Annotated in this window: 58 protein-coding genes and 3 pseudogenes (1 of these 61 running past the window's edge); 11 read left to right on the top strand and 50 right to left on the bottom strand. The window is 36.8% G+C overall.

Features of this window, described 5'->3' with window-relative positions; genetic code table 11:
• A partial coding sequence (locus ABE34_RS20625; RefSeq protein ID WP_206700838.1) for a non-ribosomal peptide synthetase occupies nt 1–3620 on the bottom strand: 3620 nt, incomplete at its 3' end.
• Between the two features lie 214 nt (nt 3621–3834).
• On the opposite strand from ABE34_RS20625, the pseudogene ABE34_RS25275 reads away from it, so the two are divergent.
• Nucleotides 3835–4708 (top strand): annotated as a pseudogene (locus tag ABE34_RS25275) (transposase); the annotation flags it as partial.
• 319 nt (nt 4709–5027) lie between these two features.
• On the opposite strand, the gene ABE34_RS25555 reads toward ABE34_RS25275, so the two are convergent.
• From ABE34_RS25555 to ABE34_RS20675, 10 genes are all read right to left on the bottom strand, one after another.
• The gene (locus tag ABE34_RS25555) at nt 5028–5159 is read right to left on the bottom strand and encodes a hypothetical protein (protein ID WP_276569523.1); all 132 of its coding nucleotides are present in this window, start codon (nt 5157–5159) and stop codon (nt 5028–5030) included.
• 276 nt (nt 5160–5435) lie between these two features.
• Entirely contained in the window at nt 5436–6026 is a 591-nt protein-coding gene (leuD, locus tag ABE34_RS20635) for a 3-isopropylmalate dehydratase small subunit (RefSeq protein ID WP_197144327.1), read from the bottom strand.
• 30 nt (nt 6027–6056) lie between these two features.
• Nucleotides 6057–7466, bottom strand: coding sequence for a 3-isopropylmalate dehydratase large subunit (gene leuC / locus ABE34_RS20640; RefSeq protein ID WP_197144328.1), 1410 nt, complete (start codon nt 7464–7466; stop codon nt 6057–6059).
• 16 nt (nt 7467–7482) lie between these two features.
• Complete coding sequence (gene leuB / locus ABE34_RS20645; RefSeq protein ID WP_197144329.1) at nt 7483–8583, bottom strand: 3-isopropylmalate dehydrogenase; 1101 nt, start codon at nt 8581–8583, stop codon at nt 7483–7485.
• A 447-nt stretch (nt 8584–9030) separates the two neighbouring features.
• Nucleotides 9031–10065 carry a ketol-acid reductoisomerase gene (gene ilvC / locus ABE34_RS20650; protein ID WP_197144330.1) on the bottom strand — a complete coding sequence of 345 codons (1035 nt, stop codon included), beginning with the start codon at nt 10063–10065 and terminating at the stop codon, nt 9031–9033.
• A 98-nt stretch (nt 10066–10163) separates the two neighbouring features.
• On the bottom strand, nt 10164–10679 hold the full coding sequence (gene ilvN / locus ABE34_RS20655) for an acetolactate synthase small subunit (RefSeq protein WP_079562071.1): 516 nt from the start codon (nt 10677–10679) through the stop codon (nt 10164–10166).
• Nucleotides 10676–12442: a biosynthetic-type acetolactate synthase large subunit gene (gene ilvB / locus ABE34_RS20660; RefSeq protein ID WP_197144331.1), complete on the bottom strand. Its 1767-nt coding sequence runs from the start codon at nt 12440–12442 to the stop codon at nt 10676–10678. Before ilvB ends, ilvN begins: the two co-directional genes overlap by 4 nt.
• A 577-nt stretch (nt 12443–13019) precedes the next feature.
• A complete protein-coding gene (gene ilvD, locus ABE34_RS20665) occupies nt 13020–14690 on the bottom strand; it encodes a dihydroxy-acid dehydratase (protein ID WP_197144332.1) in 1671 nt (556 codons plus the stop codon).
• Between the two features lie 352 nt (nt 14691–15042).
• A complete protein-coding gene (locus ABE34_RS20670; protein WP_197144333.1) occupies nt 15043–16365 on the bottom strand; it encodes a D-arabinono-1,4-lactone oxidase in 1323 nt (440 codons plus the stop codon).
• Nucleotides 16353–17528, bottom strand: coding sequence for an amino acid deaminase/aldolase (locus ABE34_RS20675; protein ID WP_197144334.1), 1176 nt, complete (start codon nt 17526–17528; stop codon nt 16353–16355). Before ABE34_RS20675 ends, ABE34_RS20670 begins: the two co-directional genes overlap by 13 nt.
• A 422-nt stretch (nt 17529–17950) precedes the next feature.
• Between ABE34_RS20675 and ABE34_RS20680 the strand changes: the two genes are divergently transcribed.
• A complete protein-coding gene (locus ABE34_RS20680; protein WP_197144335.1) occupies nt 17951–18496 on the top strand; it encodes a cysteine hydrolase family protein in 546 nt (181 codons plus the stop codon).
• 216 nt (nt 18497–18712) lie between these two features.
• Nucleotides 18713–18970 carry a GlsB/YeaQ/YmgE family stress response membrane protein gene (locus tag ABE34_RS20685; protein WP_079562065.1) on the top strand — a complete coding sequence of 86 codons (258 nt, stop codon included), beginning with the start codon at nt 18713–18715 and terminating at the stop codon, nt 18968–18970.
• 331 nt (nt 18971–19301) lie between these two features.
• Here ABE34_RS20685 and ABE34_RS20690 read toward each other — a convergent pair whose 3' ends face one another.
• Both ABE34_RS20690 and ABE34_RS20695 read right to left on the bottom strand, forming a co-directional pair.
• Nucleotides 19302–19535 (bottom strand): hypothetical protein, encoded by a 234-nt coding sequence (locus tag ABE34_RS20690; protein ID WP_197144336.1) that lies wholly within the window; start codon nt 19533–19535, stop codon nt 19302–19304.
• Nucleotides 19536–19580: 45 nt separating this feature from the next.
• Nucleotides 19581–20279, bottom strand: coding sequence for a lytic transglycosylase domain-containing protein (locus ABE34_RS20695; RefSeq protein ID WP_197144337.1), 699 nt, complete (start codon nt 20277–20279; stop codon nt 19581–19583).
• Nucleotides 20280–20450: 171 nt separating this feature from the next.
• Between ABE34_RS20695 and mscL the strand changes: the two genes are divergently transcribed.
• Entirely contained in the window at nt 20451–20840 is a 390-nt protein-coding gene (gene mscL, locus ABE34_RS20700) for a large conductance mechanosensitive channel protein MscL (RefSeq protein WP_197144338.1), read from the top strand.
• A gap of 69 nt (nt 20841–20909) precedes the next feature.
• On the opposite strand, the gene ABE34_RS20705 is transcribed toward mscL, so the two are convergent.
• Nucleotides 20910–21416, bottom strand: a complete 507-nt coding sequence (locus ABE34_RS20705; RefSeq protein WP_197144339.1) for a short-chain dehydrogenase — start codon at nt 21414–21416, stop codon at nt 20910–20912.
• A 233-nt stretch (nt 21417–21649) separates the two neighbouring features.
• Between ABE34_RS20705 and ABE34_RS20710 the strand changes: the two genes are divergently transcribed.
• Nucleotides 21650–22765 carry a methionine biosynthesis PLP-dependent protein gene (locus ABE34_RS20710; RefSeq protein WP_197144340.1) on the top strand — a complete coding sequence of 372 codons (1116 nt, stop codon included), beginning with the start codon at nt 21650–21652 and terminating at the stop codon, nt 22763–22765.
• 2 nt (nt 22766–22767) lie between these two features.
• Entirely contained in the window at nt 22768–23931 is a 1164-nt protein-coding gene (locus tag ABE34_RS20715) for an aminotransferase class I/II-fold pyridoxal phosphate-dependent enzyme (RefSeq protein ID WP_197144341.1), read from the top strand.
• Between the two features lie 59 nt (nt 23932–23990).
• On the opposite strand, the gene ABE34_RS20720 is transcribed toward ABE34_RS20715, so the two are convergent.
• Nucleotides 23991–24419 (bottom strand): NUDIX hydrolase, encoded by a 429-nt coding sequence (locus tag ABE34_RS20720; protein ID WP_197144342.1) that lies wholly within the window; start codon nt 24417–24419, stop codon nt 23991–23993.
• A gap of 68 nt (nt 24420–24487) precedes the next feature.
• Between ABE34_RS20720 and ABE34_RS20725 the strand changes: the two genes are divergently transcribed.
• Nucleotides 24488–24976, top strand: a complete 489-nt coding sequence (locus ABE34_RS20725; protein WP_197144343.1) for a GNAT family N-acetyltransferase — start codon at nt 24488–24490, stop codon at nt 24974–24976.
• A 45-nt stretch (nt 24977–25021) separates the two neighbouring features.
• On the opposite strand, the gene ABE34_RS20730 is transcribed toward ABE34_RS20725, so the two are convergent.
• From ABE34_RS20730 to ABE34_RS20780, 11 genes and pseudogenes are all read right to left on the bottom strand, one after another.
• Nucleotides 25022–25360: a cupin domain-containing protein gene (locus tag ABE34_RS20730; RefSeq protein ID WP_197144344.1), complete on the bottom strand. Its 339-nt coding sequence runs from the start codon at nt 25358–25360 to the stop codon at nt 25022–25024.
• Nucleotides 25361–25499: 139 nt separating this feature from the next.
• Complete coding sequence (locus tag ABE34_RS20735) at nt 25500–25973, bottom strand: hypothetical protein (RefSeq protein ID WP_197144345.1); 474 nt, start codon at nt 25971–25973, stop codon at nt 25500–25502.
• Nucleotides 25974–25986: 13 nt separating this feature from the next.
• Nucleotides 25987–26769 carry a YwqG family protein gene (locus tag ABE34_RS20740; protein ID WP_197144346.1) on the bottom strand — a complete coding sequence of 261 codons (783 nt, stop codon included), beginning with the start codon at nt 26767–26769 and terminating at the stop codon, nt 25987–25989.
• A 228-nt stretch (nt 26770–26997) separates the two neighbouring features.
• Nucleotides 26998–27183, bottom strand: coding sequence for a YpzG family protein (locus tag ABE34_RS20745; protein ID WP_430982176.1), 186 nt, complete (start codon nt 27181–27183; stop codon nt 26998–27000).
• A 38-nt stretch (nt 27184–27221) separates the two neighbouring features.
• Nucleotides 27222–28019, bottom strand: a complete 798-nt coding sequence (locus ABE34_RS20750; RefSeq protein ID WP_197144347.1) for a nucleotidyltransferase domain-containing protein — start codon at nt 28017–28019, stop codon at nt 27222–27224.
• A 28-nt stretch (nt 28020–28047) separates the two neighbouring features.
• Nucleotides 28048–29703, bottom strand: coding sequence for a sensor domain-containing diguanylate cyclase (locus ABE34_RS20755; RefSeq protein WP_197144348.1), 1656 nt, complete (start codon nt 29701–29703; stop codon nt 28048–28050).
• A gap of 216 nt (nt 29704–29919) precedes the next feature.
• Complete coding sequence (locus tag ABE34_RS20760) at nt 29920–30168, bottom strand: hypothetical protein (RefSeq protein ID WP_197144349.1); 249 nt, start codon at nt 30166–30168, stop codon at nt 29920–29922.
• Nucleotides 30161–30663: pseudogene (locus ABE34_RS20765) on the bottom strand (RNA polymerase sigma factor). Before ABE34_RS20765 ends, ABE34_RS20760 begins: the two are co-directional and overlap by 8 nt.
• Before the next feature lie 7 nt (nt 30664–30670).
• Nucleotides 30671–30958 carry a group-specific protein gene (locus ABE34_RS20770; protein WP_241747027.1) on the bottom strand — a complete coding sequence of 96 codons (288 nt, stop codon included), beginning with the start codon at nt 30956–30958 and terminating at the stop codon, nt 30671–30673.
• Between the two features lie 100 nt (nt 30959–31058).
• Nucleotides 31059–31808, bottom strand: coding sequence for an ABC transporter permease (locus ABE34_RS20775; RefSeq protein ID WP_197144350.1), 750 nt, complete (start codon nt 31806–31808; stop codon nt 31059–31061).
• A complete protein-coding gene (locus ABE34_RS20780) occupies nt 31805–32527 on the bottom strand; it encodes an ATP-binding cassette domain-containing protein (protein ID WP_197144351.1) in 723 nt (240 codons plus the stop codon). Before ABE34_RS20780 ends, ABE34_RS20775 begins: the two co-directional genes overlap by 4 nt.
• Before the next feature lie 271 nt (nt 32528–32798).
• Here ABE34_RS20780 and ABE34_RS20785 point away from each other — a divergent pair, with 271 nt between their 5' ends.
• On the top strand, nt 32799–33386 hold the full coding sequence (locus tag ABE34_RS20785; protein WP_197144352.1) for a hypothetical protein: 588 nt from the start codon (nt 32799–32801) through the stop codon (nt 33384–33386).
• A 307-nt stretch (nt 33387–33693) separates the two neighbouring features.
• On the opposite strand, the pseudogene ABE34_RS20790 reads toward ABE34_RS20785, so the two are convergent.
• A pseudogene (locus tag ABE34_RS20790) lies at nt 33694–34175 on the bottom strand (bclA protein); the annotation flags it as partial.
• Nucleotides 34176–34730: 555 nt separating this feature from the next.
• Here ABE34_RS20790 and ABE34_RS20795 point away from each other — a divergent pair.
• Nucleotides 34731–35120: a hypothetical protein gene (locus ABE34_RS20795; protein WP_197144353.1), complete on the top strand. Its 390-nt coding sequence runs from the start codon at nt 34731–34733 to the stop codon at nt 35118–35120.
• 311 nt (nt 35121–35431) lie between these two features.
• Here the strand turns inward: ABE34_RS20795 and ABE34_RS20800 are convergent, their stop codons facing one another.
• The 13 genes from ABE34_RS20800 to ABE34_RS20860 all read right to left on the bottom strand — a co-directional run bounded on the left by ABE34_RS20800 (nt 35432) and on the right by ABE34_RS20860 (nt 48921).
• On the bottom strand, nt 35432–36388 hold the full coding sequence (locus ABE34_RS20800; protein WP_197144354.1) for a C45 family autoproteolytic acyltransferase/hydolase: 957 nt from the start codon (nt 36386–36388) through the stop codon (nt 35432–35434).
• A complete protein-coding gene (locus tag ABE34_RS20805) occupies nt 36348–36533 on the bottom strand; it encodes a hypothetical protein (protein ID WP_197144355.1) in 186 nt (61 codons plus the stop codon). The genes ABE34_RS20800 and ABE34_RS20805 overlap by 41 nt, the downstream gene beginning before the upstream one ends.
• A gap of 86 nt (nt 36534–36619) precedes the next feature.
• Complete coding sequence (locus tag ABE34_RS20810) at nt 36620–37468, bottom strand: MerR family transcriptional regulator (protein WP_197144356.1); 849 nt, start codon at nt 37466–37468, stop codon at nt 36620–36622.
• A 434-nt stretch (nt 37469–37902) separates the two neighbouring features.
• On the bottom strand, nt 37903–39204 hold the full coding sequence (locus ABE34_RS20815) for an alpha/beta hydrolase (RefSeq protein WP_197144357.1): 1302 nt from the start codon (nt 39202–39204) through the stop codon (nt 37903–37905).
• Nucleotides 39205–39216: 12 nt separating this feature from the next.
• The gene (locus ABE34_RS20820; RefSeq protein WP_197144358.1) at nt 39217–40293 is read right to left on the bottom strand and encodes a DUF1648 domain-containing protein; all 1077 of its coding nucleotides are present in this window, start codon (nt 40291–40293) and stop codon (nt 39217–39219) included.
• Nucleotides 40294–40300: 7 nt separating this feature from the next.
• Nucleotides 40301–40678, bottom strand: a complete 378-nt coding sequence (locus ABE34_RS20825; RefSeq protein ID WP_197144359.1) for a GntR family transcriptional regulator — start codon at nt 40676–40678, stop codon at nt 40301–40303.
• A gap of 756 nt (nt 40679–41434) precedes the next feature.
• Complete coding sequence (locus ABE34_RS20830; protein WP_197144360.1) at nt 41435–41809, bottom strand: carboxymuconolactone decarboxylase family protein; 375 nt, start codon at nt 41807–41809, stop codon at nt 41435–41437.
• A gap of 211 nt (nt 41810–42020) precedes the next feature.
• Nucleotides 42021–43394 (bottom strand): argininosuccinate lyase, encoded by a 1374-nt coding sequence (gene argH, locus ABE34_RS20835; RefSeq protein ID WP_197144361.1) that lies wholly within the window; start codon nt 43392–43394, stop codon nt 42021–42023.
• 86 nt (nt 43395–43480) lie between these two features.
• Nucleotides 43481–44671, bottom strand: a complete 1191-nt coding sequence (locus tag ABE34_RS20840; protein ID WP_197144362.1) for an argininosuccinate synthase — start codon at nt 44669–44671, stop codon at nt 43481–43483.
• A 626-nt stretch (nt 44672–45297) separates the two neighbouring features.
• Nucleotides 45298–46641 carry a serine hydrolase domain-containing protein gene (locus tag ABE34_RS20845; protein WP_197144363.1) on the bottom strand — a complete coding sequence of 448 codons (1344 nt, stop codon included), beginning with the start codon at nt 46639–46641 and terminating at the stop codon, nt 45298–45300.
• Complete coding sequence (locus ABE34_RS20850; RefSeq protein ID WP_197144364.1) at nt 46628–47080, bottom strand: MarR family winged helix-turn-helix transcriptional regulator; 453 nt, start codon at nt 47078–47080, stop codon at nt 46628–46630. The genes ABE34_RS20845 and ABE34_RS20850 overlap by 14 nt, the downstream gene beginning before the upstream one ends.
• A gap of 129 nt (nt 47081–47209) precedes the next feature.
• Entirely contained in the window at nt 47210–47965 is a 756-nt protein-coding gene (locus ABE34_RS20855) for an SDR family NAD(P)-dependent oxidoreductase (protein ID WP_197144365.1), read from the bottom strand.
• Between the two features lie 8 nt (nt 47966–47973).
• A complete protein-coding gene (locus tag ABE34_RS20860) occupies nt 47974–48921 on the bottom strand; it encodes an MBL fold metallo-hydrolase (protein WP_197144366.1) in 948 nt (315 codons plus the stop codon).
• Nucleotides 48922–49448: 527 nt separating this feature from the next.
• On the opposite strand from ABE34_RS20860, the gene proC reads away from it, so the two are divergent.
• Nucleotides 49449–50255 (top strand): pyrroline-5-carboxylate reductase, encoded by an 807-nt coding sequence (proC, locus tag ABE34_RS20865; RefSeq protein ID WP_197144367.1) that lies wholly within the window; start codon nt 49449–49451, stop codon nt 50253–50255.
• 46 nt (nt 50256–50301) lie between these two features.
• The gene (namA, locus tag ABE34_RS20870; RefSeq protein WP_197144406.1) at nt 50302–51312 is read left to right on the top strand and encodes an NADPH dehydrogenase NamA; all 1011 of its coding nucleotides are present in this window, start codon (nt 50302–50304) and stop codon (nt 51310–51312) included.
• Between the two features lie 73 nt (nt 51313–51385).
• Here the strand turns inward: namA and ABE34_RS20875 are convergent, their stop codons facing one another.
• The 10 genes from ABE34_RS20875 to ABE34_RS20920 all read right to left on the bottom strand — a co-directional run.
• Nucleotides 51386–51664, bottom strand: a complete 279-nt coding sequence (locus tag ABE34_RS20875; protein ID WP_197144368.1) for a DUF1450 domain-containing protein — start codon at nt 51662–51664, stop codon at nt 51386–51388.
• Between the two features lie 67 nt (nt 51665–51731).
• Nucleotides 51732–52346 (bottom strand): Imm43 family immunity protein, encoded by a 615-nt coding sequence (locus ABE34_RS20880; RefSeq protein ID WP_197144369.1) that lies wholly within the window; start codon nt 52344–52346, stop codon nt 51732–51734.
• Between the two features lie 216 nt (nt 52347–52562).
• Complete coding sequence (locus ABE34_RS20885) at nt 52563–52817, bottom strand: DUF7660 family protein (protein ID WP_197144370.1); 255 nt, start codon at nt 52815–52817, stop codon at nt 52563–52565.
• A 109-nt stretch (nt 52818–52926) separates the two neighbouring features.
• Nucleotides 52927–53298, bottom strand: a complete 372-nt coding sequence (locus ABE34_RS20890; RefSeq protein WP_197144407.1) for an SMI1/KNR4 family protein — start codon at nt 53296–53298, stop codon at nt 52927–52929.
• A 22-nt stretch (nt 53299–53320) separates the two neighbouring features.
• Complete coding sequence (locus tag ABE34_RS20895; RefSeq protein ID WP_197144371.1) at nt 53321–54208, bottom strand: hypothetical protein; 888 nt, start codon at nt 54206–54208, stop codon at nt 53321–53323.
• A gap of 107 nt (nt 54209–54315) precedes the next feature.
• Nucleotides 54316–54669 carry an immunity 51 family protein gene (locus tag ABE34_RS20900; RefSeq protein WP_197144372.1) on the bottom strand — a complete coding sequence of 118 codons (354 nt, stop codon included), beginning with the start codon at nt 54667–54669 and terminating at the stop codon, nt 54316–54318.
• A gap of 37 nt (nt 54670–54706) precedes the next feature.
• Nucleotides 54707–55240, bottom strand: coding sequence for an SMI1/KNR4 family protein (locus ABE34_RS20905; RefSeq protein WP_197144373.1), 534 nt, complete (start codon nt 55238–55240; stop codon nt 54707–54709).
• 22 nt (nt 55241–55262) lie between these two features.
• On the bottom strand, nt 55263–55907 hold the full coding sequence (locus ABE34_RS20910) for a DUF1963 domain-containing protein (RefSeq protein ID WP_197144374.1): 645 nt from the start codon (nt 55905–55907) through the stop codon (nt 55263–55265).
• A 246-nt stretch (nt 55908–56153) separates the two neighbouring features.
• Complete coding sequence (locus ABE34_RS20915; RefSeq protein WP_197144375.1) at nt 56154–56801, bottom strand: SMI1/KNR4 family protein; 648 nt, start codon at nt 56799–56801, stop codon at nt 56154–56156.
• Nucleotides 56802–57286: 485 nt separating this feature from the next.
• Nucleotides 57287–57671 carry the 3' portion of a hypothetical protein gene (locus ABE34_RS20920; RefSeq protein ID WP_206700598.1) on the bottom strand. It continues 242 nt past the right edge of the window, so 385 of the gene's 627 nt are visible here — the last part of the coding sequence; the start codon falls outside the window, past its right edge; the stop codon is at nt 57287–57289.

A 57671-nucleotide genomic window follows, 5' to 3' on the forward strand; every position in this document is an offset into this window, starting at 1 on the left:
GATAGTTGTTCGCCGTATTCTTCCAGCTTCTTGCTCCATTCCATAAATGAGGCCGTCTTCTCTGGTAATCTTATCTCTTCATTCTTCTGAATCTGATCTACTACTGTTTCAAAATCCTCTGCAAGAATTCGCCAAGATACACCGTCGATTGCTAGATGGTGTACACAGAACATCATTACTTTATCTTGGTCTGTTTCAAATACGGCAATTTTTACTAACGGACCAGTCTCCAGATTGATGCTCGCCTGTATTTTACTACAGCGCTCTTGAATGGCCTGCTTGACGTCATCTTTTCCTCGGTAATCAAACTCATAAAAATCACACAATTTACTTTCACTGATTGGAAGGATTTCGAGTTGTTGATTTCTGTATACTGCCCTTAACATGTCATGATGTTTCACAAGTTCTTCGATTGTTTGCTTTATTTGTGTATTATCAATCCCGTCTACTGGGAACATCATTGCTTGGTTAAAGTGTTCTGGCTTTTCTAAGTTCCAAGAATCAAACAATTTTATAATAGGAGTCTTAGTGACGGATCCACTTATTTCTCCCTGCTCATATTTACGTTCATTTTCCATTTCTTTCATTACCAATGCAATTCTTTCAGCCGTCTTTCCATTCATGATGTCTTTGACTGTTAAATGATATCCGACATTTCTAAGGTTCGATATGATTCTTATTGCCTTAATAGAGTCTCCGCCAAGTTCAAAGAAGTTTTCTTTTACGCCAACTTCTTTTACATTCAACATCGTGCTGAATGCTTCGCATACCATACTCTCCTTCTTATTTCTTGGTGCTACATACTCTCTGGTTGCTTTTACTTCGATTTCTGGTAATGCACTCTTATCCAATTTACCATTTCGAGTCACAGGAATACTGTCGATTTCCATCATATAGGATGGAATCATGTACTCCGGCAACACACCCGCAAGATGTTCTCTTATCTCCGATACACTGACGCTTTCTCCTGTATAGTATGTATAGAGCGCTTGATCACCGTTTTGATCCACTTTCGCGATTACTGCACTGTCATGAATACCTTTGATTTCACGAATTCGGCTCTCAATTTCTCCTAGTTCGATTCTAAATCCTCGAATCTTCACCTGTTCATCGATGCGGCCTAAGTATTCAATGTTTCCATCTGGCAGCCATCTTGCAAGGTCTCCAGAACGGTACAACCTTCCTTCGCCAAATGGATTCTTCACGAACTTCTCTTCTGTCAGTTCGGGACGATTTAGATAGCCTCTGGCTAATCCGTCACCTGCGATACATAATTCTCCTGGCACACCGATGCCACAGAGGTTATCTCCATTCAGAATATATATTTGAGTATTACTGATTGGCTTTCCGATTGGGATAATCGTTGTATCCCAGTTTTCTTCTTTTTCCCAATAGCTAGCACATACTGTTGTCTCGGTTGGACCATAGGCGTTTATATATGAACTATCTCCAACTTTTTTTATCAATGCCATGCTGGACTCAGAACCAGCTGTTATCAATTTTCTAAACTCTACATCTACTTCTTTTTGCAGGTAGTAGTTTGGAGGTAATGTTGCCACTGTTACCCTATTATTTTTACAATATTCACTAAATTCCTTCGGGTTTTGTCCAACTATTGCTGGCATGCATACTAGCGTTGCTCCATTTAGCAATGCCATTGTCATTTCCCATACGGAAGCATCAAATATAAAATTTGCAAACTGTATAATATTATCTGCTGGCGTAATTTCTAAGTTACGTTCAAACATATATTTTAAACTTACAACCCCACGGTGCTCCAAAAGGGTTCCCTTTGGTGTCCCTGTCGTTCCGGATGTGTAGATACAGTAGATCAAGTCTTCCGCCTTGTTGACCTTCTCTGGATTCTGGATATTTCCTTCCCAGATTCCTACTTCTTTTAAGTCGATCTTTGATAGGTTAGTTTCATACTCTGCCTGGTAAAGTAACATTGCCTTTGGCTGACAGTCTTCCAACATAAACGCGATTCTTTCTTCTGGATACGTTGGATCAATTGGTACATAAGCGGCACCGGCCTTGATGATTCCGTAAATTCCGGCGATCATCTCGATACTTCTTTCTGCCATGATCGCTACAAAGTCATCTGGTTTTACTCCCAACTCTCTTAACTTATGAGCTAACACATTGGCTCTTTCATTCAGCACTCGGTAGCTTACTTCTTCTCCTTCGAAGACTAAAGCGATCTGATCTGGTGTCTTAGCTACCTGTTCTTCGAACAGTTCGACTACCGTCTTCTCTTTTGGATAATCTGTTTTGGCTGCAATGAAATCAAAAAGAACCTTTTGGTAATCCTCCGCAACAATAAGCGGGATACTCTCCAATTTATTGTTAAAATTATCTACCATATTATCAATAACAAGAGTGAGATATTTCAAAAAAATCAGAACTGTATCCTTCTCATAGATTCCATTAGAATAACTTATTAAAACATCATATCGTTCACTACATCTATTCACCATGATTTGAAAATCAAATATATTATCAATTGGTAAAATTTCTTCAGTCATACAACTGATTTTTTCCAACTCCAGCACATTTTCGAATGAATCTTGAAATCTTAATGCCACCTGAAAAGGAGGTTTATCATTACTTGCATTTGCAATTTCACAAATTTCGTTATATTGAACATCAGAATTTTTTAATGATTGTCTTACGTTTTGATGAACCTTAGAAAGATATTCTGTAATCGTATCGTTTTCCTCAATGAGGTTTCTCACAGGAAATGTATTTACAAACATTCCAATCATATCTTTTGTATAATTCTGTATCCTACCAGATGCTACTGTTCCAATTGTAACATCCTTTTGGGATGTCAATCTTCCAAACGCTAAACTTATTGCTGAGACAAAGAAAGAATACTCTGTAATTCCACGTTCTTTACATAACTCTGCAATGTTCTTTCTTGACAATACAATCTTCTCTTCAGAAGAATGACTATCCACCTTAAGATTTACTCCATTATTACTCCACCAAAAATCACTGATTTGTGCTGGTTCAGAAAACATCTCTTTCCAATAATCTTTTTTCTCATAATACTCATCACTTTTAACATTCTTCCACTGCCACTCGGAAAAAGTCTCATACGCTTCCTTTTTTTCAATAAACTTATTTTCATAATAGCATTGCAGATCTTTAGCAAAAACTGAAACACTATTACCATCAAAAATACTATGATGACAATCTAGAAGAGTAATAGCAATTTGATTATTTAGAAATACAACACGTACCCTACATAAAGTATCACCAACCATATTGAACGGTCTTACAAATCCATCTAATGCTTTTTTCTTACATTCATCCAGATTTAAATCTGAATCAAATCGAATTAATTCGATATTAATCTTTTTATCGGTAATATGATATTCCAGTTTTCCCGCTTCATATCTAAATTCTGCTCTTAATAATTCATTAATGTTAATTGTCTGATTTAAGGAATCCAACAATTTCTCTTCATCAATATTTCCCTGAAGTGTAAACATAGTAGTAACATTATTACTCGTCTTACCCGGTTCAAGTATATCCGATATATATATTCTTTCTTGAACTGGAGATGCTAAAATCCAACGTTCACTTTTTTTCTCTTGTTCATTTTCAATACTCATATATACACCTGTATGATTATCGATGTGCAATATATCATACTATTCCTTTCTTTATATTTTTTAATTATAAATTCCCTAATTATTACTTTTTTATTATATCATTACATTTTTAATTTATCATTACATTTTTATTATATCATTACATTTTTAATATAACATAATACATTTATAATTTTCTAACAATTTTAGACAAGATTTTGTAATATTCTGCACTGTCTATCAAATTGATTATTCTACGAAAGATAAATTTCCCGTGAAAAACAACTCGGATGATGTTGAAATGAAGTGGAAGACTGTAAAGAGGTTATTTCTACCGTAGAAAAGTCACCAAATATCTTACGCAGAGCATCTTAATTATTCAACAGACACGGATGCACGTGTTGGTCATAAAACGGCTGACTCTTTGTTTTTTGGTTATAAAATGCATATGGCGATAAATGATGAGCGATTGATTACGGCTGCGGTTGTGACGACGGGAGAAAAAAATGATGGGAAATATCTACAAGAATTGATTGTGAAAAGCCAATGGATTGGGATGGAAATTGATACGATAATTGGAGATACAGCGTATTCAGGAAAAGAAAATATTCAATATGCATAGGAAAACAACCTTCAATTAGTCGTGAAATCAAATCCTAAAATTACCCAACGTAGACATTCGAAGGAAGACACGTTTGAATTTAATAAAGATGCTGAGATGTACGTTTGTAAGGCTGGTCATATGGCGATAAGAAAAGCGCGTCAAGGTAAAAATCAGTGAGATACTTATTATTTCGATGTAGAAAAAATGCAAGATTCGCCTGCTTCGATATGGTTGTTACAAGGAAGGTGCAAAAAGCAAAACTTATTCCGTGACAATTAAATCGACGGAATATCAAGATCACGAAGTGTTTCAAAACAGTGATGAATTTAAAGAAATTGCCAAATCACGCTATAAAATTGAGGAGAAAAATAGTGAAATAAAACATAGACACGGATATAAAAAAGCCAATTCCGAGGTTTATTTGGTATGCAGATACAAGGGGCGACCGCGATATTTTGCGGTAAACCTTAAAAGAATTATAATTTTACTAAATGAAGTAGAGTAGAAATATCATCGAAAAAGGGAACATTCGAACACTCCAAAGATTTACTTGAACCCGCACATTTTCATTCAAATCAATTCTATCGAGCACTTGGAGTACTTGCTGAACAATCAGATTATGTTGAGGATTTGGTTTATTATAATAGTCTAAATGGAACGAAACACCCAGATACCAATTCTTCCACTACAAATTTCACTTTATCCATCTGTTGTTCCATTACCCGGTAATCCGCCAGTAACACCTGCAGGTCTATTATTGAACCATTCCTCCATGCTTTACAACACTGTTGCACGCGACTTCTACAAGGGGATTTGCCCTACGCTTACGCCTTTGCCATGTACTTTTGCTTTGGGCTGTCTCCGTACCCCCACAATGCTGGCGAAATCAAATTTACTTCTCTTCCAAATACTAACGGGATTAGTACTGGTAATATAGATGATGATTGGATATCCATCTCATTCTCTCCCTTCAACTTAAAATCTTGATTTTTTGATTTTAAAAACACAACTAATACCATAATTAATGTGAATTATCAAGACAATTATAGAAAAAAATATCGAAGGCTAACAAATTATAAATAACAATGTATAATATAATGCCATTTAACTGCCAAAGAGCTTTTTTCAATACTTATGCTTTTCTCACTCCTACCCGAACAATCCCTTCTTTAAGCAAAAAAAAACTGAAGACAACAAGTCTGTCTTCAGTCAAAAGGAAATCCCGTCAACTATTAAAATGCAATACGATTTGCTTCATAAGCATCGATTTGTTCTTCGTATTTAAAGGTAAGAGCAATTTCATCCCAACCATTTAGCAATGTTTCTTTATAGTAAGGATCGATGTTAAATTTATAAACGCCACCATCTTCACCCGTTACTGTCTGTGCTTCCAGATTGACTTCCATCGTGTACGGTTTTTCTAAGCCTTTTGCTAAAATTTCATCACATTCTGCTTCCGTTAGTTTGATTGGTAATATCCCATTTTTAAAGCAGTTATTATGGAAAATATCTGCGAATGATGGTGCAATCACTACATTGAAGCCGTAATCTAAGATAGCCCACGGTGCATGTTCACGAGAAGAACCACAGCCGAAGTTATCTTGTGCTACTAAAATCTTAGAGTCTTTGAATTCAGGTTTGTTTAACACAAAGTCTTTTATTTCATTACCATCTGCGTCGAAGCGCCAATGGTAAAATAAATACTGCCCAAACCCTGTACGCTCAATACGCTTTAAAAACTCTTTCGAAATAATTTGGTCTGTATCGACATTTTTACGATCAAGTGGTGTTATCACACTTTTTACGATATTAATTGGTTCCATTTGAAATCATCCCTTCCGTGTAAATGGAATTTACACAGTTTCCTTTACGAATTCACGAACATCCACAAAATGACCAGCAATTGCTGCCGCTGCTGCCATAGGCGGTGAAACTAAGTGTGTACGAGAACCCGCTCCCTGGCGTCCTTCAAAGTTGCGGTTTGATGTTGATGCACATCGTTCACCAGCTGGTACTACATCATCATTCATCGCCAGACACATTGAGCAACCTGTCTCACGCCATTCAAAGCCAGCATCTGTAAAGACTTTATCTAACCCTTCTGCTTCTGCTTGTTGTTTCGTCGAATAGGAGCCAGGTACAACAATCGCTGTTACATTTTCATGCACTTTACGCCCTTTGATGACATCTGCTGCTGCACGTAAATCACTAATGCGTGAATTTGTGCAGGAACCGATAAATACGTGTTGAATATCGATTGAAGTTAATGGTTGACCTTCCTCTAAGCCCATATAAGAAAGTGCTTTTCGAAGAGCAGCTCTATCTGATTCATCCTCATAATCCGCTTGTGTTGGAACATGACTTGACACACCTGAACCCATTGACGGATTCGTTCCCCAAGTGATGATTGGCTCTATATCTTCTGCTTGAATGATTCGAACTGTATCATAAGTCGCATCTTCATCTGATGCTAAGCTTAACCAATAATTTGCCGCTTCCTCAAACTTTTCTCCTTGAGGTGCATGTTTACGTCCACGGATATAATCAACAGTCGTTTCGTCAGGAGAAATTAACCCTGCCTTTGCACCCGCCTCAATCGACATGTTACAAATTGTCATCCGTTCTTCCATAGAAAGTTTGTGGATAGCCTCTCCTGTGAATTCCACAATATGTCCTGTGCCGACACCGATACCGAACTTAGAAATAATCGCTAGAATAATATCTTTTGCAGCTACACCTACAGGAAGCTCACCTTCTACACGAATTTCCATTGTTTTTGGCTTGTTTTGCCATAGGGTTTGTGTTGACAATACATGCTCTACCTCAGATGTACCAATACCGAAGGCAATCGCTCCGAACGCACCATGTGTAGACGTATGAGAGTCCCCACAAACAATCGTTTTACCAGGCTGAGTTAAACCTAGCTCTGGTCCAATTACGTGAACAATACCTTGGTCAGGGTGCCCCATTCCTGCAAGCTCGACGCCAAATTCTTCAGCGTTTTTAGCTAACGTCTCAATTTGATTACGTGCAATTGGATCATGAATCGTCGGTAGATTTTTGGTAGGCACGTTATGATCCATTGTCGCAAAGCTTAAATCTGGACGTCGCACTTGACGTCCGTTCAAACGTAGACCTTCAAAAGCTTGCGGAGAAGTGACTTCATGAATTAAATGGAGATCAATATATAACAGGTCCGGTTTGCCCTCTTCCTGATAAACGACGTGTTTATCCCAAATCTTTTCAATTATATTTTTTCCCATTATCTTCACTCATTTCTTAAATGTATGTTATCATAATGCTTTCTGAAACAAAGCTTGTATCTATTTCGTTAATTACTTTATCTGTCCATTCATTTGTCGACATTATACGAGCGCCGTCACGTGCAAGATCTGCAGTGAAATAACCATCATCAAATACTGCACTTACAGCACGTTCAATTTCTGCCGCTTCTTCTTTTAAGCCAAATGAATATTGTAACATCATAGCAACTGAAAGAATTGTTGCTGCTGGATTAGCGACACCTTGACCTGCAATTTCTGGTGCTGAGCCATGTACTGGTTCATATAGACCAAAATTATCTCCGCGAATGGACGCAGAAGGTAGTACGCCTAAAGAGCCTGTAATAACAGATGCTTCATCACTTAAAATATCTCCAAACATATTTTCAGTAACTACCACATCATATTGACTAGGATTTGTAATTAATTTCATAGCAACTGAGTCAACTAAATTATGCTCTACATGCACATCTGGATAATCCTTTTTCTTCGCTTCTACTACTTCGCGCCATAACCGACTTGTTTCAAGTACATTTGCTTTATCAACAGAGCATAATTTGCCTTCACGTAAACGTGCTAATTCAAAGGCATTTTCAACGATACGCTCAACTTCTGCAGTTGAGTAAACTGTTGTATCAATCGCGCCATTTTCAGTACGCATACGTGGTTCCCCGAAGTATACGCCGCCTGTTAATTCACGTACAATTATTAAATCGACATTTTCAGCTACTTCACGCTTTAATGGGGAAGCATCTAGTAAGCTCGGGAACGCCTTTACTGGACGGAGATTTGCGAATAAGTCAAAATGTTTGCGAATACGTAGTAAACCTTTTTCTGGACGTAATTCAGGTGGGTTATTATCCCACTTCGGACCACCTACGGCTCCAAGTAAAACTGCGTCACTATTTTCGCACATCTCAATTGTTTCATTTGGTAGTGGATTATTGTGTTGGTCGATGGCAGCGCCTCCGATTGTTGCATAACCTAAATGGAATGTATGGTTGAATCGCTTACCAATCACCTGTAATACACGTACAGCAGAAGCAACAACCTCTGGCCCAATTCCGTCACCAGGAAGTACTGTAATTTTTTTCTCCATCGTCAAAACACCTTTCTTTGTATAGCGTTGACTACGCTATTTTAGTAAGACCCCCACCTATTTTAATAGGTGAGGTCATCAATATTACGACTACACGTTATTGCATAATTGCGTTTAGAATGCGCATTATGCTGATTCCATACACTACCATCAAAACCTGCGACATTTAGAAAGAAGCTTGAAGATCGATTAACTTACAGGCTGTGCACGAAGGTTTGCTTGTATCAAATGACGGTTAACGACATTTAAATAAGCTTTTGCCGATTGCTTCCCAAGTTGTGTCGATACTTTTTGTACACAGCAGGCTAATCCTGTTACGGTAGAGTTTTTTACTGTTCCTGATTTATCGCATCAAAGTCACCGGGTGACGAAGCAGGAAAACCTGCTTTAATACTTGTCACTCCTAGGCGCTCCAGTTACTTGGCAATTTGTGTTGTATCGAAAATATTAATTTTTCGCACTTGTAGCCACTTCTCTCACAACTTTTTCTTTACCTTCATTGATGAATGGCATCATAGCACGTAATTTAGCACCAACTTCTTCGATTTGGTGATTTGCACCAGCTTCTTTGAATTTAGTATAGTCTGGACGACCATTTTCGTTTTCTTGGATCCAGCGACGAGCGAATGTGCCATCTTGGATATCCGTTAAAACATCTTTCATACGAGCTTTTACGGAGTCGTCGATAATACGTGGTCCTGCAACATAGTCACCCCACTCAGCTGTATCTGATACTGAGTACCGCATTGTTGCCATACCACCTTCAAACATTAGGTCAACAATTAATTTTAGTTCGTGAAGAGTTTCAAAGTAAGCTAACTCTGGTTGGTAGCCTGCTTCTACTAATGTTTCAAAACCTGCTCTTACTAATTGTGTTGCGCCACCACAAAGTACTGCTTGCTCACCGAATAAATCAGTTTCAGTTTCTTCTTTGAATGATGTTTCAAGTAAACCCCCACGAGCTGCACCGATCCCTTTACCGTAAGCTAGAGCTAAATCTTTTGCTTGACCAGTTGCATCTTGATGGATTGCGAATAAGCCTGGTACACCAGCACCTTCTTGGAACTGACGACGAACTAAGTGTCCTGGACCTTTCGGTGCAACTAAGAATACGTCCACATCTGCTGGTGGTGTAATTTGACCAAAGTGAATGTTGAAGCCGTGTGCAAACATAAGTGCTTTACCTGCTTCAAGATGTGGAGCGATTTCAGCCTCATATACAGCTTTTTGACGCTCATCCGGAAGTAAAATTTGGATAACATCTGCTTCTTGCGCTGCTTCAGCAACAGTCTTTACATCTACTCCATCCGCTTTTGCTGCATCGAAAGATCCGCCTGGACGAACTCCTACTACTACATCGAATCCTGATTCTTTAAGATTTAGGGCATGTGCATGACCTTGTGAACCGTAACCGATGATTGCGATTTTTTTCCCTTTTAATACTTCCTCGTTGATGTTTTGATCATAATACATAGTAGCCATTGTTGTTTCCTCCTAATTTTTGGTTTGTTTTTTTATACTTCGGATGCCAGTAAACCACTAAGGGCTATGTATCCAAAGCTATCCATTTTATATGCAAACTATTTTAAAATAGAGAGCTGCGAATTTGAGATTTTTTGTGTTTCACGAACAGATGCAGTAGCTCCTGTACGCGTTAATTCTTTAATACCATAAGGTCGAATAAGTTCAATAAAGGCATCAATCTTATCTGGATCTCCTACAACTTGATAGGTGACAACGTTTTTCGCTGTATCGATAATTTGTGGCCGGAATGGTTCAACAATTGAATTCATTTCCAGTCGCAAATTTGGTGGTGAAATTACCTTTACAAGCGCTAACTCGCGTAGCACGATTGATTTATCTGTTATGTCATTGACCTTTAACACATCAATTTGCTTTGATAATTGCTTCACCAGCTGTTCAATTTTACGCTCATCCTCTACGTTTACAACAAAAGTCATTTTCGAAAAGTTTGGCTGTTCAGTATGACCAACTGTGATTGATTCAATATTGAATTGGCGCTTCATAAGTAAACCTGTTACACGGTTTAAAACACCGCTTTGGTTAATCACTGTTACTGTAATTACTCGTTTCAATTCTTTTTCACCCCAATCATTTCATGTAAGCCTTTGCCTGGTGCTACCATCGGGTAAACACATTGAAGTTGTTTTACACGACAATCAATTAACGCTGGCTCATCAGAAAGTAGTGCCTCGCGGAAAATACTTTCCGCTTCATCGATTGTGTTAATTCGATAGCCCTTCAAATTATATGCATCGGCTAATTTAACAAAATCTGGTTGGATCGGCATAAGCGAAGATGAATAACGCTCTTCATAAAATGTTTCTTGCCATTGGCGTACCATTCCTAAACAGCTGTTATTTAAAATCACGATTTTTACCGGTAAGTTGAATTCTTGCAGGATAGAAAGCTCTTGCGCAGTCATTTGGAATCCTGCATCACCTACAATGGAAACAACTTTTTTGTCTGGCTTCGCAAACTGGGCGCCAATTGCAGCTGGGAAGCCGAAGCCCATCGTACCAAGTCCACCAGACGTTACCCATCCATGATCATTGTTTAATCGATAATATTGTGCAGCCCACATTTGATGCTGACCAACATCTGTCGTGACAATTGCATCACCTTCAGTAATTTTATGCACAAGCTCTAATGCTTCCTGCGGTAATACTTCTTTGTCCCCCGGCTCCTTGCTGTACCATAATGGATATTCCTTTGTATGATTATTTAAGAATGTTAGCCATTCTACTGTATCCGGACAATCGAAGTCTTTTTTCAATAATGCTTTTAAAGCTTCTTTAGCATCTGCAACGATTGGAATGTCTGTTGGCACATTTTTTCCAATTTCTGCTGGATCAATATCGATGTGTACGATTGTCGCATTTGGAGCAAATGTCGCCAAATTACCAGTTAAACGATCATCAAAGCGAGCTCCGATATTCAACAATAAGTCTGACTTTGTTATAGCTGTATTCGCTGTTACAGTTCCATGCATTCCTGCCATGCCGATGAATAATTCATGCTCTCCATGGATTGAACCAAGTCCTAGTAAAGTGTTTGCTACTGGAATTTGGTATTTTTCAGCGAATGCTGTTAACTCTTCTTTGGCATCTGCGAAAAGAACACCAGCACCAGCTAAAATAACTGGTTTTTTGGCCAATGAAATCGCCTGTATAGCCTTTTGAATTTGTAAATAATTTGGTTTGTACGTTGGTTGATAACCTGGTAAATATATTTCATCAGGAGCCTGTGGTGGGGTCTCTACATCAAATAGCATTTGAGACACGTTTTTCGGAAAATCAACTACAACAGGGCCCTTTCGACCAGTACTCGCAATATGGAATGCTTCTTTAACAATACGCGGGATATCATTAACATCCTGCACCTGATAATTGTGCTTCGTAATTGGTGTCGTAATCCCCATAATATCCGCTTCTTGGAAAGCATCTGTACCAATTACAGCCGTTGATACTTGACCTGTGAAAACAACTAATGGAATAGAATCAATCATCGCATCAGCAATACCAGTTACTAAGTTCGTTGCCCCCGGTCCACTAGTTGCAATAACAACACCCGGTTTATTGGAAACACGTGCATAACCTTCCGCTGCATGAATTGCACCTTGTTCATGTCTAGTTAAAATATGACGAATCGGATTTTTATAAATGGCATCATAAATTGGTAGTACCGCTCCACCTGGGTAACCAAAAATAATTTCAACACCTTGTTCATGTAGTGCCTGCACTAATACGTCGGCACCATCTTTCGCTTGATAGGTTTGTTCAGCTTTTGCTGATGTTGCTAATTCTTCTTTTTCATTGATAGAAACATTCGTACTCATCAAATATGCCTCCTTCTTATCATTCAATTTCACATCAGTAATGCGCATCATTGAAGTGTTACTAGCTGGTTCTCTCCTTGAAAAGAGATGACAGACTCTTTCAAACGTCGTTAAAAAAAATAAAAAGCCTTTTTCTCCACACGCAAAGAACTACCTTGCGTAGGGATGAAAAAGACTTTCCATGGTACCACCCTTGTTTATAGCAAATAATTGCTACCTCGCGAATAAATGTAGTATTTATGCACCTATGCGAAATCACTCGCATCCAAAACGAACGATGTCATAAATCATTTATTCATTATTAACGAGCACTTTCGATTATGCCCGGAGCTATCTAATTGCGTACACGCGTTTAATAGCTCACTCCGAGGGGATGTCGGATCTAGTTGTATCGCCGGCTTCCAGCACGACCGGCTCTCTGGTAGATACAAGGCTCTAGAACCTTTAACCTCATCAACGTTTTATCTTTTTCAATTGTGCCTTGGCATAATTGCGTCTGGAATCGGCTTTGTGCTTGCACAAAGAACTCCTTTCCGATTCCATGACATCCGCCGGAGGCTTTAACTTCTGAAAGAAGTTAAATTTTCATAACGCCACCTGTAGAAGCGCTTGTTACTAATTTTGAATATCTTGCTAGCCAACCACGCTTAATTTTCGGTTCAAATACCGGTAAATTTGCACGGCGCTCCGCTAATACTTCATCTGAAACTTCTAAATTGATCGTACGATTTGGTAGATCAATTGTGATCACATCGCCATTCTCTACTAAAGCGATAGGACCGCCTTCTGCTGCCTCTGGTGAAATATGTCCGATTGAAATACCGCGAGATGCACCGGAGAAACGTCCATCCGTAATTAACGCAACCTTTGTACCAAGACCGCGACCTTGAATTGCAGAGGTTGGTGCTAGCATTTCAGGCATCCCAGGGCCACCTTTTGGTCCTTCATAGCGAATGACGACTACATGACCCTCTTTTACCGTTCCGTTATCAATATTTTCCTGTGCTGCATCCTGTGAATCAAAGACGATTGCTTCACCTTTGAATACTTTGATAGAAGGGTCTACAGCGCCTACTTTAATAACTGAACCGTCTGGCGCGATATTACCAAATAAAACCGATAAACCACCAACTGGACTATAAGGATTATCTTTCGTACGAATAACTTCATCATTTGTAATATGATAATCCTTTACAAGTTCGCCCATTGTCACTCCCGCAACAGTTGGTCGATCTGGGTGAATAGCACCTGGAATAGATACTAATTCATTAATAATGGCACTAACGCCACCTGCTTTATTTATATCATCCATTGAAATATCTGAAGCAGGCATAATTTTCGCTAGATACGGAACACGCTCTGCTACTTTATTAATATCTTCAATGTTATAATCGATTTCAGCTTCATTGGCGATTGCTAATGTATGGAGGACTGTATTTGTCGAACCACCCATCGCCATATCAAGTGCAAATGCATCATCAACTGCTTCTTTAGTAATAATGTCTCGAGGCTTGATGTCCTCTTTAACCATACGGACTAATTGTTTAGCTGCTTCTTTTATAAGCTTATGACGCTCATCAGAAGTAGCGACGATTGTTCCATTACCAGGTAAAGCTACTCCTAGCATTTCCATTAAGCAGTTCATAGAGTTTGCCGTAAACATTCCAGAACATGAACCACATGTTGGGCATGCATTGTTTTCAATATCTAACAGCTCTTCAGATGACATTTTGCCTGATTTAAGAGCTCCTACCCCTTCAAAAACAGAAGTTAATGAAAGTTGCTTGCCAGTAGCTGAAGTACCTGCCTCCATTGGTCCACCAGATACGAATATTGATGGTACGTTAGTACGAACTGCTGCCATTAACATCCCCGGTGTGATTTTGTCACAGTTAGGAATATAAAATACGCCATCAAACCAGTGTGCATTAATAACTGTTTCAGCAGAGTCTGCGATAATTTCACGGCTTGGTAACGAGTAACGCATACCAATATGCCCCATTGCAATACCATCATCTACACCGATTGTGTTAAATTCGAATGGAATTCCACCCGCTTCAATAATGGCCTCTTTGACAACATCAGCAAATGTACGTAAATGAACGTGACCTGGTATAATGTCGATGTAAGAATTACAAACCCCGATAAATGGCTTGCCTAAATCTTTCGCTTTTACTTTGCCTGTTGCATATAAAAGACTTCGATGTGGCGCACGATCTACGCCTACTTTAATCATGTCACTTCTCATTTTAAACGCCCCTCATTTATTGCTATGTTCGTTGCTATATACGAAATGTTCTGTCTATTTTATTTTTGCGTATATGTTAATTGTCTAAGACAACTAACTACTGTAACGAACTTTTTAAATTGTTGTTATCATAGTACGAAAAAAAGGTCTCGTCAACAGTATTTTTTGAATTGTCTAAACAATTTAAAAAATCCATAAAATTTGAAATCGTTTTCATGCTGACTAATTGTCGTTTTTATCTCGCTTCTGTGAATATTTTGACATTTCATTCAAATTTTAATTTTTTTAATAATCTTTTAACATTTTTACTTAATCTTTCAAAAGAGATGAACTGCAATTAAAGAGATAGCGCTTATAATGTAAATATTTTTCTTAAGTACCCTGTCAAAAACACATTATCAGGATCACATTGACTTCGAATGGCTAAAAATTTTTCAACATCCGGGTATAGCTCATATACATAATTAGCAGTTAAATGATTTAGTTTGCCCCAATGTGGTCGCCCCTTATATTTCTTCATCATCGTATGGACCCATTCAAAATAAGGCCCTTCCTGCATTCCTTTATACATATGAAAGGCAATAAACGCTGATTCTTGACCTTGGGTAGGACTTAAAAAACCTGCTTCACCTGCAGTTGTCCGACATTCTAACGGAAAATGCACATTAAAAATTCCACTTTTAAAAGTTGCATGGATCTCCTCCATACATGACTCAAATTGCGTTAATGGGATAGCATATTCACTTTCTTGGAACTTTACGCTGCGTGGTGATGGATAAATTTCATAGCTTATCCCCATTTTTTCCCCTTCTACAACATTTGCTGCTGCTAACTTACTAATAGCACCACTAAACGATGGCTTCCATTTACAAAGCTCTGACATAGCAAAAAAAGCACCGTTCTCTACTATTTGAAGTTTCAATGTTTCAATTCTTTTACTCCATTCACTTTGATAAACAGGCGCTACAGCGTTCATACGCTTTACTTGAATTGTTTCGCTACTAGGGAAATAAAACCACTCAACATGTCGATGCTGTCGAATATCTTCAGCAAATATCGCCAGCCCATTTGCTAAAGTATCTCTTGTGCTTACATAATGTAAACTGTAAAGAGGGATTACCTTGATTGTTACTTTAACAAGTACACCAAGCATCCCTAATGTAACATGTAAAGCTTCAGATAAATCATCCATTCCTCTCATATGTTCCCTATAAGTACCTGTACCATCTACAAAACCCCATCTTGTTACAGCTGAGGATAACGACCCAAGTGTTACGCCCGTTCCATGAGTCCCTGTTGACACTGCTCCTGCAATCGTTTGCTCTTGAATGTCTCCCATATTTATTAGAGCAAAGCCATGCTTCGCAAGTAGTGGGCCAATTTCATATAAATAAGTACCTGCCCAAAGTGTCGCTTCTTGTTTCGCTTCATTCACCGCTATAAGCCCACGCATATTATGTAAAGACAATGCTATATGCTCAGGCATCGCAACAGCGCTAAAAGAGTGAGCTGCACCTGTGACACGAATCGTTTTTCCAAATTCACGTGCATGTCCCACGATATTTGTAACCTCTTCAATAGATTGAGGTAAGTACATCTCAGATGGATAAGAGATTACATTACCTGCCCAGTTTGTCCACTTCTCACGATTTTTCCATTTATCTATAGAAAACATTGTCCATCCCCCCTATAGGTTGTATAAGCTCCTACATACTTGTCCCCTCTAACTCCATGTAGTTCTTGAAATCTTTCGCAAAGTTCTCCAGCCTTCGCATGTCGGAAATATAGCGTGTCCCCTACATGAACATTTTTATGTTTTACCTTAACGGGTGTCTGAACTTCTCCTGCGCCTTCTAGGTTAAGATATGAAAAAAAGGTTGGGTCATAGAATACCGGTAAGCGATCAGCACTAACTGCCCCTGACGCCATATAGCCTCCGCCGTGACAAACAACAATATTTTTTTCTGGCTTTCTTGTGACACTTAAAGCAAATCCAGCTGCCTTTTCCAGCTGTAAATGCGTAAATTGGTCGAATAAAGCAGGTGCATAAAATGCAGAGCCAACCGTAATTTCCGTTACCTCCTTTTGCTGTGCTGTGTATGCCATACTTCCCGAACCACCACCATTTACAAAGTGCAATTTTGGAAAATATGCTTTTATATGTGCAATGGCTAATCTACGAAACTGAGTAACTTGCTTTTTAGCTTGCAATTGCATAGCTTCAATCAATTTTCCTTTCACAGCATTAGCTGGACGATTACCAACTCCTGCAATTTGAGCCTCGTAACCCATCGCTCCAACTACCTCAATAAAAGCCTGATTTTTAATATATTCGAGGAATGGTGTTAGTGACTCAAGTGAATGGAGTGAAGAGCGTTTTGTACCAAAATAAAGCATCTTAAAATCAGTGGATACATTAATATCAATACATACTCGCACACGAACGCCTAGCTCTCGCCCTAGTTCCGCCAAAAATCGGACATGTTCCCACCTATCGACCATAAACGTGACAGTTTTTTCTGCCTTTACGAAGTGCAATAACTGACGTACAGCAGCCTCTTCCATCACCGGATATCCGAGCAGTAAATCATCCAAATCCTGTTGAAGTAAAAATATTGTTTCTGCCGCAGTAAATGTCATAAATCCCTTCACATTGGGGAGATTATTTTGTAAATAGCGTAATATCACGACAGAACGAATCGATTTCGTAGCAATACGTATATTTTTCTGTCCACAGGAGTCATGTACAGTCGCTATATTGTGATCCAATGCATCAAAGTCCAACCAAGCAAAAGGACGCTCTAGTTCATGGAACGCTCGATCAAATCTAGTGGTCATCCTACCCCTCCTTTGTTTGTATTTTGTCTTTGAAATTCCTATTGATTCTATGCAAATTCTATGAGGACAAATAAAAAACAACCGTGGACATGTAATAAAATATGCCTTCACGGTTGTTTTAATAATGGACAAGCATTTAACTCACCTTTCTATTTTTTAAGAGATTACGAGGAGAATATAAAATCCGCTGCTAAATTTAATAACACTAGCAGATGCAAGCCTGCAATAAGAAATCCTTGGCGATTTAAACGTTTCATAGCTGTCATATTCATATAGTCCACTCTCCTTTTTTCACATTATACGCTCAGAAAAATCAATTTTCAAACTATTCTTAATATTAAATTTGATTCATTTTTCTGACAAACAGGCCCAAATATGGCATGATAATAAGTGAAATTATACCTATAAGGAGTGTGAAAAGGTTGAAAAAGGCTTTATTAGTAATTGATTATACGTATGATTTTGTTGCTTCTGATGGAAAACTAACATGTGGGGAGCCCGGTCAAGCATTAGATCAAAAAATTTCTTCTTTAATTCAACAATTTATTGCCGAAAAAGAATTTGTTGTTTTTGCGAATGATTTACATGAGGAAGATGATCCATTCCACCCTGAAACCGAACTCTTTCCTCCTCATAATATTCGTGGCACTAAAGGACGCCATTTATACGGGCAAGTTGGTGAACTGTATAACCTTCACAAAGATAAAGTGATGTGGCTCGATAAAACGCGTTATAGCGCATTTGCCGGAACCAATTTATCGATTTTATTGAATGAGCGAGGGATTAAAGAAATTCATTTAGTTGGTGTTTGTACTGATATTTGTATTTTACACACTGCGGTTGATGCTTATAATTTGGGCATTTCAACGATCATTTATGCAGATGGCGTTGCAAGTTTTGATGCTGCAGGTCATGAATGGGCATTGCGTCATTTTGAGCACACATTAGGTGCAACTGTTATTAAGTAATGCATTTCGCCTTGGCGTAATTGTAGTTTCTACGCTACTTAAAAACACTTACAGATGTTTTTTGCACAAAAGTGAGGTATTAACATAAGCTAAATAGGGATACAACTTTTTACGAATTTGTAATAATTACTAAAGAAGCGAGGCGCGTTTAATATACTCCATTCAGGGCATAACTAAGCAATCGCCATTATATCTTAGTTTAAGGAGATGAAAAAAATGATTAGCTTCATTTGGTATTTAATCATCGGCGGAGTTTTAGGTTGGTTAGCTGGCGTAATTTTAGGTAAAGATGTACCTGGCGGCATAATCGGAAATATTGTTGCAGGGGTTGTCGGTTCGTGGATCGGTAGTATGGTACTTGGCAACTGGGGTTGGCGAGTTAGTAATTTTTACGTATTCCCAGCATTAATTGGTGCTGTCGTGCTGATCTTCATCGTAAGCCTTATTTTAAAAGGTATGCGTAAAGCAACCTAAATATGTAATAAAGAGCCATCATTTTGATGGCTCTTTACTTATTGTTGAAAAAAATTGTGTCCATAAAAACAAAATGGCTCTTCGGGAAAACGAGTGGTTGATTTCCGTTCCGACTGGGCGCTTTGTAGCTGCCGCTTCGCTTTCGCTATAGAAAACATTTGTTGTTGCTGACGCTTCGCTTTCGCACAGTTAAAACGTTTGCTGTCGCTACGTTAGCACTACGCTATCGCACAGAGCAAAGCTTCCTGGGGGGGTCGGGGCAACCGGTGTCTTTTGCGCGAAAGCGTGAGTGCAACGTAGCGGCAGCAGCAGGATGTTGGTCACGAAGGCGTTACGTGATGCTTTTAGCCTTCGTTCCTCCCGCTTCACTCGCGATGCTCGCTCCAGGGTCTCGGGCCAACAGATGTCTTTTGCGCAAAAGCATGAGTGCAATGTAGCGGCAGCATAGGGTTTTGGTTTTGTTTGTGCGAAAGCGCAGCGACAGGGTTTTATCTGCGCGAAAGCGAAGCGGCAGCGGCATGATGTTGGTCACGAAGACGTTATCACAGGATGTGATAATCCCCAAGGAGTCCCCAGTCTCCACTCCAAATCAACCAAATATAAAGCTGGTTTACTTTTTTTTATATAGGACTACTTCTTTTAGCTCATCATGATAATCATTATACAAATTGAAATAATGTAATACCTTATTAACATATTCATCACTGTGATTGTATGTATAGACCGCCTGCTGAATATGACCATCTGCTGCACCATTTTTCGATAAATAATTCGCGGCACTAAATATAGCGTCCTCAATATCATAAGGATCTGCTATACCATCTCCATTCGCATCTACTCCATATCCACCATATTTTTGAATGATTTCTGGATTCATTAATTCAGTCTTCGATATATCCCCTTTTCCTAACCCCGTGCAGGATGAATGTTTCCATCCAACAAATGTACAAGGCATAAATTGTAAATGTCCTTCTGCACCAACTGGTGAAACGAGCGAACTCATTGAGGAAAATCGTGTTTCAACTCGATGATGGGCGGCAAGCAGCGTCCAAGGCACATCGTATTTCTCTTCCGCTGCTACATAGATAGGAATATATTGCTCAGGAATGTTCATATCGAAATTTTGTTGTATTTCTTCTAGTTCTTTTTGCTTTGCTAATTTTTCAAATATAGTTAATGTTTGTAGCTCCTTCCATGCAAAAAAGGCGAAAACACAAACAGTTATCGCAATTGGTATTAGTAAAGCTATCATGCCTAATTGAACGGAAGGCGATAGCTTCGGTTGTTTTTTCTTCTTTTTATTCGCCATATGTCACACCTAATCTCTCTAATGCTATTTCTATTTTACCAAAATTACCGTTATTTGTAGTAGATTTTTCCGAATATAATTACCACTATTTTAGTAGTTGAAAAGATAGGGAAAAATATAGTAAAATATAATTCGATTAATTTTATGGATACTTTTAGGGAGGAATTTGTTTTGTGGAAAGACTTTAAAGAGTTTGCTATGAAAGGCAATATTGTCGATCTAGCAGTGGCAGTAGTAATCGGTGGTGCTTTCGGTAAAATTGTTACCTCCTTAGTTGAAAATATCATTATGCCATTAGTCGGTGTCTTAACTGGTGGTATTGATTTAACAAAAAGCTTTAAGTATGGTTCAGGTGAAGCGCAAATTCAGTTAGGCGTATTTTTACAGTCGATTCTTGACTTTTTAATTATCGCCTTTGCAATTTTCATGGCATTACGAATTATGACCAAGCTATCTCGTAAAAAAGAAGAGGCTGTTGTGGAAGAGCCGGCACCAGAATTAGATTCTAAAGAAGAGCTTCTAAAAGAAATTCGAGATTTATTAAAAAAAGAACAAGCTTAAACCATTTTCAAAAAGAATCTGCCCATTACCGTGGTAATGGGCAGATTCTTTTTTATTGAAGAGATTTATTTAAGGACGCAATTTCCATGGTTCAAATACGCCCGCATGTTTTTCCGGTATTTCTTGTTTTATTGCATCAATAATTCCTTTTGCAATTTCACTATTTGTTAGCCATCTTGAAGAGTTGTTCTTTTCAATGGCAAACCCAAGTTTCACTTCTCGATAAACTATATTAGAAGGTAAATAACCGTCATTTTTTATGAAAGAGCTACTCCCTTTTATATGGTATAAAATCATATTTTCTGTAGTAGGAATTGCTTCTAACAGTGACTCCCGAACTCTTTTATCAGAGCCATGAATCCAAGCAATCATACAATCAAATGTTCCATTATTTTGCTGAGGCTCTGTTAATGCCAATTTAAAGCGATTGTAATTCGTATAATCAACTAATTTAGGTGACAATTTCAAATCATTTTTAACTTCATTTATCAAATTTTGCATTTTCTTTTGTTGTCTCCCGATAACAGTTACATGATTACCTTGCTGTATAAGCCTTAAAGAAACATCCTTTAGCATTCCTGTCCCACCTATTACTATCCAATTTTTTAATTAATTTTTCTCCCTCACTTATCTCCTACTATTCCTAGATGATTAAATTTAAACAATCTCTCTAATTTTCTGAAATCACCTTGTTCTTCTTTAGTATACATGTTAAATTGGTAACTACTATTTAGAATATTGGGACAAGAAGTTCTAATCTTTTAGATATTTTGATTCCCCATTATTATGATGAAGAAAAGAGTGACGACATGACAAACAGCAGAAGTATTGAAACAAAACTTGTACAACTTGGCAATTTAAGTGATCCGTTAACAGGTGCTGTTAACCCTCCGATCCATTTATCGACAGCTTACAAGCATACAGGTATCGGTGAATCCACTGGTTTTGATTACACACGAACAAAAAATCCAACTCGTGCCCTATTAGAAGCCGGAATTGCGGATTTAGAGGGCGGAGATATGGGCTTTGCCTGTAGCTCTGGTATGGCGGCGATTCAATTAGTTTTATCATTGTTTAAACCTGGGGATGAATTAGTGGTGCCTGATGATTTATATGGTGGTACATATCGACTTTTTAATTTCTTTGAAGAAACATATAATATTAAACCTGTCTACTCAAAATTCGAATCGGTTGAACAGGTAGAAGCACTAATCACCGACAATACGCGTGCTCTATTCATTGAAACGCCGACAAATCCGCTTATGCAGGAATTTGATTTGCAAATATATGCGGAATTAGCTCACAAGCATGGGGCATGGTTAATTGTCGATAACACGTTCTATACACCTTATTTCCAACGTCCAATCGAATTAGGTGCAGACATTGTCATTCATTCAGCAACTAAATATATTGGCGGTCATAATGATGTGTTAGCTGGTTTAGTTGTCGCTAAGGGTGCTGAATTAGCAGAACGCATTGGCTTTATTCACAATGGTAGCGGTATGGTATTAGGTCCCATGGATTCCTGGTTACTTATTCGTGGATTAAAAACATTGCATCTTCGATTAAAGCAGCACGATGCAAACGCAAAAGCAATTGCTGCCTATTTAGCGGAAGAAGAGCTTGTAACAGACGTGCTCTACACAGGAAAAGGTGGTATGCTTTCATTCCGCTTGAAAAAGGCCGAGTGGATTGATCTATTCCTTCGAAACTTGAAGTTAATTACATTCGCTGAAAGTCTTGGTGGTGTTGAAAGCTTTATTACATATCCTGCTACTCAAACACATGCAGATATGCCTTACGAAGAGCGTATTGAACGTGGTGTTTGTGACCGATTACTCCGCTTCTCTATTGGCGTTGAAGAAGCTGAAGATTTAATTGAGGATTTAAAACAAGTATTCGATATCCTTAGAAAAGAGGCTTAATAATGAAGCAGCATATTGAAACAAGCTTAATTCACGCAGGTGTTCGTGACGGCTATGAAAATAAAAAAGGTGCCGTCAATGTACCTATGTATTTATCATCTACTTTCCATCAGGAGCGTATCGATGAATTCGGCGAATACGATTATGCACGTTCCGGCAACCCTACGCGGGATGCATTAGAAAACGCAGTAGCAGAGCTTGAAGGTGGGGTCAGAGCTCATGCATATTCTTCTGGAATTGCCGCAGTATCTGCAGCATTAATGCTATTATCTCAGGGTGATCATATAGTCATTACAGAGGATGTTTATGGAGGAACATACCGCTTCGTCTCAAAAGTCTTACCACGCTTCGGTATTTCTCATACTTTCGTCGATTTCACAGATTTAGCGGCGATAGAAGCTGCCATTACACCAGCTACAAAGCTACTCTATATGGAAACACCATCGAATCCAACACTTGGCATCACAGATATTCGTGGAGTAGTTGCACTTGCCAAGCAGCATAATTGCTTAACGTTTTTAGATAATACTTTTATGACACCTTTACACCAACGTCCACTCGAGCTAGGTGTCGATGTTGTTATTCATAGTGCTACAAAGTTTTTATCTGGGCATTCCGATATTATTGCAGGATTAACAGTCACTGCTGATGAAAAGATTGGTCAGGACCTTTACTTTATCCAAAATTCATTCGGCAATATATTAGGTGTACAGGACTGCTTTACTTTATTGCAAAACATGAAAACAACAGATGTGCGTTTTAGTCGATCTACTCAATCGGCACAAAAGATTGCGGAGTTTTTAGACACAAATGCTCTTGTCGAGCAAGTATACTACCCTGGGCTTGCATCACATCCTGGTTATGAGATTCATCAAAATCAGTCAACTAGTACAGGTGCAGTATTATCCTTCCGCCTCCCAAACTATGAAGCTGCAAAAGCACTTGTAGAAGCGATGAAAATTCCGGTGTTCGCTGTCTCTCTAGGTGGCGTAGAATCGATTTTATCCTACCCTGCTAAAATGAGTCATGCAGCAATGGAGCCTGAGGAACGTGCAAAACGTGGTATTACTGATGGTTTATTACGTTTCTCAGTAGGGCTTGAGCATGTTGACGATCTGATCGCGGATTTCGCTCAAGCATTAGAGGTTGCCGCAAAGACAATATAATAAAACAAACGCGTTTCCTAAATTTGGAAACGCGTTTGTTTTTTGACCTTCTAGATGATTCAATTGTTCACACGAGCTAGTACTCGATATAAATAATCTCCATGTCCATTCGCTAGCGTTACTTCTTGTTCATCTGATATCCAGTAAAATGAAAATTCTAAGTCTGCCTCGTTTACACCTGTCGGACAATGCTTCCACGAATCTCGTTTTTCATTTGCCGTTAAATGATAAAAATAACGCTTTTGTAATACCCCTGAATGATGATTAAAATAATCTTGGGCAATTAACCCCTTCACTACTAAATAGTCTAACCCCGTCTCCTCAAACATTTCCCGAGTTACTGCTTCTAGCGGTGTTTCCTCTTCCTCTACCGTGCCTTTCGGAATCTGAATCCCTGCTCCTTCTGTATTTTGCTCAAATACTAGCACTTGTAACTGACCCTCATGCTCTCTCGTAATATAGCCAAATGCTTTTTCAACAACTTGCATGAAGTCATCCCCCTTCTCGTGATTTATGTTACAATAAATAGAAAAATTGGAATTGCAGGTGAAAAGTATTGAGTTCAATTATACGATATATGCAAAAGAATGACATCATTTCTGTGCAAGAAATTGCCAAAAAAAGTTGGCACCAAACATATGAAGGAATTATCCCTCGCGAGGTTCAAGATCGTTTTTTACAAGCTGCTTATAGTAGAGACCGATTGTTAAGTCGTTTGGAAAATAGTTTATTTTTAGTTGCTATATTTGAAGAATCGATCGTAGGCTTTGCAAATTTTTCAAATGTTGTAGATGGAAAGGCAGAGCTTTTCTCAATATATTTACTTCCTGAAACTCAAGGCAAAGGCATTGGTACAGCCTTATTACAGGAAGGGATCAAAATGCTTCCAGATTTAACGTCACTTTTAGTTTGTGTAGAAAAGGAAAATACGATTGGTATGAACTTTTACGAGGCAAAGGGCTTTAAAAAAACAGAAGAATTTGACGATTTATTTGATGGCCACTTATTGAAGACAGTTAAACTTAGCTTATCACTAAATGCTTAGTGTAACGGAGTTAAAACTTACTCCGTTACACATTTTATATGTAAACTATGCAAGATGGATTTGCTCAGATTGGATAACAAGTGCTGTTAAGCCTGAATGACTCCCAGATTCATGGGCCTCTCCTGTTTGCCAAAGAACACCTTCCCCAGTCTTTAAAATTATTTTCTCTTGATCCTCACTACAAGCCCATCCTTCTCCTTGAATGACAATAAACAACTGTGGTACAGGCGCCTCGTGCATCCCAACAACACCACCAGGTTCTATATAAATGAAGCCCATATTAGCAGGCTCCACAGTCTTCATGATTTTCGTATAAAAAGCATCAATCGATTGATAATTATTAATTTTATTGGCCAATTCTTGTGTGAAATTATATTTTTCCATGTAATTTACATGCTCCTTTCTCTTAATAAAAGCCAAAATTATTATTTGCGAACCATTTTATACATTAAAACAATGTCTATATATTCATTATCATGTAGCTTATTTTCAAAGCTTTTTTTCCAACCTTATTTTAATGATGTTACAATAGCTGCTCGACATCTTCATAGGTAAGTCGGAATATTTTTGTTTCAGCAGTGATACTCATAAAATACTCTTTTACTTTTTCTAATCCGAATTGCTGTTCAAGGTTTAACCATTCATCAGGTGTTAGGAAAACAAAGCCTAATGTATCTGAGCCTATTGATTCCATCCACATGCGTATTTCATAATCAGCCTGTAAAATCTCGTTTAAGGCAATGATAGTTGGATCACAGCTATCATCCGCCCCCATCACCACAAGAGATTTTTTATCACCATAGATAATATTTAAATCAACACCTCTATCATCGTTTACAACATGCTCATACGTTAACTTCCCTGTGTTTAATAGTTTCTCGCTATATTGGACAATATCAGCATTGTCTTCACACCAGTCAATCCAAAAAACGTGTTCCGCTAATTTTTCATCATCAGGATTCGTTAAATAGTTTTGAATAAATGTAATATCTCGCATTCATCACCCTCCTTTAAAAACACTGTAATACTACCCACGCTTTATCAAATTGTTTATTTTTACAATCTTCCTCACGTATCCAGTAGTACAATCTGCCACTATCGCCCCACATAAGCCCTAGATCTTCCTCTGTATCAAATTGGAGTAATAATCGCCAATCAGTTGCGCCTGCCTCTAATTCCTTACGTAAAGGATCGTCATATCCTGTTGAGTCTCCACAATATAAACCATTTGTCACCAGTTGACATTCTAAATACATATCACCTTGAATCGCATCTGGATAACCGTCTATGCGATGAGTAGCCATAGACAAATCATCTTCCTCCATCCACTCGTATTCAAAATCTCTGTAGCTATCAGCTTCTTCTTCACTTAATATCTCTTCTAAATACATCGAGTATGGCGATTCCCAAGATGGAAGTGTCAATTCATTCTTAAATTGTAGCGTCGCACTGTCGATGTTACCATGCTCGAGTAATGATACGGGAATTTCCATTCTATTCAGGCTACTAGTATCTTGAGAGAAATAGAAAACTTTAAAGCCATCATGATCTTTCGGGTCGTACCCCCAAGGTTGCTCGACAGCATCATAGAAAAAGGAAAGCACACCATCCACAGGTAATAAGCTGTTTGTATCATATGCCTTGATTTCAGCTAGATTTAGTTGGCAAAGAAAATACAGCGGTCTATTGTCGTTTGTATGTGGCCATGAGAAATCAGATGGTACATTCGGACAGCCACCAACTTTTGAGCCGCCAATCTGTATTTTTTCTTCAGGTATTTGATTTACCATCATTCGATGGATTCTTTTGCGAGAGGTAATAATTCCTCCGTTTTATGCTCTAAGCCAAATTCCTTTAATTCCTTCTTTATTTTTTCTACGCTACTCATTTACTTTCTCCTCCTGAAATTGTCTTTATTTTACATATTTTCATTTTATCAGAACAAGAATGAAAAGCCCCGTAAACAACAAAAAAACCCAGAATATGTTCTGGGCTTGATGACACTTACTTTTCTAGCATGATTAAAACTGTCGGGCTTTTGCTTCACTTCTCAAGATACGGTTATGGAGAGTAATCTCCGTTTCACCATTTACTTGAGATTTTGAATGCTTAATCCTTGACCAGTTGCGGTGGATTTTTTGAGATTTTGGGTCTAAATGTTCGAACCTACTCATTCGCGCCATCCTCCTCATCAATATAGATTTCATAAGTGAAACCTTTTTTAGTATGACCTTGCGATTTAAAATTATTCAGTTTTCGATCCCCATACTTCTTGCAATGTACTTCTAAATAACGCATCTAATTTTTGTGTAGGATCATCGACTTTAACGTGGAGATTTTTACAGTATGCCTCAATATGCTCTATTTCTTTATCTAAATACTCATTAATACTTTCAATACGCGGCTCCATATTTAGTTCGTCACCAACCATTTTCCTCTTCAAAAGTTGCTCAATTTCGGTTTTTAAAGGACCTTCAGAAATAATTGCATTTAACAATTCCTGAAAATCAATTGGTGGAACCGTATTGTTTGTCTCTATCCATTTACATGCTAAAATTGGTCTTAGGACATAAAAATATTTTTTTATTTTCACTTCTGATCCCTGTAAATACTCTCGATAATTGGTTTTTGCCATGTTTAAATAGTGATATACACTTGAATTTGGATAAAATACTTCACTTTCCAATAATAGTACATTGTCAATAAATGAATACTGTTGGTCGTACACTATATTGCTTCGTAACCATTCTAATAGCGGTGGATTACTTTTGCGAAATAGCCTTAATGCCTTTGTTATTTCCCATCCACTAATATCCAACAAATCATTAATAGGTACTTCTATAACATCCCTCTTAGCACCAATACCTTGAGGGTCAATTGAAAGATACCACTGAGGTTGATGAATATATATGAAACGAACATCATAATCACTATCCTTGGAAGGAAATCCCCAAGCACGACTACCTGATTCTACTGCATATAAAATTTTCACTTGATACTCTTTTTCAATTTCTTTTAATTTACTTAGTATAATTTCCTTCATGTAAATACCACTTTCCAATTTTAGTCTTCTAAAGCATCCGGCTTGTATCAACTTTACCTGTATGATCACATACTCTCAGTTGGTTTCGACCGCTTTCCTTTGCAATATAAAGTGCTTGATCCGCCTTGTCAAGTAACTCATAAAATGTTGAAATGTTTTTAGAATGACCGTACCCTGCGATACCAATACTCACTGTCACATTGATCTCAACTTCATCCGCATAATAAGGATGATGTTCAACATGCTTTCGAACTCTTTCCGCTATCTTTACTGCGCTCTCTAACGTAGTATTTGGAGATAAAATGACAAACTCCTCTCCCCCATATCTTGTAATAATGTCGATTCTTCGCACAGAATTTGTAATGATATTTGCGACGTGTTTTAGAACTTCATCACCGATTAAATGCCCATATGTATCATTGACCTTTTTGAAAAAATCAATATCAATCGCTATACATGAACAATGGTTTTGTTCCTCTAAACATTTCTGAAAAACAAGCTCCCCATGTTCAATCAAAAAACGGCGATTATACAGCTTCGTCAACTGACAAGTAACTGATAATTCTTTCAGTAAGATTGTATCCGTTTTCACCTTAGCACTCATTTCGTTGAAGGACGAACAGAGCTCCTGAAATTCATGTGCATAAGGTGCTAGCTGTTGTTCATCTATTTGATAATCATAAAATCCTTGTTCTACTCGTCTAACGCCTGTAAGAAGTTGTTGAATTGGTTCTTCAATTTTTTTAGAAAGATGTAACATCATTTTAATCGTAAAAAACGAACCTACGACTAAACAAAAGGTTATCAATAAAATTCTAATGATTAATGGTTGATACGCCTCCAACAGACCTATTTCTGAGATGATAAACCATTTGCCTTCATTTATAGGCTTACTTTTTGCAAGAACTCGCTTATTATTCGCATCTTTATAAAGATCTAGGTCACTTATTGCATTTTTTTTAGCTGCGTTCAGGATATGCTTATCCACTAAATAATTGCTAGAAGTCCGTTGCTGTTTATTATTAAATTCTGTGAGCATAGTACCTTTCTGATCTATAATATAAGCTTTTCCTAAAAAGCCAACCCTTGATTCATGTAGCAGTTGATCGATTGTATCTAAATTTACTGCACCAAAAACTACACCATTGAATTGTTGTTGTGCATTTAAAATCGGTGAAGCAAATGCAAGAATAGGCTTATTCGTAACTTTACTAATTAAAATATCTGTTATATATGGTTGTTTCGATTTTTTAGCAACCTGAAAATACTTACGATTCTTTACATCCATTCCAACACCAATACCAGATGTACTATATTCAGTAACTGTATCAAATTGTACGATACCTTCTTTATTAACGAATATTAAGTCTGTAAAATCTGTGTTTTCTTTAAAATCTAGAAAAAAAGCTTGCGATTTTTCATAATTATAATTTTTTACAAAATCTAAATTAGCTATTGTATGTATATCACTGGATCGTTCTGATAACCAGCTTTCAAAAAAATATGTTTGAGCATCCAAATAATGTGTCATCTCTTCATTCTGATGCTGTATAGTTTGCCGATATTCAATGTAAAGCGTTGGAATAAAAATACATAGACCAATAATAAAAGTAATCCATAAAAGCGCTCGATGAAGCTGACCTTTTATCGTATTTGGTCGTGGAAATTTTTTCAAAACCCTCAAAGCACTAACCTCCAAATTAATCTAAATATTTCCTGAAAATGGGCGATAAATAGTATTTTATTCATTAAAAATACCACAACCGAATGATTGTGGCAGTGAGAAATTTAACTTCTTTCAGCAAATGTTTCATGTAACGTAAGTGAAACGGCAGTTACAGATGTTTTTTGTAGCGACAGCGGCAATTATGCCACGGTACAATTGCTTAGTTGATAAAAATTATTGCAATAAAATTTGGAGAATTGTAATAAATACAGCAGCAACAATGGGCACTATTTTCAAAGAAGTATAGCCGACTGAAGATGTACATATCGGCTCTAACGGATCCTTCGTTGGTGAAGCTAAATATTGAAGAAAACGTTGCCAGCGACTTTTCTTGTATGTCATTAGCTGCTTAGGAATCTCCACTTTATCTTGATCTAAGCTGTCTTTTAACCATTGTTCCTTTCGAAATTCATCCTTAAGCATCGAAATCCTCCTTTAGCTCTTCCTTTAAAGTCTTTATCGCATTATGTAGCCTTGATTTAACTGTACCAAGTGGAATGGACAAAATTTGTGCAATTTCCTCCTGTGGCAAATCATGATAGTAAACGAGCAAAATAACTGCTCGTTGCTTTTCGGATAATTGAAGTATCGCTTCTTGTATCGTTAATTTCTCGTCAGCAGACATTCGATGACTGGACGTCGGTACTAAAAACGGGAAGAGCGTGCGCCATTTTTTGCGCCGATTCAATTTATTTATCATTAAGCGATAAGCAATTTGAAATAAAAATGCTTTCACCGTACCCTTTTGCTGGTCAAAATCTTCTTTTATATATTGTAAACGCTCAAAGGTATCTTGACAATATCAATGCTTAGCTGATCTTCCCGAGTATAGCGAAATAAAAAGCAGTACAATGGCTCATACAAACGACTATAGAGGTGTTCAAAGCCCTCGACTTCGCCGTTTTTATAGGCCTCCATCCACTCTTCATTGCTTATCATCTAGCTCATCCCCCCAATGAGCCTTAATGGCCTTCAATGTCATAGACACACGTGAAACTAAATATACGACTGTTACAATGACCCATGCTTGCGATTGGTTTGTAAAAAACTGTACATATGAATTTTCAATTGTTTTGCCAGAAGACACGAGAATATTTAATGCCTGCACACAAAGTATCGTATAAATAGCTAAGACAAGCGTTAATGTATCAAACACGTTCCAGCGTAAAAAAACAGTTGATTTTTTGTAGTTAATTTTTCCATTTTCACGCACAGTATATTTTACCCCATGGCAATACCAATCACTATGATTACTACCATCATGATGCCGCCAACAATAAGAGACACTAACCATCCAATTTCCATAAAATCACCTACTTACTTGTATATACTTTTTTAGCGATGGCTGCTAGCACCAAGCTAAGAACTGTTAAAATCATAAAATACTGATATTGTGGAAGCCAAGTTTCGCTTATTAAATTTAAAGACACTTGCAAGCTATCAAATAAATAAAGCATCGGGTTCCAGATTAAGAAAATAAAATAATCCTGGGGGTTTTTTTTCGCTAATGTTAAAAACATCGTTGACATTTGTATTGAAAACATAAATATCAACATAATCGGTTGCAACATACTTGTGGCCACTCTTTCATTTTTAAATATACCAGCCAATATAAAACTCAATGGATATAATGCCAGTAACACAAAGTTACTCATTAAAAAAATTAGCAAAAATGAAGATAATGAAATATCAATAATAAAAGAGTAGCCAATGAGTAGTAACACTAAGAATAGATTTAATAAAGTAAAAACACCGATTCCCATTCCTATAAAGTAAGTGTGTGGCTTAATGCCTGTACGTTGCACCCATTGGAGGGTTTTATTGGCTTTCATATCTGTTAAATAGATTGTAGCACTAGAAAAACAAAAGAAGAAGATTAGCATTATTATAGAAATCGGTAAAAACTGACCTTTAATCAAAAAATTAAATGATTCTTCAGTCATCGCGCTTTTAGCAAAAAATGATATACCCAAAAAGATATAAGCTGGTAACAAATTTCCAATAGTCATTCCTAGGCTACGAATATTTTCTAACATATACATACGTGCAATTTGTTTCATCATCCTGCTTTTCCTCCTAAAATTTGGCCTGTCACTTCATAGTAGAGACCTTCGATTCCCGGCAATTTCGCCTCTGCGTATTTTCTATAAAGCTCATCCTGTGTGTTATTTTCAATGAGTTTTCCGTCTTTTAAAATCACTACATAATCAAATAACGATTCTAATCCTGCCACCTCATGACTAATAATGATGATCATTTTGTTACGTTGACGAATTTCATGCTGTAAGTAAAACATCAATTGCTTTTTCTTCGTTAAATCTAAATCAGCAAACGGCTCATCTAAAATGATAATTGGTTTGTTTAATAAAAAAGAAAGGAAAATCGATACTGCTTTTCGCTGACCGCCTGACGCATTTTTCAATAAGATGTGGTCATAAGTCGGTAACCCTAATATTTCATATAGCTCTCCCAAATCAACCTTATTGTTCGTCAATTTAGTAAAAAGAGTGATCACTTCACGAATTTTCAGATGCTGATAACTTGAAAAAAATTGGTACTGCAGCGCAACTTGTTCTTGTACATGTTGAGACGCCTCATTGAATACAATAGTACCTGCATCAGGTTTTACATCTCCCGCTATACATTTTGATAATGTTGATTTACCTGCTCTATTCTGACCTAATAATAAATAACAATACCCCATTTTAAATGTGGCCGACACACCATCCAATACGTTCACACCATCATATTTTTTCACAATATCCTTCACAATAAGCTCCAAAATAATCCCTCCTTATTTTTTTGTTCACTGACTATACAAACGGCAAATGGAAAAGGTTCATTTTATTTTTAAAAAAATGAAATGAAATTATATATTCCTATAAAATGATTTTTTATACAAAATAAATAATTATTGGGAATTAAGTAAAGATAAAGGAATATCATCTTAATATGGCTCTGATGAAAGATGTTTGAAGAGCAGTTAGGGCAAAAAATTTTTATCTTGTTTTTCCTGCACGATTAATAATAATAACTTAAAGGGAGTTACCTAAGTGCGCGATTTTGAAGAACTTAAGTATTTTTTAGAACCTCATTTTGGTCTGAAAATAAGATGGGAGCTAATCGAATACGCTGTTATTGAACATCGACAATTAAGTAAAAAAGAACGAGTCAAATTCAAAAAGGAACTTTTATATATGAAAGAACTGTTAGAACAAAAGCAATATGAAAAAATACAACAAATTATTAAAAAGAATAATTTAGAAAATACAAAGCTTTACAATATTGATAAAATACAAAAATTTATTGATAAGGTTTTACCTATTATAGAGAAATATGAATATAAAAAAGGTATCCCTTATGTCCCCTTTAAAGCTTTAAACTACTTATTTGATACAATTATTACACCTAAAACAAAATTATCTTTCAATTTTATTGCTATAGATATTAAAAGAGAAGGAGATACATTTATTCATCATATCTTGCAGGATTTGAAATATGTGGAAAAAGCCTTTATAGAGAAAGATGAAGCTAATATTCAAAAGGTACTACAACTTTCTAGAGATAAAGGGATTACTATTTTTGAATCACAAGATCGAGATAAATTTATCGAAGTAGTAACGAACGAATTAAGTTATTAAACAGGTATGTATAAAAGAGAATTCATTAAGAAAAATAGCCACTATATAACTCGTTCAGCCCCAAAAATAGTATAAATTGATCCAGCCTGGCTTCTACGCTTTAGTAAATGTCAACTCCGAACGTTAAAATAGGATGAACTGGCGAGTGTAATTCTGTCGCTTACAGTTTTCTACCTTTCGAGAACATAGAAAAAAGACCTCTCACCAATGGTCTTATCCCCTTATTGAATATCGACTAATGCTGCATAGTCTATTTTAAATGTCTATTTGACAGGGGTAAGACCATCACGAGTGGTCTTTTTATTATTCAATTAGTCTGCCCTACAGCTACAATTTTGCAAGTTGAAATTGCAAATCTAAAGATTGGATGGTTAGGACTTATTGGTAAAGTACCTAACACAATACCAAGACCTGTTTGTTCCACGTTAAAGCCTACTGCAGTTGAACCATTGCTTGCTAATAGATTCACTGTAGAACCGATAAGTGTATTCAACAATTTTCTAATTGGTCGTTCACGACAATCACATTCGCACCCAGAATCAACAGGTGGCAACAAGTTGATAGTAGGTCCTGGTGGGAAAAAACCTACTCCCGTTACATCAGAAATATTTACAACATAAGTTGTCGTCCATTTGTAACTGTAACTAAAAAATCATTCACTTCAACAATTTTGAATAAAAAAAGGAGAGGAGGTACATTAGGTGCGTCTGCAATAGTCCCAAGAATAACAATTTGCCCAACAAGTTGCTGTAATACGGACTGAAGTGGAAAAACACAGCAGTCACAAAGACTCAAACAAGGCAAATTTTGAGGAGGGCATATAGTTTCTTTAGCAGACGAACAACATTCATTAAGCTGTCTAACTATTTTCCTTTTTCCAGTCATAATTTCACCCCAACATTTACTATTCTTATAAAATATGTTTTTAAGAACTAATGAGATTGGATTAAACCCTAATTCTTTATAGGTGGTTCACATTGTACTATTGATTGTGGAAAACTATCATGCTCATTAAGGCAGTAGTAAAACGGAATCAGGTTCGATTGCTCTGATTTAGTTAAATATCAGTAAATGTGGTTTATAGCCTTTGTTTCTCTACTCTTAACCACATAGGATAAAGACAAAAAGGAGCTAACCATCAAATGAATAATTGTGAGTGTAATAATGAATCATCAACATTTAAAAATTGCAATATCTTAAGGAAATTTAATGCTATTGATGGAAAATATAGAAACACCTCTAATGCTAATACTGGCTCAATAATTCCATTCTCCTCTGGAAATACACTATCTATAGTTAATAAAAACTGCTAGTCTTATAGGATTTAGTACCGCTATAAATGATGTGGTTATTATAGGTAATACTAGAAACTTAACTGGATTTTTTATAGAAGCCTTCTCAGTTCCACGTGAAGGTAATATTACAGCTATTTCAGCAACATTTACTTTAATTACTGGGCAAATTTCGGATGGAACTGCGACAATCCGAGCTCAAATTTTTCGTGCTCCTGAGGGGAGTAATATTTATACTGCTACAAATGCCAGCGTAGATTTAAATCCTCCTCTAACTGGTACAGTTCTAGGAGAAATTTCTTATGCATCAGCTAATATCTCGCCTGTACCAGTTTCATCAGGTGATCAATTATTAATGTTATTTTATATCTCATCAAAAACAGGAAATTCAGTAATTTATGAGCTTAGAGGTAATGCAAGCGCAGGAATTAATATTGTTTAAAAACAATATCCTCTTTCCCCTAACCAACTATAGTAATTCACTGGACGCGCTCTACTTACCATTGCTTCTATTTATGATGAATTTCGATTTACTTCCTAAACGCTTTACAGACTTTCTATACGCCCCTACAAATACGCCTCTCAATGCACTAGCAACATTTAATACATCTTATTTAATATCCATAGAAATTTTGAATAGTACGTTAAAGAAAAACCCCCTTCAAATAGAACATGTAATTGACTATAATTATAGTCTTATTTTTACATTCTCTACTTAAAGGGGGCTAATACCATCCAGAAAGAGTCTTTTTTTTAGGATTTTATTATTTTCCAAAATTCCGTTCCATAGCTTTTATTAGTAAATCCAACAGGTATTTGTGTTTTTGCAAAGTTTTCGCCGACCTCTATCTTGTTTACCTGATTTTGTAATGGTGAGCCAAATGAAAATTCCAGTTGTAAGTCAGTAAGGTTAAACAAAATTGAATGCACGGTTCCAAAGCTTTCGTTGTAATTATGAACAGATAGTCCTTTAGGAAACTCCGTGAATAGAAGTTCTTGGATTTCTTTAACAGATCTTTTTCCACTTTCCGTAAATCTCCCCTCTAAAATATCATATCTTAATTGAGAATGCTCAAGCTTGCCCGGCTCCATTTTTTGTATTGAAGAAAATAGTCCATGGTTAGTGGCAATAAGATAATCTAGTTCTGCACGTTTCACTTCTTTTATCCCGTCATATGTTCCAATCAAGGCTGCGTCACCATTTGCATCAGCTATCAGTAAATTCAAATTCGTTCCTACAGGCATATTGTTTACCATATAAATAGCTTCTTCTACATTTTTACAATTTTCTAACAGAGCTCTGACAATAACCATAAACTGTAACCCAGGTACTACTGGTGGTCTCATACCAGGATACTTGCCAATGGGCATACCACACGATGCATACGCAACACATAGCCCCTTCTCATTTAAGCCTTCGCTCCGACCGAATGTAGAAACAGAAAATCCTGTATGAGTATATTTCCCTTCGACGAGTGTCGTACATAAACGCATATCTGAAATATCGGGCGATAGATCATAATTTCTTATGACATATGTTTTACCATCCGCCATTTTTCCAGGTAAAATAGCCCCTAAACTACACCCTCCAGGAATTAACCACGCATTTTGATAAAAATTTAGTTGTTCAGGCTCATAGCCAGAGCCTTCTGCAAAGCCTTCTAATTCTTTATTTAAACTTGGGCAATACTGCTCTATTTGTGCTTTCATTTGAAAATATGCTTTGTCCGAAGTTAATTTTTCCGTAAAGAATAGCGATTTCGCAAAAGGGGTTTTTTTGAAATTCTCGTACTTGTTGTCCAATCTCATACGAACTACCTTTAAGAAATGCAAACTGTCCTGTATTTGTTGTCATTGATGTACTCCATTCTGTATGTTACTAGCAAGACGTTGTGACCTTGCTAATTACAGAATAAAGTCTCCATTTACTGGAGAGTGTAGCTAGTTTCTTATTTTCACAAACACTGTTGTCAAAAAATCATTTGGATGAAGCTCAATATTTGGTCTAATATTAATTGGATTAACTACTTCGGATGGGATGAGACCCTTTATGTATTGCTCCATAATTACCCCTTCTGTCTCAAGGGATTGCCCCGTCAACCATTCTTGCAAGCATCTATAGCCATAATTCAACTCTGAATACGGTCCCTTTACATTTATACAAGCATAACTGCCTTCTGGTATTAGTTTAATATAATTTGCCGGGTGAGTTGCTTTTACTGGTAACAGTAGTTCAACATCCGCTACATTTTGCTTCCTGTCCTGTTGATGAAAAATTGCAGTAAGCTTCCCTTCTACCTCTAATTGATAGGCATAAATTCGTTCAAATAATTTTTGTACTAGCCTGTCCATTTCAATAATATTGATTTTTTCCCGAATGAAAAGCACCTGTATTTCTGGTCGTTTTTCTATGTAACAACTTGATAATGTTGGCTTTAGATTAAATGTCTCAGCGTTCTTAATAGAATTTTTTACTTGGACAATATTTTGAATTTGATCAGCGATTATTTCTTGTTGGTGCTCTAATTCCTGAACTTTTTTATGTAATCTTAGCTCTAAATCTTGCTGATTATTTTCCCCTTTTATAACCTGTTCAATTTCTTTTAATGAAAAATGACAATCTTTTAGAACCTGAATAGTATTCAGTTCTTTCATTTTATCGTAATCATAATAACGATAGCCGGTCACTTCATCTATAAAAGATGGCTCGAGTAATCCAATATCGCTATAGTAACGAATGGTTTTTACTGGGACATTACACAGATTCGAAAATTTCCCAATGCTATACATAAGAACACCTTCTTTTCAATTTAGTTTCGATTTATCGTGCTATTTCATTCACCTTAAATGAATGAAATACACCTCTCCTTGCATAGTTATTGTACGATAAAATTGTAGTAATTGTTTCAAATTTGATGTACGTGAGGTTGTTTTAGGCGTCCGGTGAATCACCCTGCTCTTTATCTCATCAAATCATCTTTTATTCTAATCAACATTTAAACATGGTATATGTTTTAATAACTATCAGTGACAACTTGCTCTAAAACAAAAGGTGAAAGGATGCCTAAAAAGGGAAAAAAGTATGCTCATAATTTGTGCATACTTTTTTCGTTATATTCTATTTTGTTTCTTAAGAGCATTACCTTGTTCCCACGGATTTACCCTGCTTCCGCGGGTATTCACTTTCATTATGATCAACCAAACAATTACATGATGATTAATCTCTACTTTTCATTTAGAATAAATTGCTGGATGGCTGGCAGCAATTTTTTGTGAAGTGGTACTAATGGGTCTGAATACGTCGCAAAATTCTTCGCACGATCAGCTGGAACATTTTTTAATATATGATTCATTCCGTCCAAATATTCAAGGTCGGCATCTGGTTTACTTTTCTTTAACGCTTCCGCATCAGTCGCAACTACTTGTAAGTCAGTTGTACCTTGAAGAATTAAAACTCGGCTCTTCACTTTTGCTATCTCACTAGCAGGGTTATATTTTAACCATGAAATCAGATACGGTTGAACGGAAGAACGGAATAGTTCTTGGAAATTTGGAGAAAGGTTCTTCACTAGCTCTCCTTTTTTCAAGGATGTAAGAATATCAGTTAATTCTTTTTGCTGTTCTGGTATTATTTGACCTTTAAGTTGCTCTAATAAAATTTCATCAGCTGGTCTTCCAGCACCTGCTATAGAAACAAAGGATTCTACATTTGCTTTTTGTGATGCTAGTAAACCGATCAATGAGCCTTCGCTATGTCCAATAATATGAATGCTTGAATAAGCTTTGTCAGCTAAAAGGGTATTGATTACTTGAACTGCGTCATCTACGAATTGGTCAATAGTCATATTCTCTTCCTTTGTTACAAGGGATTGATTATCGCCAACTCCTCGTTTATCATAGCGAACCGTAGCAATACCGTCTTTTGCTAATCCTTCTGCAATCATTTTTAAGCTATTATTTTTACCAACTATGACTGAATTTCCATCCTTATCAGTTGGACCAGAGCCTGCTAGGATAAGTGCAACTGGAGATGGCTCCTTGCTAGCCTTTTGAAGGGCCACTGTTAACTCACCATCTTTAACTGGAATCTGTAACTTTTCATACGTAACTGGTTGTTCGGGTTGTTCTTTGTATGGTTTTAAGACAAGTGGGAGTTTGCCATCTTTTTGTTGAAACGTTGCTTCAATCTGCCCATCTTTTAATGTGCCGTTAATTTCAATAGCCGAGCCATTGAAGTTGATTGATACATTTACTTGATCACCATTGTATTTAATGCTTTTAAATGGATAATTGGATAATCCTTGTGCTGGTACTGATAATTTCCCGCTATCTTTCTGCAACTCAACAATAATTGGCGTAATTGGCAGTGCTCCGTTTGGTATCACAAGATTCCCTTCCCATTTTCCTACTAGCTGTTCATTCATTTTATTGTCCCCTTTCGTCTCTTTCCCTTTTGTGTTGTCTTCCTTCTGAGTGCATGCTGCTAATAATAAAAGTGCACAACATAAAAATAATAGTTTTTTCATAAATTCCCCCCTCTATATGTAAGTTACTAACAAGATTGGTAAAAACATTACAAGTAATGTGATATAGCACCATTTATTCGCCAAATTTGCAGTCCAACCAACACCGTATTTCTTTTGCACTAATAATGAAGGGTCATTTTTATTGATGTAAAAAATACCCCATTTCCAGTATCGATCATCCGCTGCAGCTGTTTCATTTGAATGTAAATCATCAAAGCGCTCATTATTTTCACTTGACTTCCAAATAAAGAGGATAAACCCTCCTAAAGAAACGATCATAAAAACAATAATAAGAGGGAAAAAGTAAGGTGCTGTTTGATTTTTTAAAATAACTGTTGTGTAATGAAAAACACCAAGAAGAATGGTCATACTATAATTAATCGCCGCTAAGCACCAGCTGCCATATTTACGCTGTTTAAGCTCTCTATTAGCTGAAGCTTCTTTCGCTTGTGCGCTCAATTGTATTTTGGCACTTTTCATTCCAAAACTCATGATGAAAAAGCAAATTTGTGTCACTAGTAAAATAAGTGGCATTACTATTACTGAGATCCATGTTTTTTCAGTCCAACCGTCTACCTCACCTGCTGCATTCCAACGGGTTGCAATTACATCTGGGATGGCATTGTAATTCATATAGGTAAAGGTAATCATCGCTAAAGTGACAATAATCGGTAATGCGAAAAATGTAGGTGAGAGTGCTTCATCTCTATCACGTATAGATAAATCCGTCACATAAACAGTTTTGACATGTGCTTCCCAATTTTCTTTTTTTAGTTTTTTTGTTTTTATATGATAAAACATATAAAGAAAAGCTGATATGAGAAGCATGACATATAGTAAGATAAAGGATAGTAAAACAAATTTCTCTTCCTGAATGGGCGTCAATAGTAGTAAAATTTGGCCTATAAGAAATGCAACTGCTATGCCCCCTACCAGCATACTATAGTGCTTTTTAAACATTTGTAATTTCTGATGTTGCACATAGGGCTCAGGAATTGAAACACCAAACACTGTTGTTTTTCTAGATAAAAAAGGTGTTAATGTTTCCAGTACGCCTACAAAGATGAAGATGCTTATTATAAAAAGCATATTTTCCCTACTTCCATTGTTTTAGAATTCGATGAAACAGACTTGTCATCTGATCTTTTTCGAGACCACGTGCAAGAGCCTCAGCCATAATTGGTTTTAATGCATTTTCTACTTTTTCAACTTCCATCTCTTCCAATTCTTTTTTTTGACCACCGATAACGAGAGCCTTTGCTTTCGGCTTTAATTCGATTAACCCTTTTTCTTCGAGTTCGTGATAGCTCTTACTTACTGTACTGACATTAATCCCTAAATCCGAAGCCATTGAACGAACTGAAGGTAATGTATCACCATTTTTTAGCTCTCCCTTAGCAATGAACTCAATTAATTGATTCGCTAACTGTTTATAGAGCTGTAATTCACTGCTTGGATCTAAATGAATATGCATCTTACCCCTCCAATCTGTATTGCTTTTCACCAAACAGAAATCTGTCATACTCAGAGTAATACAGTTTTCTGAAAAAGTCAAATTTTTCTATAAAGTGATTAATCATTGCTTCTTCTTCACCCCCTCTATTCTTCACATATTTGGCTTTATGGCAATGAATACGAAATAAAAAAAGGACCCAGAAAAATTCTGGATCCAAGAACACTTATTTTTTCTATTGATTTGATCTGTATCGGTTTTTGCTTCTTCTTAAGATACAGCAAAACAGAATATCCTCTGCCTCACCTTTTCCTTAAGATTTTAGAAGTTCACCCTATACAGTTGTGGCGGACTTTCCTGAGATTCCTGGTCTTTGGGTGTTTGACTATTACTCATTCTACATCCTCCTAATCATTTTAGATTAATAAGTAGTTCCGCTCTTAATATGAACCGTTTCTCAGGTGTTTATTCATGTAATACGTGCTTTTATTAAAGTTCCTTAAGATAGCATAAAACGCCAAGAAATTTGACGCTTCTTCTCTAAAGACCTGTTGCGCTATAGATCAATTATGTCTCGGCATAATTGTGTCCAGAATCGGCTTTGTGCTTAGGCCTGCACGCCGCAGGTCAGTTAGCCGTTATCGCATGGATGCGATGATTTTAGGCTAACATCCACTGTGCGATTCCTTGACATTCGCCGGAGGCTTGGCCAACACCGACGTTGGTCACTCAGTCGTTGCCACAGGACGTGGCGTTCTTAGCCTGAGTTCCTCTATTTCAGCGGGTGTTTGGACATCCGCTGAAATAAGTTAAAGCATTTAGCACACGCGGAAAAACTATGTAAGGCGATAATTGTAATAGTGCTTCCCCAATTTCTGTTTGAGTCAAACCTGCATGTAAACCACGCTTAGTATGAGTTTTTGTTTGTGGAGCAGCACCTTGAGTTACTACTGCTGTAATGACAACAAGTGCACAGCTTTTTGCTTCTAGCCCTGATCGTGAATAAACATCCCCATAAGCAAATTCAAAAATCATTTTGCGTAAATCTGGTGCGATGTCAGCTAGTGCATCCGCCTCAATCATTCTTGCCGCTTCTTCCTTTGTGACATACTTTTTAATTGTTTCGTACCCCTTTGTAAAACGCTCATTCATTGAAAATACCTCGCATCATCATTTCATTACACAAAAACCCCAATTCTGCGTCTCCAGAATTGGGGATTGTCCTTCACTTATGTAAGGGGCTCTTTTACGTTTCACCCTCTGGCTCTAACGAAAAAGGAAAATGGTTTATCATAGTGCCTCACTGGACAGCTTTAATGAATATCTATGCAAAGTCACAAGGACATGCACGCTAAAATAATTATTACGTAAGACAAGATTTTGCCTTTTCGATTTGGATGATTACTTGATCAAATCCTGTACCACCTAATGAATGACGACGACGAACGGCAGCTTCAGGTGCTAATACATCGTAAATATCCGCTTCGATAAGTTCACTTTCTTTTTTCATGTCTTCAAGCGGTAAATCTAATAAGTAGGTGCCCTTTTGAATACATGTGAATACAAGTTTTCCTGTCACTTCATGTGCTTCACGGAAAGGCATACCTTTTGTTGCTAGATAATCTGCAAGCTCCGTAGCATTAGAGAAGTCAGAGTGTACTGCCTGGTGCAAACGCTCTGTATTGACAGTCATCGTGCGAATCATACCTTCAAAGATTTTTAGAGAACCAAGAATTGTATGGACTGTATCGAACATACCTTCTTTATCTTCCTGCATATCTTTGTTATATGTTAACGGTGTTCCTTTAAGTACCGTTAATAAGCCCATTAAATTACCATATACACGCCCTGTTTTCCCACGAATTAACTCCGCCATATCAGGATTTTTCTTTTGTGGCATAATAGAAGAACCTGTTGAGAAGGCATCATCTAGTTCGATAAATTTGAATTCATCTGTCGACCACAAAATAATTTCCTCTGCAAAACGAGATAAATGGGCCATTAATAAAGATGAATTACTTAAAAATTCAACGATAAAATCACGATCACTTACTGCATCCATAGAGTTCGCATAAACCTCACTAAAGCCTAAAAGCTCAGCGGATTTTAAGCGGTCGATTGGGAAAGTTGTCCCCGCCATGGCACCTGCACCTAAAGGCAGAATATCGATACGTTTGAGTGACTCCATAAAACGTTGTTTATCACGTTCTAACATCCAGAAATACGCCATTAAGTGATGCGCAAATGAGATTGGCTGTGCACGTTGTAAATGTGTATAGCCTGGAGCAATGGTTTCCACATGCTCCTCTGCCTTTTCTAGCAATGTCTTTTGGAATGTCTCTATTAAACCGATTGCTTCCTTCACACGTTTTTTCATGAAAATATGCATATCTGTTGCTACTTGGTCATTTCGGCTACGGCCTGTGTGAAGCTTACCACCTACAGGACCAATTAAATCAATGAGCATTTTTTCCAGATTCAAGTGAATATCTTCATTAGCAACTGTAAATTCAAGCTCCCCTGCGATCGCTTTTTCTTGTAATTGTGCAAGTCCACCGAGAATTGCCTCTACGTCACCTGCTGGTAAAATTCCTGTTGCGCCAAGCATCGTAACATGTGCTACGCTACCTTCAAGGTCTTCTAGAACAAGCTGTTGGTCAAAGCCAATCGATGCGCCGAACTCGTCCACCCATGCTTCTGCTGATTTTTGGAAACGTCCGCCCCAAAGTTTTGTCATAACAGCTCACCTTTTCCTAAGTATCTTTTTGAAAAGGTGTAGCACAGCACAAAGCTATCCTACACCTTGCTTGTCAAAATTAGTTTTTATTTATTTACAGAAGAGTTAACTACTGTTGGCAGACCCCATAGTTCGATGAAGCCTACTGCTGAAGCATGGTTGAATTGGTCTTCTTTTGAGTATGTTGCTAGCTTTTCACTATAAAGTGAATTTGGAGATTTACGTCCTTCCACAATCGCATGACCTTTATAAAGTTTCACGCGCACAGTTCCGTTCACAAATTTTTGTGATTCAGCAAGGAATGATTCCAGTGCTACACGTAATGGAGAGAACCATAAACCATCATAAATTAATTCCGATAATTTTTTCTCAATGACAGGCTTAAAGTGTGCTAACTCTTTTACAAGTGTTAAGTCTTCAAGCTCTTTATGAGCTGTTAATAACACTTTTGCTCCTGGAATTTCATAAACTTCACGAGATTTAATACCAACTAATCGGTTTTCTACGTGATCGATACGACCAACACCATGTGCACCAGCTACTGCATTTAGCTCTTGAATTAAATCAGCAAGCTTCATTTCTTTACCGTTTAAAGCTACTGGCTTACCAGCAACGAATTCAAGTTCTACATATTCCGCTTCATCTGGAGCATTTTCCACAGAAACTGTTAAACCGTATGCTTCTTCAGGTGGAGATACCCATGGATCTTCCATTACGCCCGCTTCATTTGCACGACCCCATAAGTTTTGGTCAATAGAGAATGGTGAATCTAACGTTGCAGGAATCGGCACATTATGTTTCATGGCATATTCGATTTCCTCATCACGGCTCCAGCCCCACTCACGTACAGGAGCTAATACTTCTAAGTCTGGATTTAACGCTTTGATAGAAACTTCGAAACGAACTTGGTCATTCCCTTTACCTGTGCAACCATGAGCTACTGCGTCCGCTCCTACTTGATTCGCAATTTCCACTAATTTTTTTGAAATTAATGGACGAGAAAGTGCCGATACTAACGGATATTTTTGTTCGTACCAAGTATGCGCTTGTAACGAAATTAATGCATATCCTTCAGCGAATTCATCTTTCGCATCTACCATATATGATTCAATTGCTCCTACTTGAAGAGCTTTATTTTTTACGAATTCAAGGTCCTTACCTTCACCAACGTCAAGGCACACTGCAATAACGTCCCAACCTTGTTCTTTTAACCACGGAATTGCTACAGAAGTATCAAGACCTCCTGAATATGCTAATACTACTTTTTTATTTGCCATAAAAAATGCGCCTCCAATTAATCTATAAGATATGTATGTTTATACATTCAATTAAAAGTTTATACACGAATAGTATCATGTTATAAAAATAAAAACAAGTGTATTTTTATAAATTAATAGACTTTTATGTTTATTGTAAAAAGTGTGTCATTCCAATACTTTAAGTGCTTGTACAAACGATGAATATTTTTACTCGGAAAAACGATTTTTTACTCGCAACATGAATGTATATAGTATAAATTTCGGGATAGGTAAATGGCTATTCGGCAAAACGAGGGGGTGATTTCCGTTCCGGCTGGGCGCTTTCCTGGGGGCGTCCGATGAGCCGCTTCACTCGCGGTGCTCGCTCAAGGGTCTCATCTGTGACGCTGATCCCCGAGGAGTCACCCATCCTCCACTCCAATCAACCGCTTCACATAGCATGTATATTCTTACATGTCTCTATATTCTTTGCTTTTAACGCTATTAAAAAAGAACCCACTGTGTAAAATGAGTTCTCATGACAACAAAAGGATACATATTAATTTATGTGTATAAATAGGCAAAGGTTGATTTTTCACTCCAAGTTTGACCTACAAATGATTAGGAAGAAATTTTAAACTATCTTTCTTTGTAAACAAAATATGTTATTCCCCTTTAAACACGTGGTCGTTTATTTTTCTAGCGATTGTTTTTTGACCTTCATTGATAACTGTTAAAATGTCTTGCTTTATCGTTACTAGAACTCCGATACCACGTAAGAAAAATTCATCTTCTTTTATCGCATGTAACTCAAGTGGCATTGTAGCTGGTAGGAAAATGTATAAACGATTATCCTCTTGTAACGTTATTTCCACTGCATGTTCAGGATGTTCTTGAAGTTGGTATTTCCCTACATAGCCCCATAAAACGTTGGCTGGTAAATGCATAGCTTTATATTGCTCAGGCTTTTTCGGCAAATGGAACTCATGTGTCGTTATTGCTTTTTCAATTGCTTCACCGATCGCTATTTCATAATCCAATTCTTGCTCTTTACTGCGTAAAAATACAAAGATTGTCTTAGACTGCGGGTAAATTTTAAATGTAGTTGCATAACCTGGCCAACCACCATTGTGCCATATACATTTCCCAAGGTGTTCATCCTCGGATATAATCCAACCCATCCCGTAAGAAAAAGGTTGTTCCGCTGTAAGAGTTGAGGGCTTAAAGGCTTGCACAAGTAAAGCTTCATCCCAAAGTTGTGACTGAATAACAGCACACCCTAATTTCCATAAGTCCTCTACTGTTGAATAGATCCCGCCATCACCAGTAATATAATTCAAACAAGTAGTACCTTTCGTTTCCTCAAATTCCGAAGGGTCCACATACTGTCCAGCATACACATCAAACACATAGCCCTGTGCAATTTCATTCCTATATTGTTCAGTAAAAGTAGTTGATGTTACAGTTGTGTTCATCATCTTTAGCGGTTTAAAAATAGCTTCTTCCATATATTCAGTATAAGTTTTATTGGTCACACGCTCGATTAAAAGAGCTAATAAGACATATCCGGTATTGCTGTACTCCATTCGTTCTCCTGCTTCAAAAAGTCGAGGTGGCGCATGTTGAGTTAATAGTTGCAGCACGTCTTCATTTGTAGCAACTGTAGTTTCATACCAATTTGAAAACAATGCCATATAATCAGGCAAACCTGATGTATGGTGTAATAAGTGGCGTACAGTTATATTTGTGTAAGGTAAATGCTCGAACCATTGGTTAATATCATCATCAAATGTTAATTTTTTTTCTTGTACTAAAAGTAAAATTCCCAATGCTGTAATCGGCTTTGATACAGAAGCTAAATTAAAACGTTGATGGAGTTCCATAGGTTCGTGTGTTTGAATCGAGGCTTCACCATAGGCACCTTGTAATAAAATCGTCTCATCTTGTGCGAGCAGCACAGTACCATTAAACGTATCGTTAAGCTGTTCTTTCACTTTATTCCAATCCATTTGAAATTTCCTCCTCAACAATTAGATTTAGGCGCTGGATTAAGCAACGCAATTGTTCTAAATCTTCCACAGGCATTTTGCTATAAATTTTATCAATAATGAGTTCATTAATTTGCTCATCACGATGAAAATACGCCTCTCCGTTTTCAGCTAACATGACAACCACTTCCCGACGATTGTTAGGATTAATATCGCGTTTTAGGTAGTTTTCTTTTTCAAGTCTCGTTACTATTTGACTCACAGCACTCGGGGAGATTTCCATGAAGTGAGCGATTTCGCCCATTGTACACTTTTTATGCTTATGTACAAAATCGATTACCATCGTTTGTTTCATCGATAAATCATCTTTAAATAGAGCTTCTTGAGCCTTCGCTAATTTTACATTCATTTCATAAGTATATTGATTAATGTCATTAACAATTTGCTTTATATTAGTCATCTTTACCAGCCTTAACATTTTAGTTAACTTAAATGTTAATCAACATAAATTATTTTGTCAATAAAAAGGTATTTAAAAAAAACTGTAAACACACTCAATTTTCACTTGAGAATGCCTACAGTTAATTACTTACTTTTTATTAAAATATGATTTTCCTAAAAATTCGACGGTTGCAGGTGCCATTGCATATAGCTTGCTTGTTAACCCCATGATCCGTGGTAAATTAACCTCTCTCACAGGTCGCTCGATTGTTTTTATCGTAGCTTGTGCCACTTCTTCAGCTGTTAATAAAAATTTCCCTAAAGACTCTCGATAGCCACTTTCATCACTCGCCTTGTCTAAAAAAGGTGTATCGATTGGACCTGGATGTATCGCTGTGACTTTCACATTATACGGAGCTAGTTCCATACGAAGCCCATTTGTAAAGCCAACAATTGCATGCTTGGTAGCAGCATAAACACTTGCCTTAGGTGTCGCTACCTTTCCTGCCTGCGAGCCGATGAAGATAAGCTGACCTTGCTGACGTTGTATCATAGGTGCTGCTAGACGTTTTGCTAAATACATCGGTACACTAACATTTAGCTTTACCATTTGTCTAATCGCTTCATCTGTTAATTCAGGTGCAATACCGAATTTACCTACCCCAGCAGATAAAATAGCTACATCGAGAGGTGGTAGCTGTGCACATACTTCATCGATAGTAGCTAAATCAGTTAAATCTCCTTGAATCACGTTTGCCCCTACGCGTTCTAATGCTTTCAATGCCACTGTATTGCGTCCTGTCGCATAAACAGAATGGCCTTGGGCTACTAATAATTCTGTTATTTTCAGTCCAACACCACTTGTTGCACCGGTCACGAAGATAGTCTTTTTATTCACGCTCATGTTTACACCTACTTTCTATGAAATAAATAAATACCTTCTTCAGATTTTGTAGATGTAATCAAATTGTTGGCCTCTAAGTAATCTAAATAACCGAGCGTTTTAGACAGTGTCAGACCAAGCTGACGTTGAAAAATTGCTGGGTAAAAGCGCTTCGTTACTTGTACAGCGGTTAATGATTCATCACCAAATAATTCGCAAACCTTCAAAGCTTGCTGATGCTGGCGTTCTAATCGTTTATCAATTAAATCAGGAATATTGTGCAACTCTGCCCCATGTCCTGTATACATTGTTTTAACTGGTAATCGTCGTAATATTTCTAACGATTCATTATATTGTAGTAACGATTTCGTACGTCCTAATGTACGGTCTAGTGGTGGCTCAATTAACGGATTTGGTGTTATTTTTTCAAGCAATAAATCTCCACCAATTACATGGTACGTTTTCTCATCCCAGAAGATTAAGTGACTTTGTGCGTGTCCTAATGTTTCAATAGCCTTTAATCCAGGATGTCCTGGCACTTCATCCCCATCGTTAAGAATTTGTGTTAATGGTCGTTCACCTACAAGCTCTATTTCACGTCGGACATGTACACTCGGCTGGATATATTGTTGAGGAACACCGTGCTCAAATAAGCGTTCACTGTAAAACTGCACATGGTAACGTAAAAAATCTTCGTCATGACGAAGCCATTTATCGTTATAGGCATGCCCTAATATTTCTGCGTTTGGAAAGGCATCCACCCAACCTGCATGATCTGGATGATGATGGGTTAACACAACCTGTTCAATATCTCGCATATCAAAGCCCGCTGCGCGAATTCCCCATTTTAGCGCATCATAGGCTTCCATTGTTTTTGGACCAACATCAAAAATTGTCAATGCATCGCCTTTGACAACAAATGCATTTACATCTCCTACATCATAGGGTGTTGGTATTTCTATTTTGTATGTAGACAAAAGCTGTTTCCCCCTTTTATGCAACTAGTGAACACCGATTCATTCTATTTTACAAGTTTTTCTTCTTTTCGTCACCCTCCTGTTGACAGGTTGACGTCTTACCAATATAATTTTGAATAATCTAATTATTTTTATGCGTTGATGAAGCCAAGTACGTAATTGGTGAAGGTGTCATAGAGAGTGTTACATTTGCTGAAAGTAACATCACCCACTCCCATTACCGAACCTACTTCTGAGCAGTTATGAAAACATAACCGTCTCCCTTGCGATAAAAGGGCTATGAGTTGTGCCAATTGGCAAACAAAGGTGGTACCGCGGAAACTACAGCGTTTTCGTCCTTCTTTATAAGGACGAGAGCGCTTTTTTTATCTTCATTCAGCAAATTTTTTAGTAGCGAAAGCGAAGCGGCAGCTACAAATGTCCTGCGCTAAAGCAAAGCGGCTGCGGCAGAAGTTTTCTGTAGCGCAAGCGAAGTGGCAGCTACAGTTACGCCAAGGCGAAATTGACTATAAACTGGAGGTTTTATCATGAAAAAAATACTATTTATAGGTGCAGGCTCTATGGCGGAAGCCTTGATTCAGGGTTGGATAAAAGAAAAAGTATTTACAGCGCAAGAAATTTACGTCACCAATCGCTCAGACAAAGACCGCTTACATTTTTTACACGACACATATGGCGTAAATTGCAATTTTGACCACGATATTTACCAGCAAGCTGATTTAATTATTTTAGCGATGAAGCCTAAAGATGCCATTGCAGCGATGCGTGAGCTAAAGCCTAAAATTACAGAACAGTCAGCCGTTCTTTCTATTTTAGCCGGTATCGGTATTGCGACTATTATAGAACATTTAGGGGCTCGCCCAGTCGCACGCGTTATGCCTAATACTTCCGCTACTATTGGGATGTCTGCAAGTGGAATTGCATTTAATGACAAAGTGACTTCAGAACAGCGCTCCATGTTCTTACAGCTTTTAGAGGCGGTTGGTTCAGTTATTGAGGTGGAAGAGGATCAATTACACGCTGTAACGGCACTTTCAGGGAGTGGTCCAGCTTATATTTATTATTTAATGGAGGCATTTGAACGAGTTGGTACAAAGGTCGGTCTTTCTAAGGATACAGTACGACTATTAATGACGCAAACGCTTGCTGGTACTGCAGAAATGCTAAAGCAATCCGTCGAAGAACCTGATGTATTACGGCGTAAAGTAACAAGTCCAGGCGGTACAACAGAAGCTGGAATTAAGGCTCTTGAACAATATCAATTTAATGAAGCGATAGAAGCATGTATTAAAGAAGCAGAAGCTCGATCTCGTTCACTTGCAAATAGTAAATAATGGGTGCAAAATAAAAGCATATCACTAGGGATTAGGGGGCTTTATGTTGGCTAAATTATTCGAACCTTATCAATTACAAACTATTTCATTAAAAAATCGTGTTGTGATGGCACCGATGTGTATGTACTCGGCGCAGGATGATGGGCTTGTCACACCATTCCATCAAGTACATTATGCAACGCGGGCTGCTGGCCAAGTTGGTTTAATTATCGTCGAAGCTACAGGTGTTGTACCAGAAGGTCGTATATCTAGTAACGACCTCGGAATTTGGGATGATGCTCATATCGAAGGTTTGCGTCAATTAGTTCAAGGAATGAATGCATACGGAGCAAAAACTGGCATACAGCTTGGTCACGCGGGACGTAAAGCAACTGTAGATGGTGAAATATTCGCACCGTCAGCTATTGCATTTAGCGATGCATATAAAACGCCTACTGAGATGACATTAGAAGACATTGAGTATGTTGTAGAAGCTTTTAAACAAGCAGCTGTCCGAGCAGCTAAAGCAGGCTTTGATGTTCTCGAAATCCATGGTGCACATGGCTATTTAATTAGTGAATTTTTATCACCAGCAACGAATAAACGTAATGACCAATACGGTGGTTCTCAAGAAAATCGTTATCGATTGCTACGTCAAGTCATCGATGCTATTCGCAGTGTTTGGGAAGGTCCTTTACTCGTGCGTGTTTCCGCTGAAGACTATGTAGAAGATGGTACAACAATGGATGACTTTATCGTCTTCAGTCGTTGGATGAAATCACAGGGCGTTGATTTAGTCGATGTTTCTACAGGAGGTGTCGTTCAGGCAGACATTAATGTTTTCCCAGGCTATCAGGTACCTCATTCAGAGGCGATTAAACATGGTGCTGATATTCCAACAGGCACAGTCGGCCTTATTACGACAGCCATTCAAGCAGAGGAAATTTTACAAAACAGCCGTGCAGACTTAATTTTCCTAGCACGCGTTCTTCTGCGCGAGCCCTATTGGCCACTTCATGCTGCCAAGGAATTAGGAGAAGACATTACACCTCCAGTGCAATACGTACGCGGCTGGTAAAAATAACGGGATAGCCACTACTCACTATAATGCAAAAACAGCTTGTTGATTTATGTTAACAAGCTGTTTTCATTCAATAAAGAGGATTCTGTGTAATTTCTTCATCAATTGCCTTAAATAACGTCTCTACATCATCTGCAGTGACGACTTCTCCATTGACGATGGCGAAGATTGCTTGCTCACAAATTTCACAATCTGATGTACAGCCGGATTCCTCAATTTCAATATCGTATCTTTCAACTAGTACATCATAGGCCTCTGCTGCACCTAGGGATAAGTTAGTAATGCAAAACTCTACTCTATTTTTCAATTGCTGTGGCTCTGTGTTTTTCTTAAAAAGAGAAAATACCATTCTTTGATCTTCCCTACTCTTTCAAACAAAAGTTTTCAAACTTTCCTGAAAAATAATCGCTATAATACTAAGGCTTATACACATCAGCTTCATTTGAGGGGACAAAGGTAATTCCCTTCAATCTAAGTTTTTCAGCCTCTTTTTTAAATTCTTCTGAACAAAACATCACGCTGTATAGTCTAATATTATTAATTAGAAACACTTCAGGAAAAGTAATTGTACCTTTCAATTGTAAATCCCATATTTTTTTAATACGTCCATTTTGCCTATAAAATTCAATATTTGATTTCTCCATATCTATCACATCTTCTAACTTATCAAAAAATCGCACATAAAAGTAATCCTTTGAAGATATGCTTTCTTTATGCTTGTTCACCATATATACTTTAGTGTATTGAAAATTGTTAATTCCAAATTTCTGTAATAGGTTTAGAAATTCTAACGATACAAAAAATCCACCATCCTCACATCTTAAATCAAAATCATATTTTATATCTTTTGAAACAAACCATATTTCCTCTGGTAGCTCTGTCACAATATTTCTTGAGTTCCTCCATTCCCCAGCATCGGAGTCCCTTGCTTCAAAAGGATCTTTTTCAAAAAATTCTGTATGCATAATCCCTTCTAGGTAAGTAGGACAAAAAATACCTTCTTTTTTAAAAATCGCATATGTATTTCCCATATTTAAAACGCCCTTCCTTTCATTTAAGTTAATCTACCACTCAAGGTTTTAGTTATAATTTTTTCAGAAATAATTTTCTTTCATACATTCTCTCAGCTCAAGACTGCTAGCTGTTTTGGTCCTCGTGTCGTCCCAGAAGAGGAATAAACAATAACTATACAAAAAAACTCCAATTCTCACATATATTAAAATTACATTGATTGTTAAAGCATATTGTTATTCATAGATCTTACCGACATAAAATATGGTAGCTAAGAAATTCCAATCAATGTTATTTGGTACGGGTAAACCACTATTCATATAGTAGCCCTCCATATCCTCTATCCATGATTCAATTGCTTCAAGATAGTAATTAATAGATTTATTTTCCCATTCGTCTACATTAAGTTTGAAATCCTTTGAAAGCATATTTAAAAATTCTAAAAATTCATCCTTTGTAGTTACTTGTTCGATTTTTTCATATATTTCCATATATTATCACCTTTCTATTTTAGCTTTAGGGCTGCGTTCTATTTGAATTAAAAACAGCTTATTACGATACACAACGGCAATATTTTCACGCCATTTTTATCCTTTCGCACTAATCCTGTTGGTAGTATTCGGGATCTTCGATAATCTTAAATAAAAATTCCTCAAGAGAGTTTGCAATCTTTCTTTCGTTATCATAGACAGCATTTTGATCTCCATCCGTTAATCCGATTGAAAAAGACACTGATTCCCATCCAATAAAGAAGACTAATTTACTTTCTTCATCATAGCTTGGGTAAGCATCAAAAAAACCTTGTCTTAACCGAAAATCCCTAATTGATGCAGGACTCAATACACAATTTTCGTCAAGCTCTTCTTCGCCCACAAAAGACCCATAACCGATCTCCGTCAAAAATAGCTTTAGTTCTTTTGGAAAAACAATACCTAGTTCATCTTCCACTCGTTCAACTTCATTACTTTTTATTTTGGAAAACTGAAGACCAGGGTTATCTTAAAAAAATGAAAATTTCATTAAGTAGACTTCCTTCTTGTAACAACTTATTGATTTCATCTTTTTTGTGAGAGTAATGTCTCTTTTCAGGATGAAATGCAACCTCTCTTAGTGATGGACTTTCTAACAATGGTGATAAATCTCCACTTTTACAATTCCAAAAATTTATTTTATGCAAATTTTTCATAGATTTCACAAATTCAAGAGAATCAACATCTGAAACCTGTAATTCTTTTATGGTACTATTCCCTGCCAAAAATGTTAGATCAGTAAGTTTTTTACATTTTTCAATTTGGAGTCTTTCAAGTCCTTTTAGTTTACTAAGAGCTTGTGCATCTTCTAGATTATTTAAATACTGGAGCCAACACCATTTCAAGGAATCTAAATCCTCTATTCCAGTCAAAGAAATTAGCTTAGTCGAGGTGTCAAGACGCAAAAATTCTAATGATTTTAGTGAACAAAACTCTTTACAATCTGGTTTAATATATTTAATTGCGTATAAACTTTTTAAATTTACTAGTTTGTCTAAGTTTAGAAAGTAATCTTTTCCAACAACAACCTCCTCTAATTTCTTAAAATAGTTCAAATCAAGCTTTATTGGCTGAGATAGAGTGACTTCTGTAAGATTACATAATGTAGATAATGCTTCAATATTTTGATACTTGGATAATTTAAAATTACCGCTAAACCGTAATTTATTGATAAATGTTTTGTTGTTAAAAGATGAAAAATCTAAGTGACATTTCAAATCTGTTGCCAGATTCAAATTACGGATTCGAATTGAATGGTGATTTTCCTTCTCAGCAATCTGTATTCCTTCCTCAAGAGAAAGTGGGTCAATCTCAAAAAAGCCAATACTATCATTAAATGCATAGTTCCTCATTATTTACACCCCATTTTATCTAGCATCTCTATAGAACTCTAAATATATCTCGGGCTTCAGAAAGTGAAAATGGTGCAGGTTTCGCAAACACTCTGAAAAAAACACCTTTAATCCAATTCGGCACGAGAAAATAAATCCGTAATAGTAGATTCATCTTCACATGTATTTTTAAATGAAATAGCAAACTTCTCTAATGCTTTTTTATCAGAGGAATAAGCACAAAACATGCTAGCTTCGGAATCAAATTTGACAATACCTTTTAATTCAGGCATTTTTTCGTCAAGAAAGACAATCGCCAAAGATTCCCAATCATAACCTCCTCCTTCAAATCCCTCATCAGATCGTGTATCAAAAATCTCTTGCTTATATTCCCCAACATTTAAACAAAATGACGCCGAGCTACTACTACGGTCCACCCAGAAAAACGGAGCTATTATCTGTTTATCATTAATAAAATTCATTTTAACCCTCCACTAAAAAAATTTAATTAGTATGCATCTATTCCCTATGTTTAGGTTGTGTGTGTTCGCAAAATTCCAAAAATGAAGGAGCTACAACAATTGCATCATCAGGGTCATAGCTTTCTTCGTAATCCATATATTTTATTTCTCCTGTTTGGATATCAATCCAAAAATCTTTATCCGCATGATTATCTGCAAAAGGGATATGAAATAGAGCGAAGTTCTCGAACTCCTCAGAATAATCAACCCTTCTATCTTTTGCTCTTTCAATGGACATTGTGTAATAAGAATCATCTTCATCATCGATTAAAGGAATATGAAAAAAACCCCCAATTTCTATCGAAAAATAATCGGTGGATAGTTCATAAAAATGATCAGGGTAAATATATGCCCCGTTAGTAAACACTCCTCCATTTTTAAAAAGATAGAACTCTATAAAATCTTTTTTCCCTGGAAACTCGTCAGATACAATTTCGTTTATCTGGGAAGCCGATATCCCTTCCCAAGAATTTTCAAATAAAATATCTTTTTTTAGAAATTCATTAATGATACCTTTATTATTATTGTTCATTTGAGTTCACTTCCTACTTTTCTTACGTACATTGTGTAAAAAAAACACCTGCATGATTTTGATCAACATTTTTATTTAAAAACAAATATCCGACCGAGTCACTAAGGCTAAACACATCCTGGAATCCTTCAGGAAAATCACCGCCATAAATTTGTAGACAAAATTGATAATCATCCAAACCCATATCTTCTACTTGTAAAAAAGATGGTTTATCGCCAATCAACGAACCACAGTAAATCTCTATATCATCTAAATCTTCTTCATCAACATCTTCAAAATCTAAATCCACTTCTTCACCCAAAATGAACTTTTGTGCTGGTATTAGAAAATCGGATTCATTTCGAATATCACCAGCTTTGTGTAATAAAACTTTTGTATATCCTTTTTTAATATTTTTCAACTCTTCTTGATCTCCATGAAAAGTGATTGAATCTAAAAAGTATTCATCTTTCTTATACGTTGTAAAAACGGATAGCACCTGTTCTTTTGGTAAGTTTATATGTAAAGTTTCATTAAGAAAATTCGTTGGTAAACATAGTACAAGTGTTAATTTATCTCCATCTGGATTTAATGGCCAATCAATATTTTCAGGTAAGAAGCTATAACCGCCAAGACGAGCTACATTAGATTCATTTTCTACTTCATTAAAAATAACTTCAATTGACATTTTTTTAATACCATCCTTATTTTCTATGTTTATAACATTCAGATCATATTTCTATTCTGTTTCCCACTTTGTTAAAAGATGCAAAAAGACCAACATCTTCTTCCTCATTCAAAAAAGTTAGCTCTTTAAAATCATGGTCATTTACAAATCTATATACTTTCATTAGCAGCCCCCCTTTTCATATCTTCTCTACATGTTTCAGAACCTTTATTACCCAATGAGTTAAACAATTTTGGATTTATTTTATTACCCATATAAATAATCGATATAATTTTCAATAAGTTCATCGTTATGATTTATTTTACTTAGCATATCTTTTAATTCTTCTATAAAGCCTTCGAGCAATTCGCAAGATTCGTCATCTATTATTTCCCCATTATACTTTTTCTGTATTAATTCTAATGTAATGGATAGATAATCCAGAAAATCAGAAAAAGAATTTGCAATCGGAAAAAGAGCACCTGATTCATAAGATGCCATAACCGGTGAGCCTTCTCTATCAGTTACAACCACGACAGGATCATCATTTATATCTGCAATGACAAGCCAAAATGGATACCACTTTGGATCTTCTTTCAGATCCGTTCCAATCCAACGAAATCCCTCTTGCCTATTGATAAGGTTTTCAGGAGACCAAAGATAAAGAGGTGCGTTCCCTAAATCGATGCTCGTGCTTTTTAACTTGTGACCATCATGACGAACATCACAAATTATTTCGCAATGTTCATAAAAAAACTTCAATTCAGGAGAAAGATAAATTTTTTCATCTACCTGTAGTGTTGCTAATTCTGACCTTTTACGTACACCACCGTTCTTTACAACTGGGGATTCTTCTTGCGGATATTTATTCATTGTCTGTATAAATTTAAATACTGAATCCTCTATTTGTTTCACAAAAGATCAATCCTCTCGTTTATTAATTACATTGTTGCTATTCAATGCTCTTGCTCTAAGCGAGAAGCAGTGACTATGACATCTATCCACGTACTTAGCTATCCACTATCCAATGGTCATTCTGCCTCTCTTTGATTACTCTTGGCAAAATGGGTATAGGTCTAGCTTTACAGTCTCAATTAACAAACCATTTTTTGTCACAACCTAACGCATCTACTTTGGAAAATTAAAATCTAATAATGATACTTCGGTAAATAACAGTACGTGTAATATAATACTATTTTATACAATTATATTATACACAAGGTATAATACGCCAAATTCGGAATTCCATATCTAACAAAAAGCATATGTAAAGGAAGGAGTTTATGACATCTTCTTTACATATGCTTTTGGATTTTTTAATTATTAAGGATTCAGATACAATTGACCGATGATTTTGAGACCATGGAATAGAGTCCTCTAAATCCTATCTCTTATAACAACTAGGAATATTGCCAATATCCTACTATTGGATTCTTTATCGAATCCTCCGTCACAATTGCATACAAATACACAGCACCAAACCCAAATGGAAGACTAGTTCTTGAATCGAATAACCCATCTGGATAACCGTCTTCATCAATTTGGCACAAGAAACTATATTTATCTTTTTCTAATTCTGTGTAATAATATTCTTCTTGGATAAGGAATGGATTCCCCCCGAATTTAATAAAAAAAGGTGTATCGAATGCTTGTTCATCACTGACCAAAATACCTTCTGATATATAGTGTTTAACCATTCCAAATTTAGTATAAGTAGAATCAATACTTTCTTTCGAAACCGGATGTTCAAACACGTACAAAGAGCAGTTTGGATAAATATTTTTT

The organism is Lysinibacillus sphaericus, assembly GCF_015844675.1.
Classification (GTDB): Bacteria; Bacillota; Bacilli; order Bacillales_A; family Planococcaceae; genus Lysinibacillus; species Lysinibacillus sphaericus_E.

Bases quoted from the DNA above. Each gene is read 5' to 3' on its own strand.
- ilvB (WP_197144331.1), bottom strand. From the start codon at position 12,442: ATGAGTACGAATGTTTCTATCAATGAAAAAGAAGAATTAGCAACATCA.
- ABE34_RS20705 (WP_197144339.1), bottom strand. From the start codon at position 21,416: ATGCTAAAGGATGTTTCTTTAAGGCTTATACAGCAAGGTAATCATGTA.
- ABE34_RS20730 (WP_197144344.1), bottom strand. From the start codon at position 25,360: ATGGAAAAATATAATTTCACACAAGAATTGGCCAATAAAATTAATAAT.
- ABE34_RS20750 (WP_197144347.1), bottom strand. From the start codon at position 28,019: ATGAAGGAAATTATACTAAGTAAATTAAAAGAAATTGAAAAAGAGTAT.
- ilvD (WP_197144332.1), bottom strand. From the start codon at position 14,690: ATGAGAAGTGACATGATTAAAGTAGGCGTAGATCGTGCGCCACATCGA.
- ABE34_RS20850 (WP_197144364.1), bottom strand. From the start codon at position 47,080: ATGACTAATATAAAGCAAATTGTTAATGACATTAATCAATATACTTAT.
- ABE34_RS20800 (WP_197144354.1), bottom strand. From the start codon at position 36,388: ATGAAAGCACAAATAGAGCAGTATTGCCCAAGTTTAAATAAAGAATTA.
- ABE34_RS20675 (WP_197144334.1), bottom strand. From the start codon at position 17,528: ATGACCACTAGATTTGATCGAGCGTTCCATGAACTAGAGCGTCCTTTT.
- ABE34_RS20720 (WP_197144342.1), bottom strand. From the start codon at position 24,419: ATGCAAGTTGTTGAAAAAGCATTTGGCTATATTACGAGAGAGCATGAG.
- leuD (WP_197144327.1), bottom strand. From the start codon at position 6,026: ATGGAACCAATTAATATCGTAAAAAGTGTGATAACACCACTTGATCGT.
- ABE34_RS20815 (WP_197144357.1), bottom strand. From the start codon at position 39,204: ATGAAAAAACTATTATTTTTATGTTGTGCACTTTTATTATTAGCAGCA.
- ABE34_RS20695 (WP_197144337.1), bottom strand. From the start codon at position 20,279: ATGGCGAATAAAAAGAAGAAAAAACAACCGAAGCTATCGCCTTCCGTT.
- ABE34_RS20910 (WP_197144374.1), bottom strand. From the start codon at position 55,907: ATGTCAATTGAAGTTATTTTTAATGAAGTAGAAAATGAATCTAATGTA.
- ABE34_RS20715 (WP_197144341.1), top strand. From the start codon at position 22,768: ATGAAGCAGCATATTGAAACAAGCTTAATTCACGCAGGTGTTCGTGAC.
- ABE34_RS20810 (WP_197144356.1), bottom strand. From the start codon at position 37,468: ATGTATAGCATTGGGAAATTTTCGAATCTGTGTAATGTCCCAGTAAAA.
- ABE34_RS20825 (WP_197144359.1), bottom strand. From the start codon at position 40,678: ATGCATATTCATTTAGATCCAAGCAGTGAATTACAGCTCTATAAACAG.
- ABE34_RS20845 (WP_197144363.1), bottom strand. From the start codon at position 46,641: ATGGATTGGAATAAAGTGAAAGAACAGCTTAACGATACGTTTAATGGT.
- ABE34_RS20735 (WP_197144345.1), bottom strand. From the start codon at position 25,973: ATGCGAGATATTACATTTATTCAAAACTATTTAACGAATCCTGATGAT.
- ABE34_RS20805 (WP_197144355.1), bottom strand. From the start codon at position 36,533: ATGACAACAAATACAGGACAGTTTGCATTTCTTAAAGGTAGTTCGTAT.
- ABE34_RS20900 (WP_197144372.1), bottom strand. From the start codon at position 54,669: ATGAATTTTATTAATGATAAACAGATAATAGCTCCGTTTTTCTGGGTG.
- ABE34_RS20775 (WP_197144350.1), bottom strand. From the start codon at position 31,808: ATGATGAAACAAATTGCACGTATGTATATGTTAGAAAATATTCGTAGC.
- leuC (WP_197144328.1), bottom strand. From the start codon at position 7,466: ATGGGAAAAAATATAATTGAAAAGATTTGGGATAAACACGTCGTTTAT.
- ABE34_RS20830 (WP_197144360.1), bottom strand. From the start codon at position 41,809: ATGAATGAGCGTTTTACAAAGGGGTACGAAACAATTAAAAAGTATGTC.
- ABE34_RS20875 (WP_197144368.1), bottom strand. From the start codon at position 51,664: ATGGTATTTTCTCTTTTTAAGAAAAACACAGAGCCACAGCAATTGAAA.
- ABE34_RS20710 (WP_197144340.1), top strand. From the start codon at position 21,650: ATGACAAACAGCAGAAGTATTGAAACAAAACTTGTACAACTTGGCAAT.
- ABE34_RS20895 (WP_197144371.1), bottom strand. From the start codon at position 54,208: ATGAGGAACTATGCATTTAATGATAGTATTGGCTTTTTTGAGATTGAC.
- ABE34_RS20670 (WP_197144333.1), bottom strand. From the start codon at position 16,365: ATGTTTTCTATAGATAAATGGAAAAATCGTGAGAAGTGGACAAACTGG.
- ABE34_RS20685 (WP_079562065.1), top strand. From the start codon at position 18,713: ATGATTAGCTTCATTTGGTATTTAATCATCGGCGGAGTTTTAGGTTGG.
- ABE34_RS25555 (WP_276569523.1), bottom strand. From the start codon at position 5,159: ATGGATATCCAATCATCATCTATATTACCAGTACTAATCCCGTTAGTA.
- ABE34_RS20820 (WP_197144358.1), bottom strand. From the start codon at position 40,293: ATGCTTTTTATAATAAGCATCTTCATCTTTGTAGGCGTACTGGAAACA.
- ABE34_RS20740 (WP_197144346.1), bottom strand. From the start codon at position 26,769: ATGATGGTAAATCAAATACCTGAAGAAAAAATACAGATTGGCGGCTCA.
- ABE34_RS20760 (WP_197144349.1), bottom strand. From the start codon at position 30,168: ATGCTTAAGGATGAATTTCGAAAGGAACAATGGTTAAAAGACAGCTTA.
- proC (WP_197144367.1), top strand. From the start codon at position 49,449: ATGAAAAAAATACTATTTATAGGTGCAGGCTCTATGGCGGAAGCCTTG.
- ABE34_RS20745 (WP_430982176.1), bottom strand. From the start codon at position 27,183: ATGAAATCTATATTGATGAGGAGGATGGCGCGAATGAGTAGGTTCGAA.
- ABE34_RS20905 (WP_197144373.1), bottom strand. From the start codon at position 55,240: ATGAACAATAATAATAAAGGTATCATTAATGAATTTCTAAAAAAAGAT.
- ABE34_RS20840 (WP_197144362.1), bottom strand. From the start codon at position 44,671: ATGGCAAATAAAAAAGTAGTATTAGCATATTCAGGAGGTCTTGATACT.
- ilvC (WP_197144330.1), bottom strand. From the start codon at position 10,065: ATGGCTACTATGTATTATGATCAAAACATCAACGAGGAAGTATTAAAA.
- ABE34_RS20885 (WP_197144370.1), bottom strand. From the start codon at position 52,817: ATGGAAATATATGAAAAAATCGAACAAGTAACTACAAAGGATGAATTT.
- ABE34_RS20855 (WP_197144365.1), bottom strand. From the start codon at position 47,965: ATGAGCGTGAATAAAAAGACTATCTTCGTGACCGGTGCAACAAGTGGT.
- argH (WP_197144361.1), bottom strand. From the start codon at position 43,394: ATGACAAAACTTTGGGGCGGACGTTTCCAAAAATCAGCAGAAGCATGG.
- ABE34_RS20880 (WP_197144369.1), bottom strand. From the start codon at position 52,346: ATGGGAAATACATATGCGATTTTTAAAAAAGAAGGTATTTTTTGTCCT.
- leuB (WP_197144329.1), bottom strand. From the start codon at position 8,583: ATGGAGAAAAAAATTACAGTACTTCCTGGTGACGGAATTGGGCCAGAG.